The sequence below is a fragment of the Halomonas terrestris genome, from assembly GCF_049166755.1.
GTDB lineage: Bacteria > Pseudomonadota > Gammaproteobacteria > Pseudomonadales > Halomonadaceae > Halomonas.
Genome location: NZ_JBMHFZ010000007.1, coordinates 1 through 56,580, shown reverse-complemented (window position 1 = coordinate 56,580; position 56,580 = coordinate 1). Strand labels below are relative to the sequence as shown.

Annotated in this window: 49 protein-coding genes (1 of these 49 only partly in view); 18 read left to right on the top strand and 31 right to left on the bottom strand. The window is 69.7% G+C overall.

Features of this window, described 5'->3' with window-relative positions; all coding sequences use genetic code 11:
* The 10 genes from ACOMD9_RS08810 to ACOMD9_RS08765 all read right to left on the bottom strand — a co-directional run.
* Positions 1-576: the 5' portion of a metal ABC transporter ATP-binding protein gene (locus tag ACOMD9_RS08810; RefSeq protein ID WP_421413848.1), read on the bottom strand. 231 nt of this gene lie to the left of the window's left edge; the window shows 576 of its 807 coding nt (coding positions 1-576); its start codon is at positions 574-576; its stop codon lies off the left edge, out of view.
* A complete protein-coding gene (locus ACOMD9_RS08805) occupies positions 573-1,550 on the bottom strand; it encodes a metal ABC transporter solute-binding protein, Zn/Mn family (protein WP_421413845.1) in 978 nt (325 codons plus the stop codon). Before ACOMD9_RS08805 ends, ACOMD9_RS08810 begins: the two co-directional genes overlap by 4 nt.
* 204 nt (positions 1,551-1,754) lie before the next feature.
* On the bottom strand, positions 1,755-2,750 hold the full coding sequence (gntR, locus tag ACOMD9_RS08800) for a gluconate operon transcriptional repressor GntR (protein ID WP_421413843.1): 996 nt from the start codon (positions 2,748-2,750) through the stop codon (positions 1,755-1,757).
* Between the two features lie 84 nt (positions 2,751-2,834).
* A complete protein-coding gene (locus tag ACOMD9_RS08795) occupies positions 2,835-3,347 on the bottom strand; it encodes a gluconokinase (RefSeq protein ID WP_421413840.1) in 513 nt (170 codons plus the stop codon).
* 28 nt (positions 3,348-3,375) lie between these two features.
* A complete protein-coding gene (locus tag ACOMD9_RS08790; protein ID WP_421413839.1) occupies positions 3,376-4,659 on the bottom strand; it encodes a TRAP transporter large permease in 1,284 nt (427 codons plus the stop codon).
* Between the two features lie 3 nt (positions 4,660-4,662).
* The gene (locus tag ACOMD9_RS08785; RefSeq protein ID WP_421413837.1) at positions 4,663-5,253 is read right to left on the bottom strand and encodes a TRAP transporter small permease; all 591 of its coding nucleotides are present in this window, start codon (positions 5,251-5,253) and stop codon (positions 4,663-4,665) included.
* Positions 5,254-5,322: 69 nt separating this feature from the next.
* Positions 5,323-6,399, bottom strand: coding sequence for a TRAP transporter substrate-binding protein (locus ACOMD9_RS08780; RefSeq protein ID WP_421413835.1), 1,077 nt, complete (start codon positions 6,397-6,399; stop codon positions 5,323-5,325).
* 194 nt (positions 6,400-6,593) lie between these two features.
* Positions 6,594-7,688, bottom strand: a complete 1,095-nt coding sequence (locus ACOMD9_RS08775) for a serine hydrolase (RefSeq protein WP_421413833.1) — start codon at positions 7,686-7,688, stop codon at positions 6,594-6,596.
* Positions 7,688-8,791 (bottom strand): heparan-alpha-glucosaminide N-acetyltransferase domain-containing protein, encoded by a 1,104-nt coding sequence (locus ACOMD9_RS08770; protein WP_421414129.1) that lies wholly within the window; start codon positions 8,789-8,791, stop codon positions 7,688-7,690. Before ACOMD9_RS08770 ends, ACOMD9_RS08775 begins: the two co-directional genes overlap by 1 nt.
* Before the next feature lie 41 nt (positions 8,792-8,832).
* The gene (locus ACOMD9_RS08765) at positions 8,833-9,195 is read right to left on the bottom strand and encodes a hypothetical protein (protein WP_421413832.1); all 363 of its coding nucleotides are present in this window, start codon (positions 9,193-9,195) and stop codon (positions 8,833-8,835) included.
* A 173-nt stretch (positions 9,196-9,368) separates the two neighbouring features.
* Here ACOMD9_RS08765 and ACOMD9_RS08760 point away from each other — a divergent pair, with 173 nt between their 5' ends.
* The 3 genes from ACOMD9_RS08760 (at position 9,369) to ACOMD9_RS08750 (ending at position 13,028) form a co-directional block, all read left to right on the top strand.
* Positions 9,369-9,839 (top strand): aminoacyl-tRNA deacylase, encoded by a 471-nt coding sequence (locus tag ACOMD9_RS08760; RefSeq protein WP_421413830.1) that lies wholly within the window; start codon positions 9,369-9,371, stop codon positions 9,837-9,839.
* A gap of 97 nt (positions 9,840-9,936) precedes the next feature.
* Entirely contained in the window at positions 9,937-11,097 is a 1,161-nt protein-coding gene (locus ACOMD9_RS08755) for a ChaN family lipoprotein (RefSeq protein WP_421413828.1), read from the top strand.
* On the top strand, positions 11,094-13,028 hold the full coding sequence (locus tag ACOMD9_RS08750) for a M1 family metallopeptidase (RefSeq protein ID WP_421413825.1): 1,935 nt from the start codon (positions 11,094-11,096) through the stop codon (positions 13,026-13,028). The genes ACOMD9_RS08755 and ACOMD9_RS08750 overlap by 4 nt, the downstream gene beginning before the upstream one ends.
* Before the next feature lie 22 nt (positions 13,029-13,050).
* Here ACOMD9_RS08750 and ACOMD9_RS08745 read toward each other — a convergent pair whose 3' ends face one another.
* The gene (locus ACOMD9_RS08745; RefSeq protein WP_421413823.1) at positions 13,051-14,571 is read right to left on the bottom strand and encodes a PH domain-containing protein; all 1,521 of its coding nucleotides are present in this window, start codon (positions 14,569-14,571) and stop codon (positions 13,051-13,053) included.
* Positions 14,568-15,119: a PH domain-containing protein gene (locus ACOMD9_RS08740; RefSeq protein WP_421413822.1), complete on the bottom strand. Its 552-nt coding sequence runs from the start codon at positions 15,117-15,119 to the stop codon at positions 14,568-14,570. The genes ACOMD9_RS08745 and ACOMD9_RS08740 overlap by 4 nt, the downstream gene beginning before the upstream one ends.
* Here ACOMD9_RS08740 and ACOMD9_RS08735 point away from each other — a divergent pair.
* Positions 15,111-16,970, top strand: coding sequence for a chloride channel protein (locus ACOMD9_RS08735; protein WP_421413821.1), 1,860 nt, complete (start codon positions 15,111-15,113; stop codon positions 16,968-16,970). The two genes, ACOMD9_RS08740 and ACOMD9_RS08735, sit on opposite strands and share 9 nt — an antisense overlap.
* Positions 16,957-18,081: an extracellular solute-binding protein gene (locus tag ACOMD9_RS08730; protein ID WP_421413818.1), complete on the top strand. Its 1,125-nt coding sequence runs from the start codon at positions 16,957-16,959 to the stop codon at positions 18,079-18,081. Before ACOMD9_RS08735 ends, ACOMD9_RS08730 begins: the two co-directional genes overlap by 14 nt.
* Positions 18,082-18,097: 16 nt before the next feature.
* On the opposite strand, the gene ACOMD9_RS08725 is transcribed toward ACOMD9_RS08730, so the two are convergent.
* From ACOMD9_RS08725 to ACOMD9_RS08700, 6 genes are read right to left on the bottom strand one after another with little or no spacing between them, the layout of a single operon-like run.
* Positions 18,098-18,532: a GFA family protein gene (locus tag ACOMD9_RS08725; protein WP_421413815.1), complete on the bottom strand. Its 435-nt coding sequence runs from the start codon at positions 18,530-18,532 to the stop codon at positions 18,098-18,100.
* Positions 18,533-18,591: 59 nt separating this feature from the next.
* A complete protein-coding gene (locus tag ACOMD9_RS08720) occupies positions 18,592-19,614 on the bottom strand; it encodes an ABC transporter ATP-binding protein (RefSeq protein WP_421413812.1) in 1,023 nt (340 codons plus the stop codon).
* The gene (locus ACOMD9_RS08715; RefSeq protein ID WP_421413810.1) at positions 19,611-20,594 is read right to left on the bottom strand and encodes an ABC transporter ATP-binding protein; all 984 of its coding nucleotides are present in this window, start codon (positions 20,592-20,594) and stop codon (positions 19,611-19,613) included. The genes ACOMD9_RS08720 and ACOMD9_RS08715 overlap by 4 nt, the downstream gene beginning before the upstream one ends.
* Positions 20,594-21,934: an ABC transporter permease gene (locus ACOMD9_RS08710; protein WP_421413808.1), complete on the bottom strand. Its 1,341-nt coding sequence runs from the start codon at positions 21,932-21,934 to the stop codon at positions 20,594-20,596. The genes ACOMD9_RS08715 and ACOMD9_RS08710 overlap by 1 nt, the downstream gene beginning before the upstream one ends.
* On the bottom strand, positions 21,931-23,031 hold the full coding sequence (locus tag ACOMD9_RS08705; protein WP_421413806.1) for an ABC transporter permease: 1,101 nt from the start codon (positions 23,029-23,031) through the stop codon (positions 21,931-21,933). Before ACOMD9_RS08705 ends, ACOMD9_RS08710 begins: the two co-directional genes overlap by 4 nt.
* The gene (locus ACOMD9_RS08700; protein WP_421413803.1) at positions 23,028-25,550 is read right to left on the bottom strand and encodes an ABC transporter substrate-binding protein; all 2,523 of its coding nucleotides are present in this window, start codon (positions 25,548-25,550) and stop codon (positions 23,028-23,030) included. The genes ACOMD9_RS08705 and ACOMD9_RS08700 overlap by 4 nt, the downstream gene beginning before the upstream one ends.
* Before the next feature lie 175 nt (positions 25,551-25,725).
* Here ACOMD9_RS08700 and ACOMD9_RS08695 point away from each other — a divergent pair, with 175 nt between their 5' ends.
* Entirely contained in the window at positions 25,726-26,847 is a 1,122-nt protein-coding gene (locus ACOMD9_RS08695; RefSeq protein ID WP_421413802.1) for a M50 family metallopeptidase, read from the top strand.
* 38 nt (positions 26,848-26,885) lie between these two features.
* Here the strand turns inward: ACOMD9_RS08695 and ACOMD9_RS08690 are convergent, their stop codons facing one another.
* Complete coding sequence (locus tag ACOMD9_RS08690) at positions 26,886-28,091, bottom strand: methyltransferase (protein WP_421413800.1); 1,206 nt, start codon at positions 28,089-28,091, stop codon at positions 26,886-26,888.
* Between the two features lie 139 nt (positions 28,092-28,230).
* Here ACOMD9_RS08690 and ACOMD9_RS08685 point away from each other — a divergent pair, with 139 nt between their 5' ends.
* Positions 28,231-29,094 (top strand): SDR family NAD(P)-dependent oxidoreductase, encoded by an 864-nt coding sequence (locus ACOMD9_RS08685; RefSeq protein ID WP_421413798.1) that lies wholly within the window; start codon positions 28,231-28,233, stop codon positions 29,092-29,094.
* A 30-nt stretch (positions 29,095-29,124) separates the two neighbouring features.
* On the opposite strand, the gene ACOMD9_RS08680 is transcribed toward ACOMD9_RS08685, so the two are convergent.
* From ACOMD9_RS08680 to ACOMD9_RS08665, 4 genes are all read right to left on the bottom strand, one after another.
* Positions 29,125-30,093 (bottom strand): YbgA family protein, encoded by a 969-nt coding sequence (locus tag ACOMD9_RS08680; protein ID WP_421413797.1) that lies wholly within the window; start codon positions 30,091-30,093, stop codon positions 29,125-29,127.
* A 118-nt stretch (positions 30,094-30,211) separates the two neighbouring features.
* Positions 30,212-30,682 (bottom strand): GFA family protein, encoded by a 471-nt coding sequence (locus ACOMD9_RS08675; RefSeq protein ID WP_421413795.1) that lies wholly within the window; start codon positions 30,680-30,682, stop codon positions 30,212-30,214.
* 54 nt (positions 30,683-30,736) lie between these two features.
* Positions 30,737-31,054, bottom strand: a complete 318-nt coding sequence (locus tag ACOMD9_RS08670) for a cupin domain-containing protein (protein ID WP_421413793.1) — start codon at positions 31,052-31,054, stop codon at positions 30,737-30,739.
* A 21-nt stretch (positions 31,055-31,075) separates the two neighbouring features.
* A complete protein-coding gene (locus ACOMD9_RS08665; RefSeq protein WP_421413791.1) occupies positions 31,076-32,059 on the bottom strand; it encodes an alpha/beta hydrolase fold domain-containing protein in 984 nt (327 codons plus the stop codon).
* Between the two features lie 188 nt (positions 32,060-32,247).
* Between ACOMD9_RS08665 and ACOMD9_RS08660 the strand changes: the two genes are divergently transcribed.
* The 7 genes from ACOMD9_RS08660 to yejK all read left to right on the top strand — a co-directional run bounded on the left by ACOMD9_RS08660 (position 32,248) and on the right by yejK (position 36,527).
* Entirely contained in the window at positions 32,248-32,640 is a 393-nt protein-coding gene (locus ACOMD9_RS08660; RefSeq protein WP_421413788.1) for a gamma-glutamylcyclotransferase family protein, read from the top strand.
* Between the two features lie 52 nt (positions 32,641-32,692).
* Positions 32,693-33,022, top strand: a complete 330-nt coding sequence (locus ACOMD9_RS08655) for a hypothetical protein (protein WP_421413785.1) — start codon at positions 32,693-32,695, stop codon at positions 33,020-33,022.
* A gap of 113 nt (positions 33,023-33,135) precedes the next feature.
* Positions 33,136-33,414: a peptidylprolyl isomerase gene (locus ACOMD9_RS08650; RefSeq protein WP_421413783.1), complete on the top strand. Its 279-nt coding sequence runs from the start codon at positions 33,136-33,138 to the stop codon at positions 33,412-33,414.
* A gap of 134 nt (positions 33,415-33,548) precedes the next feature.
* Positions 33,549-33,755: a DUF6494 family protein gene (locus tag ACOMD9_RS08645; RefSeq protein ID WP_421413782.1), complete on the top strand. Its 207-nt coding sequence runs from the start codon at positions 33,549-33,551 to the stop codon at positions 33,753-33,755.
* 7 nt (positions 33,756-33,762) lie between these two features.
* Entirely contained in the window at positions 33,763-34,689 is a 927-nt protein-coding gene (locus ACOMD9_RS08640) for an ABC transporter ATP-binding protein (RefSeq protein ID WP_421414128.1), read from the top strand.
* Positions 34,686-35,447 carry an ABC transporter permease gene (locus tag ACOMD9_RS08635; protein ID WP_421413779.1) on the top strand — a complete coding sequence of 254 codons (762 nt, stop codon included), beginning with the start codon at positions 34,686-34,688 and terminating at the stop codon, positions 35,445-35,447. The genes ACOMD9_RS08640 and ACOMD9_RS08635 overlap by 4 nt, the downstream gene beginning before the upstream one ends.
* 69 nt (positions 35,448-35,516) lie before the next feature.
* Positions 35,517-36,527 (top strand): nucleoid-associated protein YejK, encoded by a 1,011-nt coding sequence (gene yejK, locus ACOMD9_RS08630; protein ID WP_421413777.1) that lies wholly within the window; start codon positions 35,517-35,519, stop codon positions 36,525-36,527.
* A gap of 102 nt (positions 36,528-36,629) precedes the next feature.
* On the opposite strand, the gene ACOMD9_RS08625 is transcribed toward yejK, so the two are convergent.
* From ACOMD9_RS08625 to ACOMD9_RS08590, 8 genes are all read right to left on the bottom strand, one after another.
* The gene (locus ACOMD9_RS08625; protein ID WP_421413775.1) at positions 36,630-38,126 is read right to left on the bottom strand and encodes a hypothetical protein; all 1,497 of its coding nucleotides are present in this window, start codon (positions 38,124-38,126) and stop codon (positions 36,630-36,632) included.
* 57 nt (positions 38,127-38,183) lie between these two features.
* Positions 38,184-38,813 carry a hypothetical protein gene (locus ACOMD9_RS08620; protein ID WP_421413773.1) on the bottom strand — a complete coding sequence of 210 codons (630 nt, stop codon included), beginning with the start codon at positions 38,811-38,813 and terminating at the stop codon, positions 38,184-38,186.
* Positions 38,814-38,855: 42 nt separating this feature from the next.
* Positions 38,856-39,833 (bottom strand): hypothetical protein, encoded by a 978-nt coding sequence (locus ACOMD9_RS08615; protein ID WP_421413772.1) that lies wholly within the window; start codon positions 39,831-39,833, stop codon positions 38,856-38,858.
* 16 nt (positions 39,834-39,849) lie between these two features.
* Positions 39,850-40,833 (bottom strand): hypothetical protein, encoded by a 984-nt coding sequence (locus ACOMD9_RS08610; protein WP_421413769.1) that lies wholly within the window; start codon positions 40,831-40,833, stop codon positions 39,850-39,852.
* A gap of 152 nt (positions 40,834-40,985) precedes the next feature.
* Positions 40,986-42,068, bottom strand: a complete 1,083-nt coding sequence (locus tag ACOMD9_RS08605; RefSeq protein WP_421413767.1) for a WD40 repeat domain-containing protein — start codon at positions 42,066-42,068, stop codon at positions 40,986-40,988.
* 117 nt (positions 42,069-42,185) lie between these two features.
* Positions 42,186-44,408: a bifunctional UDP-sugar hydrolase/5'-nucleotidase gene (locus tag ACOMD9_RS08600; RefSeq protein WP_421413765.1), complete on the bottom strand. Its 2,223-nt coding sequence runs from the start codon at positions 44,406-44,408 to the stop codon at positions 42,186-42,188.
* A gap of 13 nt (positions 44,409-44,421) precedes the next feature.
* Complete coding sequence (locus ACOMD9_RS08595; protein WP_421413764.1) at positions 44,422-46,773, bottom strand: hypothetical protein; 2,352 nt, start codon at positions 46,771-46,773, stop codon at positions 44,422-44,424.
* 19 nt (positions 46,774-46,792) lie between these two features.
* A complete protein-coding gene (locus ACOMD9_RS08590) occupies positions 46,793-52,153 on the bottom strand; it encodes a VWA domain-containing protein (protein WP_421413762.1) in 5,361 nt (1,786 codons plus the stop codon).
* A 276-nt stretch (positions 52,154-52,429) separates the two neighbouring features.
* On the opposite strand from ACOMD9_RS08590, the gene ACOMD9_RS08585 reads away from it, so the two are divergent.
* The 4 genes from ACOMD9_RS08585 to ACOMD9_RS08570 form a co-directional block, all read left to right on the top strand.
* Positions 52,430-52,831, top strand: coding sequence for a putative pterin-binding protein (locus ACOMD9_RS08585; protein ID WP_421414125.1), 402 nt, complete (start codon positions 52,430-52,432; stop codon positions 52,829-52,831).
* On the top strand, positions 52,831-54,594 hold the full coding sequence (locus ACOMD9_RS08580) for a sensor histidine kinase (protein WP_421413759.1): 1,764 nt from the start codon (positions 52,831-52,833) through the stop codon (positions 54,592-54,594). The genes ACOMD9_RS08585 and ACOMD9_RS08580 overlap by 1 nt, the downstream gene beginning before the upstream one ends.
* On the top strand, positions 54,584-55,651 hold the full coding sequence (locus tag ACOMD9_RS08575) for a response regulator (RefSeq protein ID WP_421413756.1): 1,068 nt from the start codon (positions 54,584-54,586) through the stop codon (positions 55,649-55,651). Before ACOMD9_RS08580 ends, ACOMD9_RS08575 begins: the two co-directional genes overlap by 11 nt.
* 423 nt (positions 55,652-56,074) lie before the next feature.
* Positions 56,075-56,580 (top strand): hypothetical protein (locus tag ACOMD9_RS08570; RefSeq protein ID WP_421413754.1); only part of this gene is annotated, 506 nt, incomplete at its 3' end.

The window sequence follows — 56,580 nt, the reverse complement described above, 5'->3', positions numbered from 1 at the left end:
TTTCATCACCTCCACGATGGCCTTCTCGGTGGCCGCATCCACGCCAGCGAAGGGCTCGTCGAGGATGGTCAGCTCGGCCTGCTGGGTCAGCGCCCGGGCCAGGAACACCCGCTGCTGCTGGCCGCCCGAGAGCTGGCCGATCTGCCGGTCGGCGAAGGCCTCCATGCCCACCCGGGCCAGGCTTTCCATGGCCTGCTCGCGATGGTGCCGGCGGGTGAACTGCCACCAGCGCAGGTTGCGGAACAGCCCCATGGTAACCACGTCGATCACCGTGGCGGGAAAGTCCCAGTCGATGCTGTTGCGCTGGGGTACGTAGGCGATGTGCCGCGACATCTGCTCGATGGGCCGGCCGAACACCCTCACGTCGCCGGTGAGTCGCCGGGTGATGCCCATCGCCGCCTTGAGCAGGGTCGACTTGCCGGCACCGTTGGGGCCGACGATGGCGGTCATGCTGCCCGGCGGCGTGACGAAGTCCACCGAGTAGACCACCGGCCGCCGGTCATAGCTCACCGTCAGGCCATGCACCGCCAGCGGGCTCGCCGCGACCTCCTCGCTGATCCTCGACGCGCGGTTCATGTTTCCTCCTCGGTCGAGGCGAGGCGGCCCAGGCGCCCGCCGTCGGGCACCTCGCCACCCAGCGAACGGGTGATCAGGGTGACATTGTGGTCGATCATGCCCAGCCAGGTGCCCTCGTAGGTGCCCCGGGGCCCCATGGCATCGGAGAAGAGCTCACCACCGATGCGCACCTCGTGCCCCTTGGCCGCGGCCCCCTCGATCAGCGCCCGGATATTGCGGTCCGACACCGAGGTTTCGATGAAGATGGCCTCGATCCCCCGCTCCACCAGCAGGTTCACCATCGACTCGATGCGGGCCAGGCCGGCCTCGCTCTCGGTGGAGAAGCCCTGGATGCCCAGCACCTCGAAGCCGTAGGCATCGCCGAAGTAGCCGAAGGCGTCATGGGCCGTCACCAGGACCCGCGATGCCTCGGGCACGCTGGCGAGCACCTCGCGGGCATAGGCGTCCAGCGCCTCGAGCTCCTCCAGGTAGTCGTCGGCACGCTCGGCGAAGGCCTCGGCATGCTCGGGGTCGAGCTCGCTCAGGGCATCGCGGATGCCCAGCACCACATGCCGCCAGCGGCCGGGGTCCATCCACACATGAGGGTCGGGCTGGTCGGGATACTCCTCGTCGGCCAGGCGCGCCTCCTCCGGCACCGACTCGCCCATGGCGAACACCGGCTTGCGCTGGCCCAGGCGTCCGAGGAACTCCTCCAGCTGGGCCTCCAGGAAGAGGCCGTTCCAGAACACCGCATCGGCTCGCGTCATGGCGGTCACGTCACTGCGGGTCTGGCGATAGAGATGGGGGTCGGCCCCCTCCCCCATCAGGCCGCGCACCTCGACCCGATCGCCGCCGACCTCGCGCAGGGTATCGGCGATCATGCCGGTGGTCGCCACCAGCTGCAGGCGAGCGGTCCCGGCCGACGCCGGCACGGCCAGCAGGCCCACCAGCGCCGTCAGGACGAGCAGCGACGAGAGACGGCGAGCAAACGACATAGGGTGACTCCTTGGATGGCAGGTGCAGCGCGAACGGGCCGGCATCGACGCCCCGTCCAGGGGGAATCGCCGACGGCCTCTGCCTATAGCCTACCGTGTTGGGCGCCAGTTGCTAATTGCATCAGGCTAGCCGGCTCATAGCCAGGACGCATATCGCCAATCGGAAATGGCATGACGAGCATGCCCGGGCCGGACGACGGGTGATCAGAGCGTGGCGCCGACCTCGATGCGGTACCCCAGGTCGATGATGCCCTCTCCCTCGCCCTCGCCACGGATGCGCGCCAGCAGTTCATGGGCGGCACGCTCGCCGATCGCCTCGCGCGGGGTGACCACGCTGGCCAGGCGTTGCGACATCACCTGGCCCACGTCGTGACCATGGAAACCGGCGATGGCCAGCTGCTCCGGTACCGCGACGCCACGCCGCAGGCACTCGAAGTAGGCCCCCACGGCCACGTCGTCGTTGGTGCAGAAGATGCCGTCGGTCTCGGGGTGCTCGGCGAGGATCTCGGCCATCAGCGCGGCCCCCACGCTGTAGGAGGAGCGCTGGGTCCGCTGCAGGGTCAGGGGGGCCAGGCCATGGGCTTCCATGGCCTGGCGGTAGCCCTGTTCACGCTGGCGGGTGCGTTCGTCGAGGCGCACCGCCAGGTAGAGGATGCGGCGATGGCCGTGGCGGATCATCTCCTCGACCATGTCGCGGGCGGCGGCGACATTGTCGTAGCCGACGGCCTGGTGGATCGGCGGCAGGTAGGTGTCCATGATTTCCACCGAGGGAATCCCCGCCGTCTCCAGCATGCGGCAGCTTCGTGCGGTGTGGTGGCTGTCGGAGAGGATCATGCCGTCGACGTTGTACGAGAGCAGCGAGGCCAGGCTGCGCTCCTCCATCTCCGGGCTGTAGCCGTAGTGGGTGAGCATGAGGTGGTAGCCGGCCGGCTCGGTCACCGACTCGATGCCCATGATGACATCGGCGAACACCTGGTTGGTCAGGGAGGGCACCAGCACCCCGATCGAACGGCTGGAGGCCTTGGACAGCAGGTCGGGGGCCCGGTTGGGAATGTAGCCGAGTTGCTCGGCGACCGAGAAGATGCGTTCCCGCAGCCCCTCGGAGACCGACTCGGGGTTGCGCAGACAGCGGCTGACGGTCATCTTCGTCGCCCCCACCCGGTCGGCGATGTCCTGGAGGGTCGGTCGTCTCTTCTTCACGGTATCCGATGTCCCGCTCGATGGAGAAGCGTCTGGAAAGCCGCCTACCATAGCCAACTTTCCGTAACGTTTCATGTCTCCCCGTCAGGGTGCCTTCAGGCTCCCCAGGAAGGTGTCGACGATCTGCTCCGGTGTCCGGCCGATGTTCACGATGACGGCTTCATCCTCCCCCGGGGGCTCGAGGTCCGCCAGCTGGCTGTCGAGCATGGCGTCACCCCGGAAGAAGTGCTCCTCCCGACGGCCCAGCCGCTGGCGAAGCTGTTCGCGATCGCCCTCGAGAAACAGGATGGCGAGGTCGCCGTCGCCCCCGCGCAGGATGTCCCGGTAGCGTCGCTTCAGCGCCGAGCAGGCGATCACCACCGACGCCTCGCGGCGCCGGTAGTCGGCGAAGAAGCCCGCCAGGGTCGCGAGCCACTCGCCGCGATCCGCATCGTCGAGGGGGATGCCGTTGGCCATCTTGTCGATGCTCGCCGGTGAGTGGTGGTCGTCGCCATCGATGAAATCGACGCCCAGCCGGCCGGCCAGCAGGCGGCCGACGTGGGACTTCCCCGAGCCCGACACGCCCATCACCAGAATGCGGTACGTGGCAGCCTTCACATGACCTCCCGTCGGTCGGTTGCCGAACTCAGTTTCCACGGACGGCGGTGAGGTCGGGCAGCCAGGTGACGATGCCCGGGAAGGCGATCAGTATGACCAGCACCACCAGCAGGGCCGCGTAGTAGGGCAGCATGGCGCGCACCAGCGCCTCCATCGAGACCTTGCCCACCCCGCAACCCACGTAGAGGCAGGTGCCCACCGGCGGCGTCAGCAGGCCGATGCCGAGGATGAAGGCCATCAGCACCCCGAAATAGGCCGGGTCGACCCCCACCGAGGTGACGATCGGCGTCAACATGGGCGCCATGATCACCATGGCCGGCGTCAGGTCCATCACGAAGCCCACCAGCAGCAGCAGGCCGGCGACGATCAGCAGCAGCATGAACGGGTCCTGGCTGATTGCCTGCACCTGGCGCACCAGGGTCTGGGGCACCATGTTGATGGTCAGGAACCAGGCGATCACCGTGGCGAAGGCCAGCAGCAGCAGCACCATGCCGGTCAGGCGGGCGGTGCGGATGAGCATGCCCCAGAGGTCGCGCAGGGCGAACTCGCGGTAGACCAGCAGCGAGATGGCCAGCGAGTAGAGCAGCGCGGCCACCGCCGCCTCGGTGGCGGTGAAGACGCCGCCGATGATGCCGCCGATCACGATCACCGGCAGCACCAGCGCCAGCCAGGCCGCCTTGAAGGCCTGCCAGAGCAGGTCGAGGCGGAACTTCCGGGTCTGCCCGGCGTGCTCGATGCTGGCCATGATGAAGGTGGTGACCATCAGGCCGAAGCCGATCAGCAGCCCCGGCACGATGCCGGCGATGAACAACCGGCTGATCGAGGTCTCGGTGACGATGCCGAACAGGATCAGGGGGATCGACGGCGGGATGATGATGCCGATCACCGACGACACCGTGTTGATGGCGGTGGCGTGGGGGGCGGAATACCCCTGCTGCTTCATCGAGGGGATCATCATCGCCCCGGTGGCGGCGGTATCGGCCACCGCGGAACCGCTGATGCCGCCGAAGAACATCGAGCCGGTGATCGCCACCTGGCCCAGGCCGCCGCGCACGAAGCCGACCAGTGCGCCGGCCAGGTCCATCAGGCGCCGGGCGATACCGCCGGCACTCATCACCTCGCCGACCAGGATGAAGAAGGGGATCGCCAGCAGCGGGAAATTGTTGACCCCGCGGATCGACTGCTCGATCAGGATCGACAGCGGGATGTCGGAGAGGACCGCCAAGACCACCGCCGCGACGCCCAGGCCGAAGGCGATCGGCAGGCCGATGGCGATGGAGGCGAACAGGATGCCGAGAAAGATCCACAACATGGCTCAGTGCCCTCCGCGTCGTGCGGGTGATGAGGGGTCGCGGACCAGCCGCACGCACTGCCAGACACGCCATAGCGCCACGGCAGCAATGAAGGCGGCGCAGAGCACCAGCGAGACGTTGATCAGGTTCCAGGGCACGCCGAGGATGGCGGTACGGCCGGTGGAGCGTGACATCACCACGTAGCCGCCCCAGACGATGATGCCCATCAGGACGGTGATGATCAGGTTCTGGAGCATGTAGAGCAGGTGGGCGCCACGCGGCTTGAGCTTGCGCACCAGGAAGTCCACGGCGATATGCTCGAACCGGGCGAAGGCCGCCGCGGCCCCGATGAAGATCAGCCAGATGAACAGCATGCGCGCCAGCTCGTCGGCCCAGGGCAGCGAGCGGTTGAGCAGCGAGCGGCCGATGACGTTGGCCGATACCGAGACGATCAGCGCGACCAGGATGGTGGCGATCACCTGTTCCATGGCCACGGTCAGCCAGCGGAAGATCGCCGGTCCCTTGCGCTCCTCGAAATCGAGCTCGAGGGGCTCGCGATTGGGATCATCGAGAAACACCCCCGGGTCGACGGGCGGTGGAGTGGACGTAGACATGCGGTGCTCCGGAGACAGGACAGGGGGCATGCACCCCCTGCCGCTGTCCTTTCGGTCGTGAGGAAGGGATCAGTTGCCGGTGGTTTCGCTGACGATGGCCTGGATCTCGGCGATCAGGTCTTCGCCGATACGCGGAGCCCACTCGTCGTAGACCGGCCGCACGGCCTCCTGGAAGGCGGCGATCTGGTCGTCGTCGAGGCGGGTGATCTGCATGCCGCGCTCCTCGAGCTGCTCACGGGACCAGTCGTCGTACTCGGTGGCCAGCTGGATCTCGTATTCCGCCGACTTGCGGGCCGCCTCCTGGACCAGTTCCTGGTAATCGGGATGCAGGCGATCCCAGGTGCGCTCGGACATCATCAGGATGAAGGGCGTGTAGACGTGGCGTGTCTCGGAACCATAGTCCTGCACCTCATGGAAGTTGGAGGTGAGGATGGTGCTCCAGGGGTTCTCCTGGCCGTCGACCACGCCCTGCTCCATGGCCGAGAACAGCTCGCCGAAGGCCATCGGCGTGGGGTTGGCGCCCAGGGTCTCCCAGATGGAGAGGTGCACCGGGTTCTCCATGGTGCGCACGGTCAGGCCGCGCACGTCCAGGCCGGCGACGTCCTCCGGCGACGCGACCGGGCGGGCACTGTTGGAGAGCTGGCGGTAGCCGTTCTCCGAGAAGGTCAGCGCCTTGATGCCCGTGCCGTCGAAGGCGTCGAGCATCGACTGGGCGACGTCGCTGTTCATGACGGCGACGGCCGCCTCGCGGGTCGGCAGCAGGAACGGCAGGTCGAACGCCGCCAGCTCCTCGACATAGGTGGTGGCCGGTGACGAGGAGGGGTAGGACATGTCCAGGGTGCCGGTCTGCAGCATCTCCATCATCTGGACGTCGTCGCCCAGCTGGCTGTTGGGGAAGATGTTGACGGTGATGCGACCTTCGGTGCGCTGGTCGAGGATGTCGGCGAAGTACTGGCTGGACAGGTACTGCGGCGAGGTCTCGGCCAGGCCGATCCCCATGCGGATGGTATGGCTGCCGTGGTCGGCCACGACATCGCCCTCGATGGCGGGCGGGTCGGAAAGGTCGGGCGTCTGGGCCTGGGCGATGCCCAGGGACAGGGTGGCCGCACCGGCCAGGGTGAGTGTGCTGCGCCAGATGGCTGTCATGGCGTGTGTCTCCAAAGCGGCTTGTACATTGTTGGAATCGTGCGCTGTTGCAAGCGTCTTGATCAGCATAGATGGTCGGGACCGGTCGGCGCTGTGATCAGCGACGATGTTACCGGTAACAACCCATGTTGAGATTAGGCCCCCCCGCGCCGCCTTGTCAACGACAATCCCCACCGGGCAACTCATACCTTTGGCTAAGGGGTGGTGCGGCCGTCGGACCTGGTACCGGGATCGAGCACTCCGACCTCGCGGATCGACCGGCCGATCGCGGCCAGGACCCGCTCGGCACGCTCGACCTCCCGCTCACCCCGGGTACAGGCGGCGATCACCAGCCGACGGGTGTCGGCGGCCTCGCCCAGGGTCAGGATCCCGGCATCGCAGCTGCGCCGGTGCTGGGTGCCGGTCTTGTGGGCAAAGCGCAACTCGCGCCCGAGGCCCGCCTCGAGACGTCGCTCGCCGCTGGTGGTCCGCTCCATCGTCGACAGCAGGCGAGCGGTGGCCGCCGGCCCCAGCGCCCTGCCCTCGCCCAGCGCGGCGAGCAGTTCGGCGAAGGCATCGAGCCGGCCACTGTTGAGACCGGTGGCATAGTAGGCAGCGAAGGCGGCATCCAGCGAGCCCAGCCGCAGCGACTCCCGCGGGATCCCGAGCCGCCCGGCCAGCCAGTCGAGGCGGGCGGCATCGTCGTCGCGCTTCTGCAGCTCGATGAAGTCGAGCCCGGACAGCTCGAAGGCACGCGGGTGCAGCCCGGCATAGACGTGCCGGCGCACGTCCACCAGGGTGGTGATGGGCTCGAGCCCGCCCTCCCCGGTCATGGCGGCGGCGCGCCGATTGACCGCCTCGAGCCCCAGCAGGCCGATCAGCATGTCGCTGGCGGTATTGTCGCTGACGGTGAGCATCGGCTCGAGCAGGTCGCGCAGTGACAGCTCGGCCCCGGGGGGGGCCCAGTTGGTGGGCCCGGCACCGTCCACATAGTCGCTCTCGTGCAGCACCAGGCGCTCATCCAGCGACAGCGTCCCGGCCTCGGCCCGGGCCAGCAGCTCGATGGCCACCGGCACCTTGACCAGCGATGCCAGGTACCAGGACTCGTCGGCACGCCAGCCGAACGGCTCGCCGCCGCCGAGGGGGCGAACGACGACCCCGAACTCACCGTCGAACCCGGCCTCCAGGGTGGCCAGCCTCGCCTCGAGCCGTGCCTTCCAGTCAGCCTCGGCCAGGGCGCACGAGACCGGCGCCAGCAGCAGAGACAGGACCGCCAGCAGCCCCGTGCAGCGGCGCAGTGGACCACGCATCAGCCGTGCTCCCGGATCCAGCGCGTCAGCGCGATCCAGCCCGCGGTGGCCAGGATCAATGCCAGCCCGATGCCCAGCACCTGCGGATAGGCATAGACCTGCCAGGCCTCGAGCAGGAAGCGGAAGCCCAGGAAGATCACCACGATATGGAAGACGAAGGCCTTGAGGGCATCGGAGCCGATGGTGGTGATGGGCGCCAGGGCGGCCGCTCCCCGCTCGCCTCCCAGCAAGCAGAGCGCCAGGATCACCAGGGCGCCGCCCAGGCTGAACAGCATGAAGGGGAGTTCCGGCGGGTGCTTGCCGACATTCCAGGCCACCGCCACCAGCGCCTCGTCGAGCGCGGGCAGCGAGACCGCCACGAACCCCAGCAGCAGCGTCGCCCCGACGCCCGCCAGCCCCAGCACCAGGCGGCGTCGTGGCGCCGGCTGCCAGTAGCAGCGCAGCACGGCCTCGCCGATCAGCAGGCCGACCATCACCAGCGGCAGCCGCGAGAGCTGCCCCCAGGCGTAGTGCCCCGCATCCTCGACCAGGATCGCCTTGAGTGGCTCGATGCCCCAGAAGGCAAAGTGGCGCTCCAGCCAGCCGGCGAGCAGCGCGATGGCCAGGGGGCTGGTCAGCCGTGACCAGAGCGGCATCCGTCGCCATAGCGGCAATACCCAGGGCAGCCACAGCAGCGCGATGGCGTAGAAGCCGAGGATCTCGACCCAGATCGGGAAGCGCTGGTAGAGCAGGGTGTCGAGGATGTCCTCGGGTGGATAGCGCGGCAGCATCTCCACCACGGTGAGCACCTTGTACCAGAACAGCACCTCGAGGCCACGCAGCATCAGCCGGAGCCGCCGTCGCGGCCAGTCCGGGGCCCGGGTCCTGGGCAGGAAGGCCACCGCCAGGGCGATGCCGAACACCATGATGAACAGCGACGAGGAGAACTTGGTGAGCAGGTGGACGGGGACCATGCCCCAGTCGGGCACCTGGCGGATGCCCAGCAACCCGCTGACGGCATGGCTGAGGATCATCAGCGCGATGGCCACGCCGCGGGCCAGGTCGATGGCCTCGATCCGCCCCTGCCCCGCCGGCAATCGCGGGGTCGCCCTCAGCCGCTCCATCGCCACCCTTCCCTGCACGTCGCGCCTCCCTGGCTGCCCCTTCACTCGCCATCGACCAGCGGCTCGACGCTGCCCAGCGTCAGCCGTCGCCCCTCGCTGGTCGAGAAGCGGAACTCCCCCTCCACCCGCACCGCCTCGCCCAGGTAGGGCGCGATCATCTCGTGGGGGAAGATCTCGACCCGATGCAGGTCCTCGTCCTCGATCCAGTAGTGCAGCGGATCCTCGAAGTGGCGCACGACGCCCTGGGTCACCACCCGGGTGTCATCGTGGGCCGCGGGGTTCGAGGCCAGCACCGGCAGCGGCACCCGGGAAGCCTCCTCCTCGGCGCCGCAGGCGGCGAGCAGCAGGCAGGCGGCCAGCGCCACCCGAAAGCGCCAGATGGAACCTCGTGTCTCGGCTTGCATCCCGGGCCTCCCCGTTGGTTCACCGGCCGATCATAGCGCCTGTGGGGGGCGCCGGGTACGGCCGATGCCATCGCACAGCATCACGACTATGCTTGGAGTATGGAGCTCGACACGAAGGGAGGCACCCAACTTTTCCGTCGTTTTCGGCCCTCGCGGCCGAAGGAGAAACTGTCATGGCCATGCCGATGACGATACGCGAATACCTGCGGGCCTGTGATATCGATTTCGAGGAGGTCTCCCACCCGCGGGAAGTGACGACCAGCCGCATCGCCGAGCAGGCACATGTCGCCGGTAGCCAGCTGGCCAAGGCCGTCATGCTGCACGGTGCCTCCGGGTGCCATGTCGCCGTGGTACCGAGCGACTGCGATGCGGACCTCGACTCGCTCTCGCAGCTGTTCCACGAGAAGGTCGAGCTCGCCTCGGAAGACGAGATCGTGGAGCGCTTCAACGACTGCGATCCGGGCGCCACCACCCCGGTGGGCCAGGCCTACGGCCTGCAGGTCTATGTCGACGACCTGCTGCGCCACCAGCCCGACATCTACTTCGAGGCCGGTGACCACGAGACCCTGATCCACATGAGCGGCAGCGAGTTCGACCGCCTGATGGCCGAGAGCCCGCATGGGAAGATAAGCCGGCCCCATTGACGACAGCGCCCCCTGGCGCGGCCGCGATCCCGGGATCGCGGCCGCCTTGTGGCTGGGGTAAGGTGAGCTTCCCTGCCCGTCGCCGCCAGGAGAAGACATGTCGCCATTCCGCCGAGCCCGACGCCTCGCCCTGCCCTTGGCCATCGCCCTGGCCGGTCTGATGCTGCCGCCGGCCGCGGTCGCCGACGCCTGCTCCACCCCGGGACGCTGGTACCTGGACGGCGGTACCCCCGTCGCCCCGAGCACCCTGATGGCCGAGCTGGCCCAGCGCCGTGTGGTGCTGCTCGGCGAGCAGCACGACCGGATGGTCCATCACCGCTGGCAGCTGCACACCCTGGCCGGACTGCATGCCCACCAACCCCGCATGGTGATCGGCCTGGAGATGCTGCCCCGCGACGCCCAACCGGCCCTGGATGCCTGGGTGGCCGGCGAGCTGGACGAGACCGGCTTCATCGAGGCCAGCCGGTGGCACGACGCCTGGGGGTTCGACCCGTCGCTCTACTTTCCCATCCTGCACTTCGCCCGCATGCAGCGGATTCCACTGCTGGCCCTGAACGTCGCGCCCGAGCTGCGTCGCCGGCTCGTGGACGAGGGCTGGGAGAGCGTTCCCGAGGCGCAGCGACACGGCATCACGCCGCCGGCAGCGCCGCCGGCGTCCTACCGGGAAGCCCTGGCCGAGGTATTCGACGAGCACCCCACCGGCGGCGACCGCGACACCGGCCTGGCCCGCTTCATCGATGCCCAGCTGGTCTGGGACCGGGCCATGGCCGCCGCCCTCGCCGAGGCCAGCGGTGACGACACCCTGGTGGTGGGGCTGATGGGCCAGGGCCACCTCACCCATGGCCACGGCGTGCCGCACCAGCTCGACGACCTGGGCCTCGCCGACCACCGCACCCTGCTGCCCGTGACGCCGGAAGCCGACTGCCGCCCCGCCGAACCCGGCCTGGCCGATGCCGTCTACCTGCTGGGCGACGAGTCGCCCCACGAGCCGCCCCGGGCGCCGCGCCTGGGGGTGCTGATCGGCGAGCATGCCGAGGGCCTGATGATCCAGGGCGTCGGGCCCGGGTCGGTTGCCGCCGAGGCCGGCCTGCAGGAGGGCGATATCATCCTGCGGGCCGCCGACCGGCCCATGACCACCCCCGGGGACCTCACCGGGCTGCTGCAGCGCATGGTCCCCGGCATCCTGCTGCCGCTGGAGGTGCGCCGCGACGGCCGGCAACAGGAGATCCTCGCCCGCCTGCAGGCGCCCGCCCCATGATCCGCCCCCGCCGGCGCGGCCGATGGCTCATCCTCGTCCTGCTGGCGCTGGCCTGGGGCAGCGCCACGGCCGAGGCGCCTGACCGGCGGCTGGAGATCTGGCTGGACCCGGCCAGCCGCGAGCTGCGCGGCGAGATGCGGCTGGTGCTGCCCCCGGGGACCGAGTTCCGCCTGCTGGAGAGCCTGGAGGTGACGCGAGTGGCGGGGGCCGATGGCCCCGTGACGCCGCAGCGGCCGGCGCCGGGGCGCTATCGGCTGCCATCGGCAGACGCCCCCGGGGCCGTGACCATCCACTGGCGCGGCACATTGCCGGCGCAGCTTCCCGGCACCGGGCTGGGCGTTTCACCGGACGGGAGCCTGCTGCCGGCCCGCGTCGGCTGGTATCCTCGGGTCGCTGACCCGACACCGGGCCCGCTGGCGCTGACGATCCACGTGCCCACCGGGCAGCAGGCGGTGGGCACCGGCTCGCTGGTCGAGGCGCATCGCCACGCGAACGGCGTCACCTCGCGATACACCCATCCGCGCACCGGCGAGGTCGAGATCGCCGCCGGCCCGTGGCGGCCGCGCGAGGCGGAGGCCGCCGGCGTGCGCCTGCGCACCCTCTTCCCCGCCCGCCTCGACGAGGCGTTCGCCGCAACCTACCTGGAGCACGGCGCACGCCACCTGGCGATGTTCCAGCGCCGCCTCGGCCCCTTCCCGTTCGACAGCTTCACGCTGGCCGCCTCCCCCCGGCCGGTGGGGCTGGCCTTCCCGGGCTTCGCCCTGCTCGGTGAGCGGGTCATTCCGCTGCCCTTCATTCCCCGCACCTCGCTGGCCCACGAGCTGATGCACGCCTGGTGGGGTGCCGGCGTGGGCGTCGACCCTGCCAGCGGCAACTGGTCCGAGGCCTTGACCACCTACCTCGCCGACTACGCCCTGGACGAGGCGCGCGGCGAGGCCGGCGAGACCCGCCGGCGCTGGCTGGTGGACCTTGCGGCGTTGCCGGCTGGCGAGGAGCGCGCCCTGGCGAGCTTTCGCGGCGGCCCCGACCCTGCCGGGCGGCTGATCGGCTACCAGCACGGCGCCATGGTCTTCCACATGCTGCGCCGCCGCATCGGCGACGAGGCCTTCGAGGCGGGGCTCGTCCGCCTCGCCGAGGAGAGGATGTTCCACACCGCCAGCTGGGAGGACCTCCAGGCCGCCTTCGAGGCGGCGGCCGGCGACGAGCTGACGGATTTCTTCGCCGCCTGGCTGACACGGCCGGGCCGCCCCCGGCTGAGCCTGCACGGGATCGAGCGGGAAGCGACCGAGAGCGGTTTCCGGGTCAGCGGCGAGCTGGCCCAGCACGGCGCACGGCCCTGGCCGCTCGAGGTGCCCCTGGTGGTGGAGACCGAGGGCGGACCGCTCCATGCCACCACGCACCTCGTCGGCCGCCGTGCGGCCTTCTCGATCGCCAGCGACCGGGCGCCGACGGCATTGGCCGTGGACCCCGATCACCACCTGCTGCGCCGGCTCGACCGGGCGCCGGCGATCCTGCGCGGCCTGACCCTCGATCCGGCCACCCGCCTGCTGGCACTGGACGAGTCACTGGCTCCCCTGGGCCAGTGGGTGCTGGGCCGCGAGGCCCCCGGGGGCAGCGGCGAACGCCCGGGCGACACCCCCCTGCTGGTGATCGGCACCACGGAGGCGGTGGCCGACTGGCTGGCACACCAGGCGTTGCCGACCCCGCCTCACCCCCTGCGCACGGCCGGCCATGGCCGCATGTGGACGCTACCGGGCACCCGCATCGGGCTGGTCAGCGCCGACGACCGCCAGGGCCTGGAGCGCCTGGTCCGGGCACTGCGCCACCACCGGCATCGCAGTTACCTGGTGCAGGACGCCGCGGGCAACACCCTGGACGCCGGCACCTGGGAGGCCGACACGGATCCGTTGCGGGTGGAACTCGCTCCCTGACCCGACACCGGGCCCGGCGGGGCTAGCTCCCCGGGGCTCCCTCGACACTCGCCAGCAGGCGGTTCGCCAGTGCCAGCGCCGCGTCCTCCTCGACGAAGGGCAGGCTCTGGCGACCACTGGCCAGGTGGAGCTGCAGGGTGACCACGCCCCGGCGGCGCTGGAGCCAGCTCTGGCGCACCTGGAGCGACACCAGGTGCTCGGCGGGGAAGAGGCAGGTGCGCCGCCCCCACAGGCCCCGGCGCACCTGCAGCCAGTCGCCCTGCCGTGACCAGCCCAGCGAGCGCCAGCGCAGTTCCGCCACGGCCGCCGCCAGGGCGACCAGGCCCAGCACTGCCGGCCCCAGGCTCCAGGCCGGCAGCTCGACCGCCGCGTCTCCCAGCCCCCAGGCGAGCACCCCCAGCCCCGCCAGCATCGCCAGCAGCAGCCGCAGGAACAGCACCCGACGGTAGAGCCTGGACACCCGCTGCAGCGGGGCCATCACCGAGGGCGGTGCGCAACGCCCGGGCCACAGCGGCAGCACCAGCGCATCGGCCCGGCCCGGGGTCAGGCCGGGCACCAGGAAACGGCGCGCCTCGGCGACCTCGCCACCCCCCGTCGCGCCGAACTGGTGGCAGACCAGGTAGCCCCGCCCCAGCGCCCGGCCGAGCCCGGTCTGCACCCACTCCACCACCTGCAGCCGGCGCAGGGTCAGCGTCTGGGAGCGGCGATGCAGCAGGCCGCTCACCTGGACCTGGCGATCGCCGTCGTCGTGCAGCACGAAACCGTGGAAACGCCACCAGGCCGCCAGCACCGCGAGCAGCGTCAGCACCGCCACCGCAGCGACGAGCCCCAGCCCCACCGCCAGCGACGGCGACGCCGGCAGCCAGGCCCAGAGGTCCAGGTGCGGCAGGCGGTCATGCAGCCAGCGCTCCAGCGGCCGCACCAGGGGCGAGAGCAGAGCGGCGATCACCACCAGCGAGCGGCTGGTCAGGCCGTGCAGCACCAGGGCCCCGGGAGTGATGGCGAAACGCTCGGTCGCCGCGTCCCGCGGCGGGCCGGCGTCGGGCGCGTCGGCAGCGGGCGCCGCCCCCCTGAGGTGCGCCTCGAGCGCCTCGGCCTGCTCGCGCCGGATGCCGGGCAGGGCGATGGATGCGGCCTCACCCGCCAGGGTCTCCACCTCCCACTGCACCACCCCCAGGGGGCGCATCCAGGCCGGCTGCTGCACGCTGGTCTGCTGCACATGGCGGGCCGCGACCTTGAACTCCCGGTGGACGAACAGCCCCTTCTGGATCACCAGCACGTCGGCATCGAAGCGGAAGCGGAAACGGCGGTAGTAGAGCAGGCTCAGCAGCAGCGCCACCAGCACCAGCAGGCCGCCGCCGAGCAGCGCCTCGCGCAGCCCGAAACGCTCGCTCACGGCCAGCCCCGCCCCGGCGGCCAGCAGCAGCGGCAGGTGCTGGCGCACCAGGGCGCCCGTGGTGGTCACCAGCGTCAGCCCGATGGCCCAGGGCGAGAGACGCTGCCAGCGGGACAGGCCCGTATCCCCCGGCGCCCCGCGGGTCATGGCAGCGGCTCCTCCGGCGGCACGGGCTCCGGGGTGCCCGATTCCGACTCGAGGCGTGCCAGCAGGTAGCGCTTGACCGCCTCGGCGCGATCGGCGGGCAGGCCCTCGAGGACGAGGTCGGCACCGCCTCCTCCGGCGGTGAAGCAGGCCAGGCGCACCAGGCCGAAGGCGCGCTCGAGAGGCGTGCTCAGGGTCTCCACGTGCTGCAGGCGTACCAGCGGCAGCACCTGGGTGCGCCTGACCCAGAGCCCTCGCCGGTAACAGAGGTCATGCTCACGGAGCCCGTAGGCGCGGCGCCGCGCCTCGACCCAGGCGAATACCGCCAGCACCAGGCCCAGCCCGGCGATGCCGATGGCCAGCGTCCCCTGCCAGTCGGCGAGCGGCGGCTCCGACAGCGGCACCAGGCTCGCCAGCAGGGCGAGCAGCCACCAGCGCCAGAGCTGCTGCAGGGCCTGGCAGGGCGCCAGTCGCGGAGACACCGGCGTCAGCGGTATCGCCTCCAGCCGGGGCAGGCGTTCGGGGTCGAGCGGGAGATTGGTGTGCACCATGATGCCAGAGAGTACCAGCCGGACGGGCGGCACCGATACGCCGACGGCCCGGCGCTTGCCCTGCACGCCCTTCACACCTACACCTTGAGGATGGACACCATCCCGGCACTCACCGGTCCCGGTCCTGGCCCCCTGGCGGTCGTTCGCTTCCTCGGCCTGGTGCTACTGGGGGCCATCATCGGGGCCATCGCCGCCCTCTTCGCCGTGGGCTTCGTCACCGCGGTGCTGTGGCTCAACGAGGGGCTGCTGATCTCGCCGCGCAGCCGCATGCTGTTCGACCATGCCGGCCTGCTGGTCGTCATCACCGTCGCGGTACCGGCGCTGGGCGGCCTGGTCGTCGGCCTGCTGCACCGCGCCATCCCCGAGCGCCGCCCCCACGCGCCGGCCGACGTGATTGCCGCCGTCCAGACCCGGCGGGGCCGGCTGCCGGCCAGGGCCGGCAGCCTGTCGGCCCTGAGCGCGATGATCTCGCTGGGCGCGGGGGCCTCGGTGGGCCAGTACGGCCCCCTGGTGCACCTGGGAGCGACCCTGGGCTCGCTGGGTGCGCGGGTGCTGCGCCTGGGGCGCTCGGACGACAACATCACCATCGCCTGCGGGGTGGCCGCGGCCATCGCCACCGCCTTCAACGCCCCCCTGGCGGGCATCGTCTTCGCCCATGAGGTGGTGCTGCGCCACTATGCCCTGCGGGCCTTCGCCCCGGTGGCCGCGGCCGCCATCGTCGGCTACGTGATCGCCACCAGCGTGCTGGAGCGTGGTGCCCTCTTCCATGTCGCCGACACCGCGGTGCCGCGGCCCTGGGAGTTCGCCATCTTCCTCGCCATCGGCGGCCTCGGCGCCCTGGTCGCCGGGACCTACATGCGGGCCATTCTCAGCGTCACGCGCCTGGCCGACACCCTGCCGCTCGCCCCGGCGCTGCGACCGGCCCTGGCCGGGGCCCTGCTGGGGCTCGCCGCGCTCTGGGTCCCCGAGATCCTCGGCATGGGCCAGGAGACGCTGCGCTTCGCCACCATTGCCGGCGCCTTCGGCACCGCCGAGCTGCTGCTGGTGCTGGCGCTCAAGATCGCCGCCACGGCGCTCTGCCTGGGCATGGGGTTCAGCGGCGGGGTCTTCAGCCCCGCCCTGGTGATCGGCACCCTGTTCGGGGCCCTGTGCGGCAGTCTGGTCGGACAGGTCGCCGGGGCGCCCCTGGAGACCTTCGTGTTCTATGCCGTCTGCGGCATGGTGGCGGTGACGGCCCCGGTGATCGGCGCCCCCCTGACCACGCTGCTGATCGTCTTCGAGCTGACCGGCAGCTATGCACTGACCACCGCCGCCCTGGCCAGCGTGACCCTGGCCAGCCCGATCGCCGCCCAGCTCTTCGGCCGCTCGCTGTTCGACCTGCAACTCGAGGCGCGTGGCCTGGACCTCTCGGCCGGGCGCGGGCGGGCCGTGCTGCGCAGCACCCCGGTGGCCGAGCACCTGACCCGGGAGTGCGTGATGCTGTCCCCCGCCACGGCGGTGACCGAGGCGGTGACCGCGCTCGGCCAAGCCCGTCACGGCGAGGCCTACCTGGTCGACGACCTGGGGCGCTACCGGGGCTGCGTGACCCTCGCCGAACTGGAGGCCGCCCGCGAGGCGCCGGGCGGGCCGCGGGTGGCGGAAGAGGTCGCCACCGAGGACCGGCCGCCGCTGCGGCCCGACACCTCCCTGTGGGACGCCATGGGACGACTGCAGGAGGTCACCGGCGAGGCGCTGCCGGTGGTCGAGGCCTCGGACGGGGCCTTCCTCGGGGTGGTCTACGAGACCAGTATCGCCCGCGCCTACCTGCGCCACAGCGACGAGATGCGACGGGAGGAGCATGGCACGGGATGAGCGATACCGGCGACCCGGCGTGGCGCTGCTGGGGCTGGGGCTGGCGCTGCTGGGGCTGCTGGTGGCCCCGGCCGGGGCCGCGGAGGACGATACCCTGACCGTGCTGAGCTGGGGGGGTGCCTACGAGCGCGCCCAGCGGGCCGCCCTCTTCGAGCCCTACACGGCCAGCACCGGGACGCGGATCGAGGTGGCGCAGTACGATGGCGGGCTCGCCGAACTGCGCCGCGCGGCCGAGGCCGGCGAGATACCCTGGGATCTCATCGACATGACCCGCAGCGAGGCCATGGCGGCCTGCCGCGAGGGCCTGCTGCGCCCGCTCTCGCCCGCACTGCTGGCTCCCGCCCCGGACGGCACCCCGGCGGAGCAGGACTTCCTGCCCGACGCCATCGGTCGCTGCGCCATCACCCACAGCATCTTCGCCACCGTGGTCGCCTACCGTCGCGACGCCTTCCCCGGCCAGCGCCCCACCCGCATCGGCGATCTCTTCGACCAGCAGCGCTTCCCCGGGCCGCGCGCCCTGCAGCGCACCCCGGCGGTCAACCTGGAGTGGGCCCTGCTCTCCTACCGGGTGCCCCACGAGGAGCTCTACGGCCTGCTCAGCACCCGTCGCGGCCTGAACCTGGCGCTGGGCCGCCTCGATGGCCTGGACGAGATCCACTGGTGGGAGGCCGGGGACACGCCGCCGCGGCTGCTGGCCGAGGGGGCGGTGGTCATGGCCTCGGGCTACAACGGGCGCTTCTTCGATGCCATGGTCCACCAGGGGGTGCCGATCGAGATCCTCTGGGACGGCCAGGTCCAGGAGCACGAGACCTGGGCGATTCCCCGCGGCAGCCCCCGTCCCGAGGCGGCCCGGGACTTCATCCGATTCGCCACCTCCACCGAGCGCCTCGCCGAACTGGCACGGCACATCCCCTACGGCCCCGCACGCCGCTCGGCGGCCGTCCAGGTCACCACCCACCCCGACAGCGGCGTGGACATGCGCCTGCACATCCCCACCCATCCGCTGAACGCCGAACGGGCGCTGGCCAAGGACGAGGCGTGGTATGCCGGCACCCTGGAACGCATCAACGACTACTTCCGCGCCTGGCTGGCGCGCCGGGAGCAGGAGTGAGGCCGGCCCCCCGCCCTCACTCGTCCAGGGTCTGTCCCGAGCCGCCCATCTCGGCCGGCACGTCCTTCATCTTGACCAGGCCGTCATGCAGGCGCAGCACCGACTCCTGGTAATGGACGTGAACCCCCGGCGTGAAGGGAAAGTCCGGAATGATGGCGGCGTAGACGTCGATCAGCCCCAGCCCGGGGTGCTCGGTCAGGACGTGGCCCCCACAGGTCCGGCACCACTTGCGCACGCTGGCCGGTGTCTTCTGGTAGCTGTCCAGGTTGGCGGCACCGCGGGTCACCTGGACGGCATCCGGCTGCCACAGGGTGAAGGCGTTCACCGGCCCCGCCGACCAGTGACGGCACGACTCGCAATGGCAATAGCCCATGCCCGCCGGTTCCCCCGTCACCGCCACCTCCACGGCACCGCAGAAGCAACGGCCCCGGTAGCTGCGATCATCGCTCATGCTCCACCTCCCGAGCCTGTTTCGGTCCCCCACCCAGTATAGTCGGCCCGAGCGCCATGTCAGCGGTGCAGCCAGCAGGCCGAGAGATGGTGGTCCCGGGGGGCGAAGTCGGGGGGATCGTCACGGTCGCAGAGCCCCGCCAGGGCATGGGGACAGCGCGGGTGGAAGCGGCAGCCGGTGGGAGGATTGAGCAGGCTGGGGGGCTCGCCGACGGGCACCTCACGCTGGCGGGTGGCGTTGGCCGCATCGGGGTCGGCGATGGCCGCCAGCAGCGCCTGGGTGTAGGGATGCAGGGGATGGTCCAGCAGGTCGTCGACGGGCGCGCTCTCCACCACCCGGCCTGCATACATCACGAAGATGCGCTCGGCGAAGTGGCGAACGGTGGAGAGGTCGTGGGTGATGAAGGCCAGGGTCAGCTCGCGCCGGGCCTGGATGCTGCGCAACAGGTTGAGGATCTCGATGCGCACCGAGGCGTCGAGCATCGAGACCGGCTCGTCGGCGATGACCATCGCCGGTGCCAGGATCAGCGCCCGGGCGATCACCACCCGCTGCTGCTGGCCGCCGCTGAGCATGTGCGGGAACTTGGGCAGGTACTCCTCGACCGGGGACAGCCGCACCTCCTCGAGCACGGCGCGGATGCGCCGCTCACGCTCGGCGCGGTCCCTGACGCCATGCACGATCAGCGGCTCGGCGAGGATACGCCGCACGTCGAGAAACGGCGGCAGCGCCCCGTAGGGATCCTGCTGCACGTACCCGACCTCGGCGCGGTAGGCCTTGAGCTCGGCCCCGTCGAGGTCGCCCAGGGTGCGGCCATCGAAGCGCACCTCGCCCCGGGAGGGACGGTGCAGGGCGAGCAGGGTGCGGGCCAGGGTGCTCTTGCCGCAGCCGCTCTCGCCGACGAAGGCGACTGCCTCGCCGCGGGCCAGCTCGAAGGTCACGCCGTCCACCGCATGCACGGCGCCCACGCGCAGGAACCCCCACTGGCGCAGCTCGAACCAGGTGTGCAGGTCCGAGACCGAGAGCAGCGGCGCTGCCTCGCCCCCGGGGTCGCGGTGAAAGACCGCCCGAGACCGGTGCATCATCGTCCTCCTCGTCGCGTGGAGTCGTCGTGCAGCCAGCAGCGCACCCGGTGCCGTTCGCCGAGCCGTATCGTCTCCGGGTCCTCGCCGCAGGGCGCGAAGCGGTGCGGGCAGCGCTCGGCGAAGCGGCAACCGGCGGGCGGATCGAACAGGTTGGGAGGATGCCCGGGAATGGGCTCCGGCCGCTGCCGCTGGCGCAGGCGCGGCACGCTGGCCATCAGCATTCGCGAATAGGGGTGGGCCGGCTCGGTGAAGAACCGGCCGGCATCACAGGTCTCGACGAGCTGGCCGGCGTACATCAGCGCCACCCGGTCGGCGAGCTCGCTGGAGGTCGCCACGTCGTGGGTGATCAGGATGAAACTGGTGTCCTGCTCCTGCTTGACCCGCTTGAGGGCATTCATGATGCTCGCCTGGGTCAGCACGTCCAGTGCCGAGGTGGGCTCGTCGAGAATGACCAGTTCCGGCTCGGCGACCAGCGCCATGGCCAGCACCGCGCGCTGGCGCATGCCGCCGGAGAGCTCGAAGGGGTAGCGGGAGAGGAAGTCCGTGGACACCCCCACCAGGGTGAAGACCTCGGCCGCCCGCTCCATCGCCCGGGCCCGGGACCACCCCCGCAGCACCCTCAGCGGCTCGGCCACCTGCACACCCACCTTGACCACGGGGTTGAGGGCGTTCATCGAGGCCTGCATCACCATCGCCATGCGCGACCACTGCACCTGGCGCCGGAAACGCTCGTCGGACAGCGTGCCGAGCTCGGTTTCACCCAGCGTGATCCGCCCACCGGTATGGTGGATATTGCGCGGCAGCACCCGCATCAGCAGCTTGGCCAGCGAGCTCTTGCCGCAGCCGGACTCGCCCAGGATCACCAGCGCCTCGTTGCGCTGGAGGTCGAAGCTGACCCCGTCCACCGCACGCACCACGCCGCGCCGGGTCTGGTAGTGCAGCGCCAGGTCCTCCACGCGTAACAGCGGCGACTCGCGCATCACAGGCTCCTCAATCGCGGGTTGAACACCCGATCCAGGGCGAAGCCGAGCATGGCGAAGCCCAGCCCGGTCAGCATCAGCAGCACCGCCGGCGACACCACCCAGTAGTAGTAGCCGTTGTAGAGCGCGCTCTGGGACTGGGCATCGTTGAGCACCTTGCCCCAGGTGGGCAGCACCGGGTCGCCCAGCCCCAGCACCGCCAGCGACGCCTCCAGGAACACGAAGGTGGGGATCAGGGTGACGAAGGTGGGAATCAGCACCGGCAGGATGCGCGGGATCATGTAGCGCATCACGATGCGCGGGTTGCTCGCGCCATAGGCCCGGGCCGCCTCGATGTAGGGGGCCTCGCGGATCGGCAGCAGCATCGCCCGGTACATCTTGATGCCGGCACTGAAGATGCCCAGCACCACCACCACCCCGAGCATCAGCCAGATGCTGGTGGAGTAGAGGGTCCCGACCATCACCAGGATCGGCAGCAGCGGGAGGATCATGTTCACCTCGGTGAGCCGCTGGATGATGGCGTCGACCCACCCGCGGTACCAGACGCCCACCGCGGCGATGACCAGGGTGGTGATGGTGGTGCCCACCGCCGCCAGCAGCCCGAAGGCCAGCGCCACCGGGGTGCCCCACATCAGCGCCAGGCTGAGGTCGCGCCGCTGGTGGTCGGTGCCGGCGATGCCGTGCACCCGGCCGTAGAGCACCAGCTCGGCATCGATGCCCGCCCGGTCATCGAACACCACGGCGTCGAGCACCAGCCGGTAGCGGCCCTGCTGGACCTGCGGCACCCCCTCGGCCTCGGGCCCGGCGAGCAGGCCGATATGCGGCACCCGACCGCCCAGGCGGCGTTCCAGGACACGATCCTGGGAGATCGACACCCGGTCGCCACGGCCGATCCGATAGCCCCCCAGGGAGAGTTCGCGGCCGTCGGGCGTCTGCCACAGCAGGCGCGCGAAGGGGCGCTGCGCGTGCCCCTCGGCGCTCAGGAAGAGGTTGATCTCGCTGGGAAAGCCGTCGTAGTCATAATCGAAGGCCAGGGGGATGCGCAGGCGGCGCCCGCCCTCGAAGGGCGCCTCCGCGACCTCGGCGGCATCGCTCGACACGCTCAGGGTGCGCGGCTGACGACCGCCCCTCAGCCGGTCGAGCCACACCGGTTCGGCATTGACCGGGTGCATCTGCCAGGGCTCGCCACCGCGCCACCTCTCCAGGGCCTCGGAGTAGGGAATGGCGATCACGGTGTAGAGCGACAGCCCCACCAGCACCGCGATGATCGCCATGCCCACCAGCGCCGAGGGGTACCGGCGCAGCTCCTGCCAGCCTTCACGCCACCGCCCGCCGATCATTGCCGCCCTCCCTCGATGCGCACGCGCGGGTCGAGCAGCGCGTAGAGGATGTCGAGCAGGAACACCGTCGCCGCCAGCAGGTAGGCGAAGATCACCACCGCCCCGATGATCACCGGCGTGTCGCGGTGGCCGATGGCCTGGAACAGCAGCGAGCCCAGACCCGGCCAGTTGAACACCTGCTCCAGGATGATCGCCCCGCTCCACAGCCCGATCAGCATCAACAGGAAGCTGGTGATGATCGGCGACAGGGTCGGCCGCAGGATGTAGCGACGCTCGATCAGGCGCGACGGCAGCCCCTTGGCCCGCGCCATCTCGACGTAGTCCTCGCTGGAGTGGATCAGGAAGAAGGTGCGCCAGGAGTAGATCGAGACGAAGATCGACGACAGGAACATCGCCACCAGGGGCAGCAGCATGTGGCGCAGCACGCTGGCGGCATACGCCCAGCGTCCCTCGGGGGGCGGTGCGGTGACCATCCCGCCGGCCGGCAGCAGCGGCACCAGGAAGGCGAACACCAGGATCAGGAAGATGCCGTAGAACCAGGCCGGGGCCGCCGAGGTGGGCGCCAGGGCGATCACGCTGCGATCGAGCGCACTGCCATAGCGTCGCGACAGCGACAGCGCCATGAACACCGAGCAGAAGAACACCAGCAGGTTGGCGCTGCCGAACAGCAGCAGGGTCGCCGGCAGCCGCTCGGCGATGATGTCGTAGACCCGGCGCGAGCCGCGGTCGCTGTGCATCTGCTCGGCACGCCCCAGGTCCAGGCGCATGGCGCGCTGCAGGTAGTCGACGCTGCGTACCAGGAACGGCTGGTCCAGGCGCAGCCGCTCCACTTCCAGGGATACCTGGCGGTCGATCAAGGCACTGCGCTCCTCGACGGGCATGTCCTGGAAGGCCGGGTCGGCGCGTACCGCCTCGGCGGCCTGGCTGCGGATCTGCACCAGGCGCAGCTCGTCCACCTGGCCGCCCATGTTGGCGATGACGATGGTCAGGTAGACGCCCACCAGCACGGTCAGCAGCAGGCCCAGCAGCCGCTTGACGGCATACACCAGCATATGGCGCAGGTCGCGCAGTCGCCCGCGCCGCCGCGGCTCGCTCATGGGTCCACCTCCCGGCCGCCGGGCGGCACCGTGGCGAAGACATGGGAGGCGAAGGAGGGCAGCGCCACCCGCCGACTGGTGACCGCCAGCTCCAGGCTGTTGGCCCCGGTCCCCAGGGCCGCCACCCCTTCCGGCGGCAGTTCGATGTTCCACAGGCCATCCCCGAGGGGATCGGCCTCGCCCCGTCGCACCAGCTCGCCGCGACCGTCGAAGAGCAGGAACTGTACCCGTTCGATGCCCTCGGCGGCGTAGGGTTCGCCCTCGAAGGTCACGGCGAGCCGGAAGACGGCGGCCTCCCCCACCTCCACCACCAGGGGGCCGTCCAGGTCGAGCTCGGGCACTTCCGGCTGCGAGAATGTCAGCCACCGGTCGGCCGGGTCGGGGAAGCCGGCGAAGCGGCGCAGCACCACGCTGCCCTCCACCGGATGCACCGAATGCAGCTGCAGGGGGCCGTTGCCGACCCACAGGTGGCCACGTTCGGCGTACCAGTCACCGAGGGCCCGGTAGCGCTCGACCGGCTCCTGCTCGCCCAGCAGGTCGTCCAGCACCGCCGGGTAGGGCCGGGTACCCCGCTCGACGGCCTGGTCCAGGTGGCGGGCCAGGACCGGTACGCTGGGGCCCGCCACCAGGCTCATCCAGTCGACCTGCAGCCGGTCGGCCTTGTTCGACGAGAATGCCAGCTCGCCGCGGTTCTCGGCCAGGATGCCCAGGGTCAGGGCATGCCAGGGGGTCGGCACCGGTGTACGGGCCGCCACGATGGTCTCGGCATCGGGGTAGATCTGGTCGCTGTAGATATCGATCACCAGCGGGTCGCGGGAGACGATGCGCCAGCCGCGGAAGTGCCGCTGGAAGGCCTCGAAGGTCGGCAGGTGCGCCATGTCGAACAGCCGGCTCTCCTCGTCGGCCCGCTCGAAGGTCAGGATCCACGGCAGCACGAAATCGGCCAGCGACAGGCGTGAGCCATCGTGCCAGCGCGTCTCGAACAGCGTCTCCTCGTAGCGGACCCGGACGCGGGTGCGCGCGGTGATGCCCCCGGGGTGCTTCTCGCCCACGGTGACGAAGCGGCCCGCCCCGCTGTCCCAGTCGATCCAGGCCGCCTCGGGGACCGGGATCGTCTCGGCGGTTGCCACGCTCAACCAGTCGAGGGTACGGCCGACCGGCACGCCCGCCTCCACGGTCACCTCGGCCCCCTTGATGCGCTGGGGTCGGTAGAGCCCGGTGAAGGGGTCGGGAATCAGCATCGGATCCTGGGTGGCCCGGATCAGCATCAGGTCGAAGATCCAGTTGCTGCCCGCCACCGGGTTCCAGGGCTCGGTCAGCAGGCCCGGCGTGCCGAACACCATCTCGCCGCCCACCCGATCGGTGTAGCGCAGGGTGTAGGGCCACAGCGCCGAGCCCGACAGCCCGCCGGCAAGGTCCACGGCGACCTCGACGTTGGCGGCCCGGGCCGAGGCATTGAGCTGGTCGACCAGCCAGACCCGCACCGAATCCTCCATGGCGAGGCCGAGGGCGCGCGCCATCATCGCCTGGCGCTCCTCCCAGGTGCGGTAGTCGCGCCGCTCCAGGCGCTCGGCCAGCTCGTCGAATTCCGGTGCCGGCCGGTAGGCCTGCCACAGCGGTTCGGCACGCCCCCGCGGGGTGTAGTAGAAGCTGAAGGCGTCGGCCTGGTCACGCTGGATCACCACGGTGATCCAGCTGCCGGTATAGAGGTGCCAGTGCCCGGCGCGGGGGTCGCTGGCGATCCACAGCCGCGACGCCTCTTCCGCCGTGCGGTAGCGCCGCTCGACGACGAAGCCGAGATCCTCCAGCAGGTTGGCGATGTAGTCGCCGACCCGGCGCCGCTCGTCCTCGGTGCGGATCAGCGCGATCAGGCGCACCGGTTCGTCGCGGTACCACCACTGGCCATCGACGAAGCGTGCCCCCAGGCCCTCCAGCTCGGCATGGATCACCTCGCGGGCGGCGGCGGGGTCATGGGCGTAGCGCAGCTCGAGTTCGCGGGCCACGTCGGCCAGGCGCGCATAGTCGGGAAAGGCGGTGGAGAGCGGCAGGAAGCGGGGCACGGCGAGGCCGCCGAAGATCTCCTCGGCGATGTAGCGGCGGTCGATCAGGCGGTTGAGGGCCTCGCGGATGGCCGGCACATGGAAGGGGTTGAGCTCGCCGCCCGCCAGCTCGGGGCCGGCCGGGTTCAGCGTCAGCTCGGCGGCCGTGCCGTAGGAGAGGTCATGGGCGGTATACAGGGAGTCGCGGAGGCGGTGGAATACCGTGGTACTGGAGATGCCCTGGGTGAAGACCTGGTGGGAACCGGCCTCGATCAGCCCCGTGACCCTGCCCACGTCCGCCTCGCGGGTGAACACGACCTGGTCCACCAGCGCCCCGCGGCGCCCCTCGAGAGCCGCCGCGTCGATGGACTCGGCAACCGTCGGGGGCCGACGGGGCGGCTCCCCGATCTCCGGGCGGAGGGCGACCACCAGGACCGCCACGAGCAGCAGCGCGCTGATCGCCAGTACGATGCCTCTCATCAACTCACCACTGGAGCGTGCCGGGGCACGGTCGGCCATCAATACATTTCGTTACCCGTCGATGACAGAATAGACAAGCCGAGGACCGGGACAAGAGGCCGTTTCAACGCTGCCGGGGGCGAGGGGTCGGCTATGGTGAGCAGGCAGGCCATCTTCACCGGCGGGGAGTTCCTCCATGTTCAAGTCCGTGCTGCTGCTCGGCCACTTCCGCGGGATCCGCATCGAGATCCATGTCAGCTGGGTGATCATTCTCGCCCTGCTGCTGGTGAGCATGAGCGCCGGCTTCCAGCAGCATTACCCCGACTGGTCGCTGCCCGTGGCCATCGCCACGTCACTGGTCACCGCACTGGTCTTCTTCGCCTCCATCGTCGCGCATGAGCTGGGGCACAGCCTGGTCGCGATCCGCCGCGGGGTGCCGGTGACGGCCATCACGCTGTTCATCTTCGGCGGCATGGCGCAGATGAGCCGTGACAGCGAGCGGGCCAACGACGAATTCTGGATCGCCATCGCCGGCCCCGTGGTGAGCTTCGCGCTGGCGCTGCTCTTCGGGCTGCTGGCCGTCCTGACCGCCGACTGGTACGAGCCGCTGCCGGTGGCGCTGGGCTGGCTGTCGCTGATCAACCTGATCGTGGCGGTGTTCAACCTGGTGCCGGGCTTCCCCCTGGACGGCGGACGGGTACTGCGGGCCCTGGTCTGGAAGCTCACCGGCGATGCGCAGAAGGGAAACGACACGGCGATCGCCAGCGGACGCCTGGTGGCCTACGGCCTGTTCGGCGTGGCGCTGTGGAACATCATGGTGGTCGGCAACCTGATCGGCGGGCTCTGGATCATGCTGATCGCCTGGTTCCTGCTCACCATGACCCAGGCCCAGGGCCGGATGTTCGACCTGCGCGAGCGGCTGGCCGGCATTCAGGCGAACGCCCTGGCCGACCCCGAGGTGCCGCTGGTCGACCCCGACAGCACCCTGGAGGCCTGGGTCAGCCACCAGGTGCTGCCGGAGGGCAGGCGCGCCTACCTGGTCGGCGACCGGCGCCATGTGCTGGGCCTGATCAGCCTGAGCGACACGCGCAAGGTCGCCCAGGCGGAGTGGCCCGAGACCCGGGTGAGCGAGGTGATGACCCCGGCGGAAGCGCTGTTCCATGTCGCCCCCGATGCCCCGGCCCACGAGGTTCTCCAGCTCATCAGCGAACACAACCTCAACCAGGTCCCGGTGATGGAGGACGGCAGGGTCAGGGGCTGGATCGACCGCCAGCAGCTGCTGCGCACCGTCGGCATCCACATGGAACTCAAGCGTTGATCACGGCCCTCGCCGGGGCCTGGCGGGGAGCGGAGCCGTCAGGGTCGCCGGGCCCGCAACAGCAGGTTGCGCGGCGTGAGGCTACGCTCGCAGAAGGTCCCCAGTTCCACCCTGAAGCCGGCCTCCTCCAGCAGCAGCAGGCGATCCAGCGCCAGCCACACCTCGAGCGGCCGGCGAAACAGGTGGCGCACCAGCTCGAGGCGCGCCACCTCGCGCTGACGCTGCTGCCCCGCCCGCTCCAGGGCCGCCCAGTCGACGCGCGCCGGCAACCTCAGCCCCTTCTGCCCGGCCGCCCAGTGGCAGAAATCGGCAAAGCACCCGGGAAACCGGCCGTAGGCCAGGCTGGGCACCGGCAGGTAGGTATCCTGGCCGCGGATCTCGCGCTGCAACAGGTCGAAGCCCAGCCGCCAGCCGTTGGCTCGCTCGCGGCTTCGCCGCACGTTGCGCGGAGCGGTCACGGTCTCCTGCACCGCCATGGCGAGGTCATCCCGCGACAGCGCCAACCCATGGGCGGCGGCCAGCTCGCGCCCCTGCCGTGACAGCGGCCGATAGGTCTCGGCAGCGGTGCGCTGATAGCAGCAGGGCGCCAGGGTCACCGCACAGCCGGTCTCGGCGGCCAGCTCGAGGAGGCGGCGATGGAGGTCGCCGCAGGCGTGCAGCGCCACCACATGCACGGTCGGCCCGAGGCCCTTGCCCCCTTCCGGCGCCAGTACATCCCGGGTTTTCAGGCGTACCGCCACCCCCTGACGATCGGCCAGGGCCTGGCCTTCCGCGCAGAGGGCGGGCTGCCACTCCAGGGCGGTGACCTCGGTGTCATGCCGGCGCGCCAGGGTGCGCGCCAGGTGCCCCTTGCCGGCACACCACTCCACCAGCGACTGTCCCGGCGGGTGGGCCAGCCGGCCCGCAAGGGCCTCGATCTGGTGCCACTTGCGACCGCCCACATGCTCGCGCCAGGATGCCGGCAGGTCGGGGGTCTCTCCGGCAAGCGCGGGCAGGCGCACCAGCCCGTGCAGCTCCGCCACCGGCAGCCAGGCCGACAGAGGCGATGCCGTGAAGGGATCGGCCTGCAACCTTTCGCAGGCCGCATCGGGCAGTGCCAGCAACGCCTGCTCGAGCCCGGCGAGGTGCTCGGCCCAGGGGGCGCGACGGTGCTGGAACGGCGGCGGTCGCCAGAGGCCTTGCCACTCGGCGAGTCGCTCGGTCAGGCGGGTGAGGCGCTCGGCATGGTGCGGTGAGTCGGGCATGGCTCGGTGGTCTCGAAGGGAGGTCGCATTGTAGGGGCTGCGCACTCGACTTGCATGGTCGGACGCCAGGCGACAGAGTGCGGGGCGGGCACCGCAGGGTTGCCCACGACCGTCCCATCACCGCCTGGAGCCCCGTCCGATGCCTGTCTCCACCGATCCCTCCCCCCGCAGCGTGCTGATCACCGGCTGTTCCAGCGGCATCGGCCACGCCGCTGCCCATGCCCTGGCCGGGAGGGGCTGGCGGGTCCTGGCCACCGCCCGGCGCCAGGAGGACCTCGACCGGCTCCGCGAGGAAGGCCTGGAGGCGCTGCCGCTGGAGCTGGCGTCCAGCGAGTCGATCGCCGCCTGCGTCGAGCGGGTGATCGAGCTCACCGGCGGCCAGCTCGGGGCGCTGTTCAACAACGCCGCCTACGGGCAACCCGGTGCCGTGGAAGACCTCTCCCGCGAGGTACTGCGCGAGCAGCTGGAAACCAACCTGCTCGGCACCCATGAGCTCACAACCCGCGTCATTCCGGCGATGCGCGAAAGGGGAGGCGGGCGCATCGTGCAGAACAGCTCGGTGCTCGGCTTCGCCGCCCTGCCCTACCGCGGCGCCTACGTCTGCTCGAAGTTCGCCCTGGAGGGCCTGACCGACACCCTGCGCCAGGAACTGCACGGTACCGGGATCCACGTCAGCCTGATCGAGCCGGGCCCCATCACCAGCCGCTTCCGCGAAAACGCCTATCGCGCCTTCCTGGACAACATCGACTCACGGCACAGCTACCACGCCGAGACCTACCGTGCCCTGGAGGCCCGCCTGGCCGGCAAGGCCCCCGGCGCCTTCACCCTCGGCCCCGACGCCGTGGTTCGCAAGCTGGTGCACGCCCTGGAAAGCCGGCGCCCCAGGCCGCGCTACGCCGTGACCCTGCCCACCCACCTGTTCGCGGCACTCAGGCGGATCCTCTCGACCCGCGGCATGGACCGCGTGCTGCTCGGGTCGACACGCCACGAACGGCGGCACTGAGTCGGCCACCCGGCACCGGCGATCGTGCGCTCAGATGGCGTTACGCAGCCCCAGTTCGTAGGGGTGCGGGTCGAGGTAGGTCTGCTCGCGAACGTAGTTCGAGCCGTGCCGCTTCACGTAGTGGTTGATCATGCGGATCGGCACCGCCAGGTGCACATGCCCCTGGCGATAGTCCTCGATGGCCGCCAACAGGTCCTGCTTGGTCTCGCCGTCCAGGGCGTCCTTGAGATAGCCGAACACGTGCATCAGGGCGTTGGCGTGGGTCTTGCGGGTGGCGGGCCGGCCCAGCGCCTCCATGAAGCGGACCAGATAGCGGTTCATCACCTCGTCCAGGCAGCGCTTGCCCGACTCGGCCAGGTAGCGCCCGAGCTCGCGATAGGCCTCCACGTGGTGGGCCATCAGCAGGTATTTCTGGCGGCTGTGGAACTGCAGCAGGGCATGGTAGCTCGGGGTGGCCTCCACATGGCGCTTCCAGTCGTCGTAGGCGTAGACCCGTGTGATGAAGTTCTCGCGCAGCACCGCATCGTTCATGCGCGCCTCCTCCTCCAGCGGCAGCTCCGGGAAGTGGCGGCGCAGCTCGCGCACGAAGGCGCCGGCGTCGGCGTGGCTGGGCATGCCGTTCTCGTGGTAGACCTTGACCCGCTCCAGCCCGCAACTCGGCGACCCCTTCATCAGGATGAAGCCGCGCAGGTGGCGATGGCGCTCGATGAAGGCACGGCTGACCTCGGCCAGCGCCTCGGTGACATCGAGGCTCGGGTCCCGGGTACCCACCACCCGGGGCTCCTCGCCGAGGGCCCCCACCAGGCGGACGGGATCGCGCGGCACCCCCAGCCCCGCCTCCAGCTCGGGACAGAAGGGCTCGAACCGGAAGCGCTCCTGCAGCACCTCCAGGCAGTAGCGGGAACGCTTGTGCCCACCGTTGTAGCGGACCTGCTCGCCCATCAGGCAGGCACTGATGCCGACCGGGATCTCCTCCGTTGCCGGGGTCTGCTCCGCCATGCGTCGACTCTCCTCATCGTCTCGACAACCAGCGCCGCCTTCGCTCTCGCGGCGGCTCCGCCCCATTGTGGCATAGCCCGGGCCGGCGCCGGCAGCCACGACGTGCGAAATCGCGCACCTAGCCGATCAGCCCGAGTCGCTGATGCCACTCGGCGATGCTCTCCTCGGGGTAGGCGGCGAAGCACTTGTCACCGTCGCGCACCTCGGGCTCCACCCAGCTGGCCTTGCTCCCGAGCAGCAGGTGCACCCGTTCCGGCGGCACCGGCAGCTCGGTATCGATGGCCGAGGCGAAGGGGTGCACCAGCTCCGGCCAGCGGGGATCATGGACCCAGAGCGCGCTGGCGCAGAGCGCGCAGAAGTGCCGCTCGCCGGGGCTCTCCTCGCCGTCGACCAGGGCATGGTAGACCCGCTTGTTGAGGGCGCCCTCGATCCTCAGGGTGTCGGCGCGTCCGGAGAGGTTGATGGCATAGCCGCCACCCCCGGCCGTCTTGCGGCAGATGGAGCAGTAGCAACGCTGGTAGGGGTAGGGATGCGGCGACTCGACGCTGAAGCGCACCGCGCGGCAGTGGCAGGAACCTTCGAGTAGCATGGGATCACCTCATCGGGTCGTGTGCTGCGACAGGAGGGGCGACCGGGGGCGCGCTCAGGCCTGGAAGTGCACCGCCAGCCACAGGGTGGGCCGCTCCGGGGTCGTCCACTCGACCCGGTGCTTGCGATGCGCCGGTATCAGCAGGTGATCCCCCGCACCGAGCGCCACCTCCTCGCCATCGGCAAAGGTCAGGATGGCCTCCCCCTGGAGCACCAGCACCCACTCATGCCGCGGCTGGTCGTACCAGCCCGAAGCCGGGGAGCGGTGCCCGAGGGAGACGATACGTTCCACCTGGACATGCTCGCCCTGTACCAGTTCCTCGAACCACTCGTCATCGAGGGTGTCGGGAATCGAGTCGAACAGGTTCTTCATCGCGGGTCTCCTTTCGATACGTCACTCCCCGGATGTCACCAGGGGGTCGGTGGGAATCTCTCCCTCCTCGCCGAGCAGCACCCGGGAGAGGAAGATCGCGACCCGCTCCTCGGCCTCCGGGGGAAAGCCGCCGTGGCCGGCGCCGGGCACCGTGATGAAGTGGCTGCCCACGCCGGCATCGGTCAGGGCGACGTCGAGGCGTACGGCCTGGTCGTAGGGCACCACGGCATCCTCGTCGCCATGCAGGGTGAGCACCGGGGGATCGTCGCCACCCACGTAGGTGACCGGTGACGCCGCCACCGCCTGCTCCTCGCTCGCGAATCGCTCGCCGCCCGACAGCAGGGCCTGCGCCCCCCCGGGCGTCGAGCGGTCGTCGCCACTCGACTGCTCGACGAAGGCCCGCATGTCCGTCACGCCGAAGAAGTTCACCACCGCGGCGACGTCGCTGGCCACTTCGTCGTGGGGGCCGAGTTCGCCCTCCAGTTCGGGCACGTCACCGGTCATCCCCAGCATCAGGGCGAGATGCGCCCCTGCACCGCGCCCCCAGACGGCCAGCCTGTCGACATCCAGGCCATGGTCGTCGGCGTTCGCCTTGACCCAGCGGATCGCCGCCTTGCCGTCGTGCAGCCGGGCTGGCCAGCGGGCTTCCTGCGACGGCCGGTAGCCCACCGACACGGCGGCATAGTCGCCACTGGCCACGAAGGGCATCAGCCGCTCGGCGCCCGCGGCCTTGCCACCCTGGCGCCCGTCACCGCCGTGGAAGAACAGGATCACCGGCAGCCGGTCGTCGTTCGGCGCTTCCGGCAGGTAGAGATCGAGGCGCTGGCGCGGGTCGTCGGTATCGGCGTAGGGGATATCGAGCTCGAAGCGGAGCGGCGCCTGCTGCAGCGCTTCCCGTGTCATCGTGCCCGGCATGCCGCTCTCCTGCTCATGGGGGCCGGGCTGGGCGAGGGTCGTGGCGGGGCACAGGGCGAGCACCACGGCGCTCAGTGCGATACGGATCATCGATCATCTCCTCGAGAAAAACCGCAGCGTCGGGGTTCCCGGATACGACTCCACTGCGGCAGAATCATTCAGCTTCGGGAACCGGCGACGCCTCGAGGGGCGGCCAGGGCGCAGCCCCCTCGGAGCTGGTATCCTGACCAGTACGCCACAGGCGTACCTCGATTCCCACCGACCAGGAGGCAACGGCCATGCACACCCCCGCCCTTGCCGTCACCCGTACTCCGCTGGTCGCCGTGTACGGCACCCTGAAACGCGGGCTGCGCAACCACCACTGGCTGGATGGCGCCGAGTTCATCGGTACCGACCACCTGACCAGCGCCACCCTCTACGACCTGGGCCCCTTCCCCGGCGCCAGGCCCGAACCCTCCCGGGGAGTCGAGGTGGAGGTATTCCGGGTCGATGCGCCACTGCTGGCCGACCTCGACCGCCTGGAGGGTTACCGGGTCCGCTCCCCGGCGAGCGGCGACTACGACCGTGCCATCCACCCCACCGCCTTCGGCCCCGCCTGGCTCTACCTCTACAACCACGAGGTGACGGGCTGCCCGATGATTCGCGAGGGCGGCTGGCGGCCTCGCCGGTGACGACAACAGCCCCGACAGGGAAGCACCCCACCACACCATCAGGGAGGAGGCCATGAGCCGCTTCGTCTTCTATCTCGCACTGCTCGGCGGCCTGGCCTATGGCGGCCTCTACTTCTACTACGGCGTGGCCGTGAAGCAGCGGGTCACCCAGGAACTGGATGCGCTCGGCTTCACCGCGCTCCAGGTGGAGCGGGTGGAGCATGGCCCCCTGGCACCGCTCTCCATGGATGCGAAGGTCTCGACCACCGTGACCTACCGCGGTGCCGAGGCCAGCGTGGATGTCCGTGTCATCGGCCATCCGGTGTTCTCCGACGAGTTCCGCCTGGAGCTGGATTCCCTGCGGGCACTGCGGCTCACCCTCGGCAGCGGGGGCGAACGCTAGCCGAGCCGTTGGCCGCTGCCGGGGCCCCGCCGGGTCGACCCCGGACGGGAGCATCATGCTATGCTTGCCGGATCATCAACCGGCATCCAAGCCGACCCTTTCAGGAGAGCAGCATGGCCAGGGCAACCGCACGTCATATTCTGGTGGACAGCGAAGCGAAGTGTCAGGAACTCAAGGCCGAGATCGAGGGCGGTCGCGACTTCGCCGAGGTGGCACGCGAGCACTCCAGCTGTCCCTCGGGCCGCCAGGGCGGCGACCTGGGCAGCTTCGGCCCCGGCCAGATGGTCCGCGAGTTCGACGAGGTGGTGTTCTCCGGCGAGGTGAACAAGGTCCACGGCCCGGTGAAGACCCAGTTCGGCTACCACCTGCTGGAGATCACCAGCCGCTCGTGAGCCCCGCGTCAGGGCGATTGCCAACGCCGCGCGTGGGTGACCAGCGCGGCGTTCGTCGTTGTCGTCGATGGTCGCCGTGTCCCATCCCGCGCTAGGATGGAATGCACCGCCATTCACTCCAACAGGACTTTCCGATGAACGACGAGACCTTCACCCACAGCATCCGCAAGCTGCTCAAGACCGTGGGCGTGAATACCCAGCAGGAGATCGAGAAGGCCGTGAAGCAGGCGCTGGCCGAGGGCCGGCTCCAGGGCGACGAGTCGTTGCCGGCGAGCGTGCGGGTGCAGGTCGCCGGCCTGGCGCTCGACCTCGAGTTCGAGGGAGACATCACCCTTGAGTGAGGCGCCCATGATCCGCGTCGAGGGGGTGTCGAAGACCTTCGCCGGGGGCTTCCAGGCGCTGAAGGGCATCGACCTGCAGATCCGCCGCGGCGAGATCTTCGCCCTGCTCGGCCCCAACGGCGCGGGCAAGACCACCCTGATCAGCGTGATCTGCGGCCTGGTCAATGCCAGCGCCGGGCGGGTGTTCGTGGACGGCCACGACAATGCCCGCGACTATCGGGCAGCGCGCCGCCTGATCGGACTGGTCCCCCAGGAGCTGACCAACGAGGCCTTCACCAAGGTGTGGGACACGGTGAGCTTCAGCCGTGGCCTGTTCGGCAAGCCGAAGGATCCGGCGCATATCGAGAAGGTGCTGCGTTCCCTCACCCTGTGGGAGAAGCGTGACAACCGCCAACTGGAGCTCTCCGGCGGCATGAAGCGCCGGGTGCTGATCGCCAAGGCGCTCGCCCACGAGCCCCAGGTGCTGTTCCTGGACGAGCCCACCGCCGGCGTCGACGTGGAACTGCGCCGCGAGATGTGGGAGGTGGTACGCGCACTGCGCGAGCAGGGGGTGACCATCATCCTCACCACCCACTACATCGAGGAAGCCGAGGAGATGGCCGACCGCATCGGGGTGATCCGCCGCGGCGAGATCGTGCTGGTGGAGGAGACGCAGACGCTGATGCGCAAGCTGGGCAGCAAGGAGCTGACCCTGCACCTGCACGAGCCGCTGGCGGCCGTGCCGGAGTCGCTGGCCGGCCACTCCCTGGCGCTTGTCGACGAGGGCCATGCCCTGGTCTACAGCTACGACGCCGCCAGCCAGGAGGATGGCTCGAGCATCTCGGGCCTGCTCGCCGACCTCGAGGCGGTGGGCCTGCGGGTCAAGGACCTGCACACCCGCCAGAGCTCGCTGGAGGATATCTTCGTCAGCCTGGTGAGGGAGGAGCGTCCATGAAGCTGCAGTCCGTGAAGACCCTCTATCTCGCCGAGATGGCACGCAGCCTGCGCACCGTGCTGCAGAGCATCGTCTCGCCGGTGATCTCCACCTCGCTCTACTTCGTGGTGTTCGGCGCCGCCATCGGCACCCGCATCACCGAGGTCAACGGGGTGAGCTACGGCGCCTTCATCGTGCCGGGGCTGATCATGCTGATGCTGCTGACCCAGAGCGTCGCCAACGCCTCCTTCGGCATCTTCTTCCCGCGCTTCTCGGGCACCATCTACGAGGTGCTCTCGGCGCCCATGTCCTATCTGGAGATCGTGGTGGGCTATGTCGGCGCCGCCGCGACCAAGTCGCTGATACTCGGCGCCATCGTGCTGGTCACGGCGCGGCTGTTCGTGCCCTACTCCATCGACCACCCGATCATGATGCTGGTGTTCCTGGTGCTCACGGCGGTGACCTTCAGCCTGCTCGGCTTCATCATCGGCATCTGGGCCGACGGCTTCGAGAAGCTGCAGCTGGTGCCGCTGCTGGTGATCACCCCGCTGACCTTCCTCGGGGGCACCTTCTACTCCATCGACATGCTCCCCCCCTTCTGGCAGGCGGTGACCCTGGCCAACCCGGTGGTCTACCTGGTGAGCGGCTTCCGCTGGAGCTTCTACGGCATCAGCGACGTCAGCCCGGTGATCAGCCTGGCGATGATCCTGCTGTTCCTGGGCGTGGCGCTGACGGTGGTGGCCTGGATCTTCCGCACGGGGTATCGGCTCAAGCCGTGACCGGGTATCGACTCACGCGCCGGCCGGGTATGATCCCCGCCCTGCTCATTCACCACCGCGGGAGCTTCCATGCCGATTCTGCACAGCATCATCCATCGCATCGACAAGGGGGCCGGCGACCGGCCCGCGCGGCTGGACGCCGCGACGGCGGAGCTGCCCCCGTCGGACACCCTGGATGCCCTGCTGGAGGCGGCGAACAAGGCCTACCATGCCAAGACCAAGGCCTGGGGCCACTTCGCCGACCCCTCCTCCGGCGAGGGTGAAGCGGCCTCGCCGCTGGCCGGCGAGCTGCACGCCTATCTCGAGGGCACGCTCGACTTCGTTGCCCTCACCCGCCAGCTGGCCGAGCGGGTCGCGGCCCTGGTGGACGAGCACCTCTCCGTGTCGGGTGAGCTGCTGTTCCTCGACACCCGCTTCGGCGACACCCACTACCTGTTGCTGGCGCTGCTGCACCACCGCGAGGGCTTCGGGGTCGACGCCGACCTGTCGCTGGTACCGGCTCGCCAGCTCAACCTGGCCCAGATGAGCCTGGCCGCGCGCCTGAACCTCTCGCAGTGGCAGGACGCCTCGCCGTCCAACCAGTACCTCTCCTGGACCCGCGACCGCGGCGGCCGCAAGCTCGCCGAGGGCTTCGCCGCGCTGCTCGGCGCCGTGGAGGGGGTGGATGCCTCCGGCGAGACCCGCACCCTGCTCAAGGCCTTCAGCGACTACGTCGAGCAGGAGGACCTGCCCGAGGAGGCGAGCCGCGAGAAGACCGACGCGCTGATCGACTACGCCAGCGACCAGGCCAGCCGCGGCGAGCCGATGACCCTGGAGGCGCTCTCGGAGGTGCTCGACGAGCAGCAGCCGAAGGCCTTCTACGACCATATCCGCAACGCCGACTACGGCCTCTCCCCGGAGATCCCGCCGGACAGGAAGACCCTCAACCAGTTCCGCCGCTTCACCGGCCGCGCCGGAGGCGTCTCGATCAGCTTCGACTCCCACCTGCTGGGTTCCAGCGTGGAGTACGACGAGGCCAGCGACCGGCTGATCATCAAGCAGGTGCCCAAGCAGCTCAAGGAGCAGCTCAAGCAGCGCTGATGCCTGACCCCGGGCCCGCCACGCGAAGCGGGCTCGCCAACATCATGGCGAGCCCTGCGGGTTACAGCGAACGGGTCGAGCCCTGGCGTGTTCGCCCCGGCCCTAGCGGGCCATGGGCACGCGATCCCAGGCTTGCCGGGCGCTGAACTCCCCTTCGATGACGAAGGGCTGACTGTCGGTCAGCTGCTCCAGCGGGGTGACCTGGCCATTGAGCCGCAGGTGGCCCACCAGGGTCTCCTCGTCGACCCGCTCCAGTGTCACCTGGCCGTCGTTGCCCAGGCCCACGGCCACGGACCGACTCTGCCCCGGCTCCGTCAGGTCGGTGAGCGCCAGGTAGGCCACCAGCTCGCCGGCATCGGCCTGATCCTGTCCCGCTGCCACGTCGAGCGTCTGCGGGGCATCCGGCATGGCCGCGTCGACGCGCAGCAGGGTGAGGCAGGCGGCCTGACGCAACCCGGGATCATAGGACTCCAGCGTCAGCATGAAGCCGCGACCGAAGCTGTCGTCCTGACTGCCGAAGCTCGCCTCGCCGAGTACCTCGCCGTCGATGCTTCCCTGCATCCGTCCCCGGAAGCTGGCGTGCTCCTCCATGGTGGCCAATAGCTCCTCGGTGTCCATCTCCACGGGCAGGGCCGGACACAAGCCCAGGCGATTCACCATCGTCAGCGGCGTCTCCAGATAGTCCAGGCTTGCCGCATCCAGCCGACTCATGCCCTCGAGGGCCGCATAATCGAGGGGCTCGGCCTCGGTGATGAGCTCCGTGGTCAGCAGCTCGAAGCGATAGCCACGCGACTGCCCCGGCGCCTCGTCGCCCTCGAGACGCCAGCCCTCGGCTTCCAGCTCGGCCAGCGCCTCCGCTGAGACCTGCACTTCCTGCATTCGCGCCCCGGCCAACATGCCCAGCGGCGCCAGGGCCGAGATCAGCTGCTCCTGGTAGAACTCCTCGAGCCCGCTCACCGAATGGGGAGCAAAGACGAGGTTGAAGACATAGCGACTCAGCTGCAGGGGAGCCGGAGAGAAGGGAAGGTCATCGAACACCCAGACGGTACCGAGATTCAGGGCGTGGTAAGGGTGCCACGCCTCGTCCCGCCAGCGACTCTTGTCGCTGACCACCGCCAGGGTATAGGCGCTGGCCTCGCGGCCGGCCAGCTCCCGGGTCGCCCCGGTCGGCTCCACGACCACCCTGACCGCGTCGGTTCGCTGACGATTGTCGAAGACATCCTGATACTCCAGGGGCGGTCGAGCCGCCTCCGCCGGCATCCGGGATACCAGGGCCCCGAATCGCGAGGCGACCTGATGGGGGCGGTGGCCCAGCGCCTCGCCGGTATAGAGGGGGTCGAAACCGCTGACCTGGCTCAGGTGCTCCTCATCGGGGGCCACCAGGGTGACATCCGGGCCCTGGGTCAGGTCCCAGAACAGGTCGTCCCCCTGAATCGTCATATGCATGCGGTAGTGGTAGTGGTCGCCCTCCGGCTCGACCGTCAAGGGGGCCACCGTCACCGGTGACGCCTCGGCCTTGACGCCCCAGGACATCGCCATCAGGGCGGCCCCCACCATGGCCCGGCCAAGGGGCCGCCGCCTCTCCATTGCCACCATCATCACCTCTCCTCCTTCGTGGTCCTTTCCTGCCTGCGTCGATCGCTGGTCCCGGTGGTCCTAGCGGGCGGCCTGCTCACGTACGGCGGCGAGATCCCAGCCACGCATCAACTCCACCGCGACGTCCTGGGATGCCAGGTTCTGTCCCTTCACCTGCATCAGGATGCGACCATCCAGCAGCAGGGTGACCTCGGCCCGCGAGCGATTGGGCTCCCACTTGACGATGGCCGACTCTCGGCCCATGCGCACCCGCTCGGTATTCGGCTGTGACGCGATCAGGGCCGGGTTGTTGAACATGGCGGCCATGCCCTGCACCATCGGGTTGTCGATCATCATGGTCGCCTCCAGCTGACCATTGCCGTCATCCTCGCGGTACTTTCGCTCCAGCATGGTGCCCCCGCCGCCCAGCATGGCAGCGGCGCCCCCGCCGCTGGCGGACTCTGCCTCGTCGGCGCTCCACCCGGCCGGAGCCTCGGGAAAGGTGGCGGCGATGCGTCCCGACATCAGCTTGCGAATGTCATTGATGGCGAACTCCAGTTCGGTGATGGCCCCGCCGTAGTCCTCCTCCTGGTAGAGCTCGAGCCCCAGTTCGATCTGCTCCACGACCTCGTCCTGGGCCAGGGCGGTCAGCGGGCAGAGCAGCGCGGTGCCCAGGGCGGCGACACCCAGACGGTGATACAGGCTTCCCATGGTCTTTCTCCTTGTTGGTGTTGGTCTTCTCGTCTCGCTTGCTCAGCGGTCGAAGCTGAGTTCTTCAAGATCTCCCGACAAGCGGACCTCATCCTCTCCGCTGGCTTCCAGGGTGATCTCGGCATCGAAGACACCGTTGCGTTCGCGAAGCAACAGGGTCCCGCTGACCTCCTCGACCTCGTGACGCATCAGGCTGACCCGGATCACGCCATCATCGGAGCGGTCGGACAACGCGTAATCACCGGCCTCGACGGCCGCCGGCAGGCTCAGCAGGATGCGGTTGCCGATGGACATGTCGAAGCCGCCGGGGCTCTCGTGGATCGCCACGCGCCCCAGGTGCCTGTCGCTTTCGCCATTGACGGTGATCTCGTAGCGCGCCTCCCGCTGGGGCGTGAAGGCCAGCCCAGCGACGGCCCCCTCCGCCTCGACGCGGCTCGCCTCGTCGTCATCGCCGTCGGCGGCCTCGAGGCGCCAGGCGGCGGCGACCTCCTCCCCCAGCTCGGCCAGGTAGAGGCTGCCCTGGACCTGGCGCCCGATGGTGCCGATCTCGCCATCACCACGCACGTGAGCCTGCACCTGCTCCTCATCGGCATCGCGGAATGCCGCGATGGCGTAGGTCTGTCCCGCCTCGGCGCCTTCCGGCAGCACCAGCGACACCCTGGCGCTCACCGTCTCGTCGGGTGCCGACTCGTGCACGGCATCGGTGTAGAGGGTCAGCGCATAGGGGCCCTCGGCATTGCTGCCGCGACGGGAGGCCCCGCCCCCCAGGGCGGGGCGATAGACATCCTGGCTGGCCCGGGCATCGCGAGGGGTGTCGCCGGTGGAGGTGACGGCGCCGGTCAGGGTCAGGGTCGACTGCCCCGCCTCCAGCGCCTCGAGCTGGCTGTGCAGCGCATCGACAACAGCGGGGTTGCCGGTGCTGGCGCTGCCGCCGTTGTCATCGCCACAGCCTGTCACCAGCCCTGCCCCCAGCAGGGCGAGCAGGAGCGGGTAGCGGCGAGGGGTGCGGATGATTGCCATGATGTGTCTCCCTGGTTCACTGGCTGGCATCGCTGGTGGCGAGGGTGCCACTGCTCTGCGGCGCCTCGGCAGCCTTGCCCTTGAGGCGGCGGAACTTGCTGGACAGGCCATCCAGCCTGGCATCCCACTCCGGGTCCGGCTGCTGTCCTTCGATGCTCTTGAAATAGGCCTGCATCATGCAGGTGACGGCAAAGGGCTCCAGCACCGCCACCTTGACGCTCCAGGCGAACAGCAGCGCCACGACCACGCCGGTCGCCGACCAGCCGCCGGGGATCAGATAGGCCACCAGCGCCGCGGGCGCCAGCATGACGAGAAAGATCACGAACGACAGGCCATAGACGATCAGGGCCAGCCAGGCGGCATTCTTGAACATCGGCTTGGCATTCTGGCCATAGAGCACCAGCGCCTCGCGAGAGGAGGCCCACGCATTTTCGGAGCGGGTGCGGATGCAGTAGGCCAGGATCACCTCGTCGATGAAGCCCACGGCGATGCGCAGGAACAGCTGGATGAGGCGCAGGAACTGCTGGGCGCCGGGAATCGGCAGCAGGCGAAAGACGCCTCGCACCAGGCCGGTCAGGGCGCGCAGTACCCCCTTGATCAGCTGGTCCACGGCGAAGAGCACACTGGCCTGTCCGAAACGCGCCTTGACGACCACGGAGGCATGATTGATCTGGCTGCGTCCCCGGGGGAGCGACTGGCCATCGAGCAGCTCCACCAGCACGGCGATATGCCCCGCCTTGACCATGTAGAGCAGGTACTCTCGCAGCACGTACATGATGGCGCCGACGATACCGAAGCCGACGACCCCGCCCCAGAAGGTGGATGCGGCCTGGAAGCCGGTATCGCCGAAGCCTCCGATACCCCACCCCACGCCGGCGCCGACCCCGGTCATCAGCACGTAGGCCAGGGCCACGCCGAAATAGACGGCAAGACGAAACAGGATGAAGGGCAGCGTCTTGACCATCAGGCCAAGGGCCGTACCGATCTTGAAGTCCCACATGGTTGCCCCCTGCAGAGGATGCATTGCGATTGTTGTCGGGTCATGGCACTTGCCACAGACTCCCACGGTAGCGATTCGGCCGTGACGTGGCCCCGTTCGTTTGCAGGGGTTCACGGCGACGCTGCTCGCTCGGTGAACGAGGTCTGCCGCCGTCAGTGACACAACTGCGTGGTCCACTCGTCCGGCCCCGTGGGTCCGCGCCGGCACTGCTGTTTCCGCCCTGCCTGCACGAGTGCCCACTGGCCTTCCCCCGCGGGGGCGAAGCGCAATCGATAGCGCAAGGCGCGCACGGCATCATCCTTGAGGTCGTCCAGCCTGAGCATGACCTGGAGATCCCCGTCGTCGCGCACCCAGTGACTGACCGTTTCCGATGTCACGGGGGTGAACTCCTCGAGGCCGTAGAGCTCACGGGCTTGAGCCACAGGGTCGGTGGTCGTGCTGACCTCGGGCAGTTCCAGGGCCTGGTAGGTGTCATCGGCGGACGCTCCCTCGCCGACATGCCACACCCGCACCACCGGGTGGGGATAGGTCGGCGGCTTGCCCGCCCAGGCCAGCCGCTTGCCATCCGCACTCAAGGCGAGTGCATCGGCAGGGCCCTGCCGCGGCATCGGCAAGGCGTCGGCCACCGCTTCGGCATCCATCCCCTGCGTGACATCGGCCGGGAACCTCCCTGCCCGCTCGACCACACGGCCCGTCGCCAGCTCGAGGCGCTGCACGTCCCTGCCGCAGGCCGCCCACACGCTGGCACCATCGGCGGTGAACGCGACCTCGCGACACCCCTGGTCACCGGCCAGGGCCTGCAGGAGATTCCCCGTGGCCAGGTCCCAGTGCTTGAGCGATGCATCCGCCACGACGCCCGGGTTCCAGCTGGCACTGATCAGGCTGGCGCCATCGGGGCTGAAGGCCAGCCCGGTGACGGGCAGCACGGCGTCGATCTCAGGGGAGAGATGGCCATCCAGCCGATGGATCATCTCACCGGTCGCCACCTCGCGCAGCTCCAGCCTGCCGCGCACGGCGATCGCCACGCGGGCGCCCTCCGGCGAGAGCGCCAGCCGCTCCACCCTTTCCTCCCGGGTCTCGGTCTCGATCTCGATTTCGTGAAGCAGGTCGGCATCGGCCCAGTCCGGCGCGACGCTTCCCCCGGTGGAGCCAAACCCGACACCCGCCAGCAAGCCGAGGCACAGGGCCAGGCCCCAGGCGCCACGGCGGATTCCAGTCGACGCTCTTCGTGACATCCTTTCCCCCCTTGTGGGCCGGTCAACCCTCCTGGTCCCGATCCACCACGCGCAAATTGCACACTTCTCGCCCCATCTCTGGCGAGAAGAAGCGACTTGTTGCTCCGGCAATCCGCATCACTCTGCGACTGCCTGGTGTTCGTCCCAACGAATCGGGCGGGACGGGTTGGCGGTGAGCCCGCGCACGTCGATCGCACCTTCACCCGATGGCGCCCCCAGCGGGAAATGCAGGCGCATGCGCCTTGGCTCTCCCGGCGGCAGGTGGGCGTTCCAGGGCAGCTCGGTGCCGTGGGGATCGGTCATCGCGGTCGGCGTGATACGACGCCCGCTACCGGCCGGGGTGATCCCCAGGCGGGTTTCCATGGGCCAGAAGCCGGGCCCGTCGGTCTCGTTGAAGACCTCGACCTCCACCTCCAGCCCCTGGTCGGTGCGCTCCAGTTCGGTGAGCCGTACGCGCAGCTGCTCGAGGCCGAAGTCGAGGAGGGTGTCGCGCTCGCGGTAGGCGAACGCCTCGGCGTCATCGCCGAAGAACATCGGGTCGGGAAACCCCTGAGTGCCCTCGGTGACGGTGCCGAAATTGGGGAAGTAGAGAGAGACACGATAGGTGTCCACTGCCTCGGGCAGCGCGAAGATCAGCCGTCCGCCGGTCAGCCGGTCGGGAAGGAAGGTGGGGATGCGCTCCAGCTCGCTGAGCTCCCAATCCGGCAGGTAGACATACCCCTCCTGGCTGACCAGCTGGATGTGCTGGTCCGCGTAGAGATAGGGCACCACACGCGGCGTCTCCACTCTGGCCTCGGGGTCGGCATCGGCGTCGTGGTGATTAGCCGGGTTGGTGCGCGTGAGCCGGCTCCTGCCCAGGAGGTCCACCGCCACGAAGCGCTGGCCGTCGGCCGGCCGCCCCAGCCGCTCGGCATCGACCTCCTCCAGGCCGCCGACCCCGAGCTCGAGGAACTGATGGTGCTGGAGATCGTCCACCTGCGGCTTCCCTGCCGCCGCCTGATCGCCTTCCTGGAGCGCCATCGCCAGCACCGGGTATTCGATATGGTAGAAGCGCAGTGACAGCGGGCCCGGCGGGGCATCCGCCAGGCGATAGACCACCTTGCCGCGCCGCACCTCGCCGGGGCGGGGCAGCACGAAGGTATCGGGGAGCAGATCATCCCCCCGCAATGGCTCATTGATCACCGCGTGGGTCTTCTCGCCGACCACCAGCACGAGGTTCTGCTCCAGGTTGCCGACCCGTAGGGCGCGCTGGCCGCCATCCTGCTGGATCAGGTCGAAGGGCTTGCGGTTCTCGAACAGCAGGTCCAGGACCAGGTAAGCCTCGCCCTCCGCCTCGCTGTCGCCCTGCCACTCGCTGCGGGTCTCGAGCCCCAGCACGCTCAGGCCCATGACCCGGTTATGCTGCTCGACCAGCAGGGGCGCGCGAAACGGCGGCGACAGGTCGGACGCCTCCGACAAGGTCATGCTGGGGAGCGCTTCGCGATCCGGCGGGGCATGGCGCAGCCCGGCACCTTCCAGCGCCTGCACCGCCGGTTCGCTGAGCGGCGAACTCAGCGTTACCTCATGGTAGGTCGGCGTCAGGTCGGACAGCGCCAGCCGGGTAAGTCGGCGCCCCCGCTGGCTACGGGCATCGACCACCGCCCCGGGCGGCGCGCTGTAGAGACTGCCGAAGCTGCTGCCCATGACGAAGGCATCGACACGCTCGCCTGCCCGGTCGATGAGCCGACGCAGGATGCCGTGATCACCGGCATAGAGCACCAGGACCCGATCGAGATCGCCAGGCAGCCCCTCCAGGGCGGCGTCCAGCGCTTCCCCCGCCTCACGCAACCGGAAGGTCCCGTCGAACGCCTGCCAGGCCGGCAGGTCGCGATAACCAGGGGGTACGCCGGAGATGCCGATGATGCCGATCCGCTGCCCCTCCTGCTCCACCACCAGCGACGGGGGAACCAGCGGCTCACCCTGCGCATCGAGAAGGCTGGCCGAGACCAGGAGCGGGCTCGCCTCGGAGAGCGCCTCCAGCAGGGCCGGGCCGACATCCCGCCAGGTCAGGTGCAGGGCCTGCATGCCCAACTCCTCCGCCAGTGCCAGGCTCTCCCCAATCCCCAGGACGTCCACCTCGCCGCCATCGAGGAAGCCGCCGGCATCCAGCCAGACGCCATCGGCGGCAACCTCCTGCATCACGCCCGACTGCCGCGCCAGCCCCGGCTCCGAGGTCTCCGGACACTGGAAGCAGGGCAGCAGGCTGCCGCGGATATCGCCAGTGATCCAGAGCCCCGGCGAAGCGCCCGGTGACAGCGGGCTGACGACGAGCAGACTCAACACAATCAACAATCGCTTCATGGTCCAACCTCCGTCAGGAACCGGGCGGCAACCGGGGGTTCATGCGCCTGTTGTATGCCTCCAGGCAGAACTTGAGGAGGCGCTCGCTCCGATCGGTGACGACATTGAGTAGCCCGGGGGCGTCCGTCACGGTGAGGACCTGTACGGTCAACAATGCCGCTGCGAAGGCACATACGGTGGCACTGCCCACTGCACTCTTGGCCACACCCGGCGCAAGCGATGTCTTGAGCAGATAGAGCCTGGCATGCAGCAGGTGGGCGTAGTCGGTCATGTTGCCCCACCCCATGCCTCCATGACCCAGGGTTTGGCCACTCACGGGATCCACCGCCCACCAGGCGAGAGGCAGGGCCTTTTCCTCGGACAGGACGTCGAGGGAGGCGAGCAGCGGGAAATGGAGATGATGGCCGTGCTCGAGCTGCTTCCGGATGGCCCGTCGAGACAGCGTCGGCAAGGCAAGTTCATCGAGCCGGTTGAGCTGTTCGGGCGTCAGCCAGGCGCCGGTATCCCCCCTGGCCATGGCCGTCTCCAGGTGGAGGGCGGCATTCTCGGCGTCGAGCACCCTGTCCCGGTCGGCGGCCGGATTGCGCTGCGCCAGGAGTTCCGCCTCCAGCAGGGTTTCCAGCACCCCCTGGGTAACGCGCAGGTGCCGGGCGTCATCGTCGTCAGGAACAAGGTGCAGGGGCACATGGGCCAGGTCGATGGCGCGGTAGTCCCGGAAGCCCTCCGGCCGATGCTTCAACCCGGTATGCTCGATCAGCAGATTGGGCTGGCCGATATAGAAGCGCCCGGGATGCAGCGACGCCGTGAAGCGGTGCCTGGCGAACTGCATCGCCGTCTGCGGCAAATCCGCCAGCTCATGGATGGCACCGTCGAGGCCCGCGAAGTCTTCATCGTCCAGGCCCATGATCACGCCCTGCAGCGCATGGGCATTGCGCAGGAAGATACCCAGCTCATGCCGCCAGAGCAGCGCCTCGGAGGGTTCGGCAACCTGCAACAGCATGTTGGTATCGCGCAGCAGGGCGACGGCACGCTCGAGGCGATGCTCGGGCTCGAGCTCGAAGGATGGCGTCTCTTCCCCGGCCAGGGAGAACCAGGGGCGCGACAGTCGATTGACCACCTCGCCTCCATGACGATGGGTCACCTCCAGCGAGAGGCCGATGAAGGCATTTCCCGAGCCGTCCTCCTCGGTGCGCCCGCCAACGCTTATTCCCCCCAGCAGGCTCGTGGCCTCCTCCAGTTGCCTGGCCTGGGCAGGCTGCATCGGATCCCGGACACGCCCCTCGTCATCGATGAGGTCACCGAGCACCATCTCCTCTCCATGGCGGAGATAGGGCACCCAGGCGGTATTGGCCAGGAGGTCGTCAGCCAGCGCCTGGTCAGGGTCTCCCGTGTAGAAGTCGTCGACCTCGAGCTGATCGGGAATGACCCCTACCCGGATGGCCTGCATGGCCAGGGCATGCGCTTCGAGGCTGTGTTCGAGCAGGGTGACACGATCGAAGCGACCTTCCTGCCAACGCTCGGCGATGACTTCAATCTCGTAGCGATGCGCATAGCGATGACTGACCGCCGACAGGCTCTGGCTCTCGGCAGAGGGAGCGTCGGTCGGCGCACTCACCGTGGCCTCACTCGGGTCGGTGGACACCCAGCGCCCCTGGTCGTCCTCCCACCAGACCCGCACGCCTGGGTCGCCCGATGACTCCCGCTGGCGTTCCTGCCCATGCCAGGCAGGAAAGCCGGGATCCCCGGCGAGCCGCTCCATCAGGCTGACGGCCCGCGCCTGAAGGTCCTGATCGAAGCGGTTCCACCCGGGAAGCCGAGAGGGGGACGGCGGCGGTTCGTCCGTTAGGGTACCCAGGCGCACCAGCAGGTCCCGCGTCTCCTCGGACAGGGTCACCGGCTGCGGCCGGGGACGCTCATCCAGTGATCGCACAGACGGCGGAATATCCTGAGATGCCATGACCTCCAGGCGTACCGTGCGGCCGGTGGCCTCGATCAGGCGACCCAGCAGCATGGCGCGATCCAGGTGGTTGCCCAGCCTGTCCTGGAGCACGCCGAACTCGCCTCGCACCAGCCCCCGGTAGGGCACATGGGTGGTCTGCTCCTGAACCCAGCGAACCAGTGCCTCGGGATCCTGGCCCACGACGTCCAGCACGGCCGCCACATCGAAGGTGCCCTGGCCCAGCACATCCCCCAGGATCAGGCGTACCTGTCGCTGGGTGGCATGCAGCTCGGCGGTCAGCTCCTCTGCCGTGGGACCGGACTCCTCGGCCATGGCCACGTCAGTCACCCAGGACGCGACCGCCAGCGCCAGCAGCCCGCCGCCCCACAGCACCGCCCGGGTAGCGGCCAGGATGGATCTCACCATGCTTGCTCCTCCCCTCTCTTCATCCCCGCTCTGCCCCTATCGCGATCTCCACTGACTGCCGTGGCCCCACTCGAAACGCCTGGCGCTGCTCACCGGCCTGGGTCTCCACCACCAGCTCGTACTCGCCGACCTCCAGCTCGACGGCCGCGTCGCCGACCCGGCCCCGGGCGACCTCCTCGCCCGTGCCGTCCAGCACCCGCCAGGTGGCCGCCAGGGCATTGGCCAACCCCTCGATCAGCTCGTCGCCGTCATGGCTGTCGAAGTACTCGCCGCCGCCCCGGGCCGCGAAGCGCTCGAACTGGGCCTGCAGGCCGATCTCGTCGATATGGAAGCCGACGATATTGAGGCGCACATCGACCCCCTCCTCGATCAGCTCGTCCACCGCCGCGGCCACATCGCCGTCGCAGGTCTCCTCGCCGTCGGTGAGCATCACCACCAGGCGCGTCTGGTCGGCGTAGTCGGCCAGGTCGTCGAGTACCGCCGCCAGGGAGGCCGCCAGTGGCGTGCGTGCCAGGTTGATGGCCTGGATGCCCGACACCGCCTCGCGCACCTCGGCGTGGCTGCCCGCCTCGGGCGCCACCAGCAGCTCCGTCTCGCAGCTATGGGGCTCGGTGTGGCCGTAGGCGCGCAGCGCCACCGGCACGCGCTCCGGGACGCGCTCATCCAGGACCTGCTGGACGATGGTGCGGGCCACCTCGATACGTCGCCCGCCGTCCATGCGGCGCAGCATGGAGCCCGAGGCGTCGAAGATCAGGTGCACCACCCCGGCCGCCACCGCCGGCTGCACGGGGTCGGCGTCGACCACGGCCAGGCTGCCGGGCTCGGGCGGCTCCTGGTAGCGCCGCTCCACCGCGAGCAGGAACTCGCTGGGCCGGCGCAGCTCACGCATGCCCGCCTCGAAGCCACGAATCAGGCTGGTGCGGTCGACGGTATAGCGATAGCGTCCGTCCGCAACCTGGGCCCAGCTCAACATCTGATTCTGGTACCAGCGATTCTCCTCGGTCGCCTTGCGGGAGCCATGGGTGGCCTCCAGCGTGAAGATCCTCGGCCGAACCCGGGCCAGGGTCTCCCAGGCCTCGATCTCCCGGCCGGTCTGCTCGGCGTCGGTAATCAGGAAGATCGCTCGCTGCCCGTCTCGCTGCTCCAGTGCCCGGCTGGCCAGCGCCAGGGAGGGCTCCGAGTCGGAGCTGGAGAACCTGCCGTCATAGGCGGCCAGCGTCTGGGCCACCTGCAGCGGCTGTTCGGCCCAACCGTCGATCAGCAAGGGGCCGCCCAGGGGCAGCATGTTGAAGACCTCCTTGCCTGGCTCGAGCCCCTCGGCGAAGCGGTTCAGGGCCTGGTAGATCGCCGGCTGGTGACTGGACACGCTGCCGCTGCCGTCCCACAGGAAGACGATGGAACGCGGCGGCTCGGTGACCGTCAGGCGATACTCGCCGGGAGGGATATCCACCGCCTCCGCCTGGCGACGGCCACCCGCTCGCCATGACCACTCCAGGGGGACCGGTTCCCCCTGGGGCCCGTGGAGGCTGACACTGAGGCGATCCCTGGAAGGCTCCTCGAACTCGAAGGCGAGGGTATTGTCCGGCGCCGAGAGGCTCAGGGTGTAATGACGGCTATCCCCCGGCTCGGCGACCCGCCCCACGACCGAATCGCCTAGGGGCCAGGGCGAGTCGGCCTGGCTATCGGGGTCCTCGACCCCGCGCGACCGGAACGGCGCCCCCTGCTGCGCTTCCAGCGGACCACGGGGCGTGTCCAGCCCCCAGTGACCCAGGATCGAGCGACCGCTGCCCAGGGTATCGGCCTCGAAGGCCTGCAAGGCCTCGGGAATTCGCCAACTGGCGCGCCGCTCCCCTTCGGGAACCGCCGGCTCATCGAACACCAGGCGCAGGTAGCGAGCCCGGGGCGCCTCGGGCAGTGCCAGGATCGCCCTCCCCGCCTCATCACGGTCCAGCGCCCAGTCGGCCTGGTGTTCCCAGGGACCTACCGGCGACTCGAGGGAGGTATGGACCGCGACCTCTTCCACCGGCAGGCCGTCCCAGTCCAGGTTGTCGACCCAGTGCAGCGCGTCGAGTCGCGCCGCCCGATGCTGCAGGAAGGCGAAGACCATCTCGATGCGCTCGCCGCGAATGCGCTGGCCGCGTCGGGCACGACGCTCCCCGGTGATCCCCGAATGAGTGTAGCGCTGTCCCTGCAAACCGAGGAGCCGATCGCTCTCGGGCAGGGTATAGATCCAGTGCCCGCCCAGCTCGCGATCGAGCAGGTCATGACGCCGCTCTGCCAGTTCGCCGCGGGGCTCCCCGAGCACCCGTAGCTCACCGCTCCCGTGGCGAGAGCGCCGGCGCTCGTGCTCATCGAGGTGAAGCGACAGGGGACGCAGCTGCACATAGCGCGCCTCGACCGGCGCCTCGAGGGGAATGAACTGCTCGCCATCGCGGCTATCCAGCTCGACGGTGATCACGGGCGCCAGGGCATCCAGCGTCTCGCCCAGGGAGATCTCCACTTCCCGCCAGCGATAGTCGTGCTCGTGGCGAGAGCGCTGGTTGAAGGCCAGGCCGTGGACCCGCCCGCCCTCGCCGGCGAGGCGGATCGGCACCAGGGCCTCCCCCGGATCGCCACTCACCTCGATGGAGCTGGCGGCACTGGCCATGCCATCGATCAGGAAGTCGCCATGGCGCATGTCGGCGCCCTCGGTCTCATCCACGAAGTGCGCTCCCAGGGCACTCCAGGCCAGATCGACCCGGCCATCGAGGGGCGCGGGCACTGCCGGCACCGGAAAGGGGTCGACCGGCTCGCTGCCGATGGCCAGGGGCAGGTCGAGCCGCGCACTGCTCGCCTCGCCTGCACGCACGAACAGGCTGACCGGTGGACGCTCCATCAGCGCCGGCGGCAGCTCGAGGGTCAACGCCAGGTCACGGGACTCCCCCGGCGCGAGTTCCACCGCCTCCGGCAGCCCCGAGAGGGTGCTACCGGCATGGCTGAGGTGCGCCTCCAGGGGCAGGCTCAAGGTATCGGCCTCGGTATTGTCGAGGCTCAGACGCACCGGCACCCGCTGGCCGACATCGGCGAAGGGCGCCAGGGCCACTGCCTCGCTGGCGAGGCTGGCCGCCACCGCCGGCGATTCAGGCTCGCCGGACAAGGGATAGGCAGGATCGATGAGGGTCACCGCCCGGGCGGCACGCCCGAAGGAGGTCTCGAGCAGCACCTCCGTGCCGGCCGGCAGGGTCACCACCGACTGGTGGCGACCTTCACCGTCGCGGATCTCCAGCGGCTCCCCGTCGCGAGTACGGAAGGCCAGGCCGGTTCGCCCCCCACCCAGTTCACCGATGCGCCCCTCGATCTGCAGTTCACGCGCCGCCTCGGTGACCGGCAACCGCCACAGGCCACCGTCTCCCAGGTGCTTGTCGATGACGCCATCTTCCGGCATCAGCGGAAAGCTATCGAGAGCGGGTTCGACGATCGTCACGCCGACACGGTAGGAGGCGGGCGACGCCTCACTGCCCGAGACGGCCAGGGTGTAATCCCCCGGAGGCAACCGCTCCACCAGGGTCGTCGGCTCCGCCACCGGGACCCGCAGGCGACGATTGCCCTGCCAGCGAAGCTCGGCGCGCAGCTCCAGGCCCTCGGGGGGCGTCACGTCGATCGCCACGAGGTTCTCGCCGGGCAGATGGAAGTGGAAGTGATCCACGTCATCCTCGCCGTGAAACTGCCCCTCGATGGCCTCCCCCAGCCAGAGCGGATTGGCATCCTCCGGCCGATCGTTGGGCTCCACCTCCCGGCCGGGGCCGGGCTGCCCCAGGGGCAGGGCCTCGAGGCGATAGTCGCTGTCCTGCCCCTCCACGCGCACCAGGTAGCGCCCCGGCAGCAGCCAGACCGGGCTCAGGCTGCGCTCGTCCAGGGGATCGCCCCGCCGGGACCGCTCGCTGTCGAGGAAGGGGCGCCGTTCGCCGGCAACATAGAGCGCCAGGCGGTCGATGGGCTGCCCCTCGGCACGGATCTCCCAGGTTTGGGGATTACCGCTGACATTCAGTTCGAACCAGCCAACCTGGCCGGCCTGGAAACGCCCCAGGCGGGGCTCGCCGGGGCTCAGCACGGCGGCCCAGTCGCGATGGTCGTTGGGCACGGCCACCCAGCCGGCCCGGTCGGGCAGTGCCGCCTCGACCAGCCGCACCTCGGTAGACACCGGCGCCTCGGCCCGCCGTGACAGCTGCAAGCGCAGCAGGTAGTCCCCCGCCGGCAAGCGCATCGCATCGAACAGCCCTTCGCCGGGGCCGTCGCGGCACACCGGGTCGCTGCCGTCGCGGCGATCCAGGCAGACCTCGATATCGCGGTCGGTATCACCCACCACATCCAGCCGCTGGCCCGCTGCCTGCCCCTCCAGGGAGAAGGCCAGGTACTGATGGCGCCGGCCGCTCGGCACCAGGTCCAGGGTGAGCGTCTCGCCCGGCGCCAGCCACAGCGCCTCCTCCTCGGAGGTGGCCACGGCCTCGACCTCGGCGGCCTCCGGCGCCTCGGCGACCGGCTCGGGGCGCTGGCCGTCCTCCTCCAGCTCCAGGCCCACCCGGCCGATGGCCTCCCCCTGCGGATGGCGCAGGTACAGGCGCCCGCCGGCGGCCAGCTCCAGGCGACCCCACTGGTGCTGTACGGGCGAGTCGGCCTGCACCTCGGCGAGTCGTTCGCCGGCATCGTTCTCGATCCACGCCTCCAGGGGCGTTCCCAGCTCGCCAAGCAGCTGCAGCCGCCAGAGAAACTCCGCTTCGTCCTCCTCGACGACCAGGGGTATCACATGCTCGGCAACATCGAGCTGGAAGAACCAGTGCCGCCCCGGCGTCACCTCGAGATCGTCGGCCTCGTCGGGGCCCGCCCGACCGCTGATCCGCAGGCGTCCCGCCTCGCTCAGGGTCAACTGGTACTCGCCCCCGGCCCCCTCGGGGAGGAAGCTGATCAGGTGCTCGCCGGGGGGAACGATCAGCTGCCGATGCTGCCGGCGGGGCTGGTCGGCGTTGACCTCCAGGGCCAGCAGCGTCGTCTCCTCGACGACGGCCTCCTCGGTCTGCGCCGCACCGAACTGCGAGATGCCACTGGGCTGTGCCGGCGCCTCCTCGGCTGGCCAGGTGAACCTCGTCTCGATGCCCGCCGTGGTATTGCCCTGCAGCTCGACGTGCCACAGCCGGTCGGTCTCGCCGTCATCCAGGGCCCACCAGAACAGATCGCGATCGGTGCCTGCCACCTCGCCGACCAGCCTGGCCTCGCCGCGTACCGATTGCGCCTGGGCCGGGGTGTCATTGGGCTCCTGGGAGAAGGTCATCCGCGGATAGGCATCGACACCCGGCACCGTGAACAGTGCCAGAAGCGCCACTCCGAGTCGGCCGACGATTCGCATTCCTCCACCCCCTGATTCCATTCGGCTGAGCCGAGCCTAATGCACCCGCGCCGGTTCGACCCCGTTCGTTTGCAGGGGGACAGGTCAAGTGGGCCCGTGGAGGATAGTGGCCAACGGGCATCGGCTATGGTGATAGTGCCGTCTGAATTAGACATTTCCACTTCAGGAGAGACGTTATGCCAAGACGCTGCCTGTACTGGCTCGGCCTGCTGCTTCTCCCCGGCCTGGCCATGGCCGAGCCCCTGCCCCCCCCCCGAGGCATCACCGCTGTTGACGGTGAGCGGCGAGATCACCACCACCAACCATGACGACGAGGCCCGCTTCGATCGTGCCCTGCTGGAATCGTTGCCGCGTCATCGCCTGAGCACCTCCACGGTGGTCACCGATGGCATCAACCATTTCGAGGGGTTCCTGATGCGCGACCTTCTGGAACGCGTCGGCGCCGAGGGCAATACTGCCGTGGCGCTGGCCCTGAACGACTACCTGATCGAGATCCCCAGGGAGGACTTCTACCGTTATGACGTCCTGGTGGCCGACACCATGGACGGGGAACGCCTCACCCCACGGGACAAGGGGCCGCTGTGGATCGTCTACCCGCGGGATGATCACCGCGAGCTGCAGGATATCCGCTACGACTACCGCTGGGTGTGGCAGCTGTACCAGCTCGAGATCCAGTGATGCGTCCACGTCGTCCCGCCTATGTGCTGCCCGGCCTGGCGATCCTCGCCTTCGCCACCTTCCTCGGCTTCTCGCTGGTGAGACTCGCCCAGGTCGAACAGGACATGCGCATCAACGTGGACGAGAACATGCTCTGGGTGATCACCCAGGCCCAGGTCGCCAGCCACCGCCTGGGGGACGAGGTGAACCGCCGCCTGCGCGGCGACCCGGACGCCAATCCCAAGCTGCGTTTTGATGTCCTCACCAGTCGCCTGGTGTTGCTGGATGCGGGACCCCAACGGCGCTACCTGCATCGCCTCGGGTTCGCCGATACCCTCGAAGACGCTTTCGTGCGGCTGCATGCCATCGAGCCCCTGCTGGACGACCTGCCGCCCCGGGCCCCCGGCGCCGTTGACGGGATCCACCAGCTGCTGACACCCATGACGCAACAGCTCAATCGCATCGCCAATGCGGTCATGGTGCAGGAGTGGGAGGCCACCGGAGCCCGCCTGGATGCCCATCGGCGCGGCATGCTGCAGGTGACAGCCTCGGTGCTGGGGATCCTGGTCAGCGGACTGCTGCTGGTGGCCCTGCTGATCCACGCCCTTCGCCAGCGCCGGGTCGCCCAGCGCGCCCTGGCGCGACACCGCGACGAACTCGAGGACCAGGTTCAAAGACGCACCCGCGACCTGGAGACCCAGCGCCAGCGGGTGGTGGATGCCATCGACACCGCGCCGGACGGCTTCGCCGCCTTCGACGGCGGCGACCGCCTGGTACTCAGCAATCCTCAACTGGCGGGCCTGCTCCCCTTGCCGGAAACCGAGCTGGCGCATGGCCAAAGGCTGGGTGAGCTGCTCGAGGCGATACGCCGCCACGCCAGTGTCGAGGAAACCCAGTGCGACACCCTGACCCAGGACAAGGCGGGCCACCTGCAGTGCGACCTGGAGCTGGCGGATCACAGCTGGCGCCAGCTGATGGTGCGGCAGACGAAAGGGGGTGAAAGGGTCCTTCGCGTGGCCGACATTACCCGCTACAAGGCCGCGGCCCGGTCCCTGGAGCGCTCGCTGCAGCGGGAGCGTGGTGTCAGCGATTTCTATCGCAGCTTCGCAGCCCTGGTCTCCCACCAGTTCCGTACCCCACTGGCGGTGATCGACTCGGGGCTGCAGCGGCTGCTCAGGCGCAGCGAGTCGATGAGCCATGATGCCCGCCTAGAGCGCTATCACCGCCTGCGCGAGGCAGTGGCCCAGATGACCCGGCTGGTGGAGAGTTCCCTCACCGCCGCGCGCCTCGATGGTGGCCAAGTGGAAGCGCTTCAGGAGGCCTGTGACCTGGGCGCCCTGGCGGAGCAGGCCTGCCGTCTCCAGGACGAGGCCCAGGGCCAGCGGCGCATCCGCCTCGAGGAGCCCGGCACGCCCCTGATGGCCTGGTGCGATCGCAGCCTGGTGGAACAGATCCTGGCCAACCTGCTCTCCAATGCCCTCAAGTACTCCCCCGAAACGGCCCCCGTCAGCGTCACGCTGGGCCAGCAGGAGGAGCGCCTCTACTGTCGAGTCGAGGACCGCGGCGCGGGTATCGCCGCCGACGAGTTGCCGCGACTCTTCGATCGCTTCTTTCGCTCGCGGCATGCCAGCGGTACCCCGGGGATCGGCCTGGGACTCAATATCGCCCGTCACCTGGCGCGCATTCAGGGCGGCGAGGTGACGGTGGACTCGGTGGAGGGCGAGGGCACCACCTTCACCCTCTGGTTACCCATGGCCCCAGGGAGCACCACCCATGACGACTGACTCAGCTCACCCGGCCGGCCTGGTCCTCTGCGCCGAGGATCAGGAGTCGCTGCGTGCCGATATCTGCGACGAGCTGCGGGAGGCCGGCTACGGCGTGATCGAAGCCGCCGACGGCGAGGAGACCCTGCAACAGATCCATGCCGTGGCGCCCGACCTGATCCTCTGCGATATCACCATGCCGGGGCCCAACGGCTACGAGGTACTGGCCGAGATCCGCCAACACCGCCCGGACCTCGCCGACACGCCCTTCGTCTTCCTCACCGCCCTCAGCGACCCTCGCGAGGTGGTGGACGGCAAGCGCCTGGGCGCCGATGACTACCTGGTCAAGCCCATCGATTTCGACCTGCTGCTGGCCACCATCGAGGCACGGCTGCGCCAGGTACGACGCATGCGCGACAAGTCGACCCGGGAAGTCCGCGAGCTGCGCCAGGCCATGTCCCGGCTACGCCAGGAGGCCTCGAACCAAGCCTTCGAGGGTGTCACTCGAGCCCTCGACCTGGTGGCGCCCGGCATGCTGCTGCTGACCCATCGCGGCGAGGTGCTGTTCGCCAACCGAGCCGCGCGGGCGCAGGCCACTGAGTCCAATGGCCTGCGTCTCGGGGAGACCCTGGCCGCCACCCGCCCCGGGCAGGCGCAACGCTTGCGCCATGTATTGAGCGCGGTCACGGCCAACCGAGCCACCGATGACGAGATCGAGTGCCTGCGCCTGCCCCGCCAGGGGGAGCGTCGCGACCTGCTGATCATGGCCTGCCCGCTCAACCCCTCGCCCCAGGAGCCGGCCGCCGTGGTGCTGATCTCGGATCCCGAACAGCGCTCTCGCGTCCCGCAACGGGTGCTGGCCCGACTCTTCGGCCTGACGCCCACCGAGGCCCGCATCGCCCTGGCCCTGGCCGAGGGGCGGCGCACCGAGGAGATCGCCACCCAGCTGGGCATCTCGCCGACCACAGTGGCCTTTCACCTGCGCAACCTCTTCCAGAAGACCGACACCCATCGCCAGGCGGAACTGATCGCCCTGGTCCTGGCCGGCTCCATGACCCTGGCCCTGGAAGAGAGCTGATCGACGCCACGGCCATGGCACCCCGCCCCCCGCTCGACAGGTCTGATGCTGACCGACGCGAGCATGATTGTGCTCATACCCGCGGCGAATCGATGTCATCGCTCCGGCTCGGCCGAAAGGGGGAACCGCGGCTGCAAGTGCTTCATCCGGCAGGAAAGGCTGGCGGCCTGGCCGGATGGGGCCTGAGAAAGCTCCTACTTCAGGCTCAGCCTCGCGCTGTAGGCATTCTCTTACAACGCGTGTGAGCTCAGTAGGACATTGGCCACAGGAGGCTGGCAGCACCGGGGATTCGTGACCATGCTTCTCCCCATACGCCGATGCCTGCCTCGGGCGGGAGCACGTTCGGCGTCGCGGGGAACGCGATAATAACGACGCGAACTGAAGGGAAACCGGCTTATGCCTGGTCCTCAAGGAATGTGGCAAATGACTGCCGGCGCCCCCGACGCAGGGGGGACGACCGGGCTGAACTGGCAGGCAGAATTCAACGACTCGGCCCTCGAGACGTTCTACCGACGCACCATGCAGGCCCACGACGCCTGCCAGATGCGCCATGCCCTCTGGGTCGCTGCTGGCCTGTTCATCGCCTTCGGCGTGACCGACTACAGGCTGATCGGCGAGGGCAATGCCCTGCTCGCCCTGGCCGCCGTGCGCCTGCTGGTGGCGCTGGCCTGCATCGTGCTGGCCATGGCCCTGAAGCGGCGCCCGGCCCTGGCGCAACGCCGCCTGCCGATCAACCTGGTCTGCCTGCTCGGCATCAGCGGCCTGCTGCTGACCTTCGTGCTGCGACCCGACACCCCGGGAATCCACCTGGCCTCGATCGTGGTGGCCAGCATGGCCCTCTACCTGTTCATCCCCAACCGCTTGCCCTGGATGCTGGCCTGGAACCTCTACCTGGTCACGGGCTTCGCCATCATCATGCCGCTGTGGGC

Excerpts from the sequence above, each read along its gene's own strand:
- ACOMD9_RS08805 (WP_421413845.1), bottom strand. The coding sequence starts at position 1,550 with ATGTCGTTTGCTCGCCGTCTCTCGTCGCTGCTCGTCCTGACGGCGCTG.
- ACOMD9_RS08790 (WP_421413839.1), bottom strand. The coding sequence starts at position 4,659 with ATGTTGTGGATCTTTCTCGGCATCCTGTTCGCCTCCATCGCCATCGGC.
- ACOMD9_RS08785 (WP_421413837.1), bottom strand. The coding sequence starts at position 5,253 with ATGTCTACGTCCACTCCACCGCCCGTCGACCCGGGGGTGTTTCTCGAT.
- ACOMD9_RS08780 (WP_421413835.1), bottom strand. The coding sequence starts at position 6,399 with ATGACAGCCATCTGGCGCAGCACACTCACCCTGGCCGGTGCGGCCACC.
- ACOMD9_RS08775 (WP_421413833.1), bottom strand. The coding sequence starts at position 7,688 with ATGCGTGGTCCACTGCGCCGCTGCACGGGGCTGCTGGCGGTCCTGTCT.
- ACOMD9_RS08770 (WP_421414129.1), bottom strand. The coding sequence starts at position 8,791 with ATGGAGCGGCTGAGGGCGACCCCGCGATTGCCGGCGGGGCAGGGGCGG.
- ACOMD9_RS08765 (WP_421413832.1), bottom strand. The coding sequence starts at position 9,195 with ATGCAAGCCGAGACACGAGGTTCCATCTGGCGCTTTCGGGTGGCGCTG.
- ACOMD9_RS08760 (WP_421413830.1), top strand. The coding sequence starts at position 9,369 with ATGGCCATGCCGATGACGATACGCGAATACCTGCGGGCCTGTGATATC.
- ACOMD9_RS08755 (WP_421413828.1), top strand. The coding sequence starts at position 9,937 with ATGTCGCCATTCCGCCGAGCCCGACGCCTCGCCCTGCCCTTGGCCATC.
- ACOMD9_RS08750 (WP_421413825.1), top strand. The coding sequence starts at position 11,094 with ATGATCCGCCCCCGCCGGCGCGGCCGATGGCTCATCCTCGTCCTGCTG.
- ACOMD9_RS08745 (WP_421413823.1), bottom strand. The coding sequence starts at position 14,571 with ATGACCCGCGGGGCGCCGGGGGATACGGGCCTGTCCCGCTGGCAGCGT.
- ACOMD9_RS08740 (WP_421413822.1), bottom strand. The coding sequence starts at position 15,119 with ATGGTGCACACCAATCTCCCGCTCGACCCCGAACGCCTGCCCCGGCTG.
- ACOMD9_RS08730 (WP_421413818.1), top strand. The coding sequence starts at position 16,957 with ATGGCACGGGATGAGCGATACCGGCGACCCGGCGTGGCGCTGCTGGGG.
- ACOMD9_RS08725 (WP_421413815.1), bottom strand. The coding sequence starts at position 18,532 with ATGAGCGATGATCGCAGCTACCGGGGCCGTTGCTTCTGCGGTGCCGTG.
- ACOMD9_RS08720 (WP_421413812.1), bottom strand. The coding sequence starts at position 19,614 with ATGATGCACCGGTCTCGGGCGGTCTTTCACCGCGACCCCGGGGGCGAG.
- ACOMD9_RS08715 (WP_421413810.1), bottom strand. The coding sequence starts at position 20,594 with ATGCGCGAGTCGCCGCTGTTACGCGTGGAGGACCTGGCGCTGCACTAC.
- ACOMD9_RS08710 (WP_421413808.1), bottom strand. The coding sequence starts at position 21,934 with ATGATCGGCGGGCGGTGGCGTGAAGGCTGGCAGGAGCTGCGCCGGTAC.
- ACOMD9_RS08705 (WP_421413806.1), bottom strand. The coding sequence starts at position 23,031 with ATGAGCGAGCCGCGGCGGCGCGGGCGACTGCGCGACCTGCGCCATATG.
- ACOMD9_RS08700 (WP_421413803.1), bottom strand. The coding sequence starts at position 25,550 with ATGAGAGGCATCGTACTGGCGATCAGCGCGCTGCTGCTCGTGGCGGTC.
- ACOMD9_RS08695 (WP_421413802.1), top strand. The coding sequence starts at position 25,726 with ATGTTCAAGTCCGTGCTGCTGCTCGGCCACTTCCGCGGGATCCGCATC.
- ACOMD9_RS08690 (WP_421413800.1), bottom strand. The coding sequence starts at position 28,091 with ATGCCCGACTCACCGCACCATGCCGAGCGCCTCACCCGCCTGACCGAG.
- ACOMD9_RS08685 (WP_421413798.1), top strand. The coding sequence starts at position 28,231 with ATGCCTGTCTCCACCGATCCCTCCCCCCGCAGCGTGCTGATCACCGGC.
- ACOMD9_RS08680 (WP_421413797.1), bottom strand. The coding sequence starts at position 30,093 with ATGGCGGAGCAGACCCCGGCAACGGAGGAGATCCCGGTCGGCATCAGT.
- ACOMD9_RS08675 (WP_421413795.1), bottom strand. The coding sequence starts at position 30,682 with ATGCTACTCGAAGGTTCCTGCCACTGCCGCGCGGTGCGCTTCAGCGTC.
- ACOMD9_RS08670 (WP_421413793.1), bottom strand. The coding sequence starts at position 31,054 with ATGAAGAACCTGTTCGACTCGATTCCCGACACCCTCGATGACGAGTGG.
- ACOMD9_RS08665 (WP_421413791.1), bottom strand. The coding sequence starts at position 32,059 with ATGATCCGTATCGCACTGAGCGCCGTGGTGCTCGCCCTGTGCCCCGCC.
- ACOMD9_RS08660 (WP_421413788.1), top strand. The coding sequence starts at position 32,248 with ATGCACACCCCCGCCCTTGCCGTCACCCGTACTCCGCTGGTCGCCGTG.
- ACOMD9_RS08655 (WP_421413785.1), top strand. The coding sequence starts at position 32,693 with ATGAGCCGCTTCGTCTTCTATCTCGCACTGCTCGGCGGCCTGGCCTAT.
- ACOMD9_RS08650 (WP_421413783.1), top strand. The coding sequence starts at position 33,136 with ATGGCCAGGGCAACCGCACGTCATATTCTGGTGGACAGCGAAGCGAAG.
- ACOMD9_RS08645 (WP_421413782.1), top strand. The coding sequence starts at position 33,549 with ATGAACGACGAGACCTTCACCCACAGCATCCGCAAGCTGCTCAAGACC.
- ACOMD9_RS08640 (WP_421414128.1), top strand. The coding sequence starts at position 33,763 with ATGATCCGCGTCGAGGGGGTGTCGAAGACCTTCGCCGGGGGCTTCCAG.
- ACOMD9_RS08635 (WP_421413779.1), top strand. The coding sequence starts at position 34,686 with ATGAAGCTGCAGTCCGTGAAGACCCTCTATCTCGCCGAGATGGCACGC.
- yejK (WP_421413777.1), top strand. The coding sequence starts at position 35,517 with ATGCCGATTCTGCACAGCATCATCCATCGCATCGACAAGGGGGCCGGC.
- ACOMD9_RS08625 (WP_421413775.1), bottom strand. The coding sequence starts at position 38,126 with ATGATGGTGGCAATGGAGAGGCGGCGGCCCCTTGGCCGGGCCATGGTG.
- ACOMD9_RS08620 (WP_421413773.1), bottom strand. The coding sequence starts at position 38,813 with ATGGGAAGCCTGTATCACCGTCTGGGTGTCGCCGCCCTGGGCACCGCG.
- ACOMD9_RS08615 (WP_421413772.1), bottom strand. The coding sequence starts at position 39,833 with ATGGCAATCATCCGCACCCCTCGCCGCTACCCGCTCCTGCTCGCCCTG.
- ACOMD9_RS08610 (WP_421413769.1), bottom strand. The coding sequence starts at position 40,833 with ATGTGGGACTTCAAGATCGGTACGGCCCTTGGCCTGATGGTCAAGACG.
- ACOMD9_RS08605 (WP_421413767.1), bottom strand. The coding sequence starts at position 42,068 with ATGTCACGAAGAGCGTCGACTGGAATCCGCCGTGGCGCCTGGGGCCTG.
- ACOMD9_RS08600 (WP_421413765.1), bottom strand. The coding sequence starts at position 44,408 with ATGAAGCGATTGTTGATTGTGTTGAGTCTGCTCGTCGTCAGCCCGCTG.
- ACOMD9_RS08595 (WP_421413764.1), bottom strand. The coding sequence starts at position 46,773 with ATGGTGAGATCCATCCTGGCCGCTACCCGGGCGGTGCTGTGGGGCGGC.
- ACOMD9_RS08590 (WP_421413762.1), bottom strand. The coding sequence starts at position 52,153 with ATGCGAATCGTCGGCCGACTCGGAGTGGCGCTTCTGGCACTGTTCACG.
- ACOMD9_RS08580 (WP_421413759.1), top strand. The coding sequence starts at position 52,831 with ATGCGTCCACGTCGTCCCGCCTATGTGCTGCCCGGCCTGGCGATCCTC.
- ACOMD9_RS08575 (WP_421413756.1), top strand. The coding sequence starts at position 54,584 with ATGACGACTGACTCAGCTCACCCGGCCGGCCTGGTCCTCTGCGCCGAG.